Below are 57671 nucleotides of genomic sequence, written 5' to 3' on the forward strand. Positions count from 1 at the left end.
ATATCTGACAACAAATGTAGACAGCGACCTGTTACACGAGGATCTGTCACTTCTGAAAAATAATTAGAGGTATTCATTTTGCAATGATAAACTTTTTAGAGGAATTTTGGTGCGGTCGCCCTGTATCCCCCGTCCAGCCCCCCACCAGTTGAAATGGCACGAATCGGAAATGGGCGTTGTCTTCCACTATGACCTCCATGTCTTTGACGGCATCAAATATGGCCAGGGCAACAACCGCGTCCAACCGATAGAAGATTACAATATCTTCAACCCTACCCAACTAAATACGGACCAGTGGGTACAGGCGGCAAAAGCAGCCGGGGCCAAGTTTGCCGTCCTGACGGCCACCCATGAGACGGGCTTTGCCATTTACCAGAGCGATATCAATCCCTATTGCCTGAAAGCCGTGAAATGGCGCGACGGGAAAGGGGACATCATCCGCGACTTTGTCAATTCATGTAGAAAATACGATATAATGCCGGGGATCTATGTCGGTATCCGGTGGAACTCACTTTTTGGCGTTCATAATTTCAAGGTACAGGGAGAAGGAGAGTTTGCCGCTAACCGTCAACAATGGTATAAGCATTTCTGCGAACGCATGGTTGAAGAACTTTGCAGCCGCTACGGTGATTTGTTTATGATCTGGTTTGACGGTGGCGCAGACGATCCGAAAGGCGACGGGCCAGACGTATTACCCATCGTCAGCAAGTATCAGCCGGAATGCCTTTTCTATCATAACGTAGACCGGGCGGATTTCCGCTGGGGCGGTTCCGAGACAGGTACGGTCGGTTATCCCTGCTGGTCTTCTTTCCCCTACCCTTACTCACACAGCAATAATACGGAAGGGAGCCGAAACCATAACGACCTGTTGAAACAGGGCGACAAGGATGGAAAATACTGGGTTCCGGCTATGGCAGATACTCCCTTGCGGGGTATGAACGGACGGCATGAATGGTTCTGGGAGCCGGATGACGAAAATACGGTTTACCCGGTTGAATCTTTAATGAATATGTATTATAAATCGGTCGGCAGGAATGCAACACTGATTGTCGGTCTGACACCCGATACAACAGGCCTGATTCCATCCGGCGACGTACAACGACTGAAAGAATGGGGCGACGAGATAAACCGCCGCTTCTCTTCCCCGCTTGCCTCTACCTCCGGACAAAAGAAAAGCCTGATACTAAAACTGGATAAGGCGCAACCGGTCAATCATTGCATTATCCAGGAGAACATCCGGAACGGTGAGCGTATCCGTCAATATAAAATAGAAGCCAAAGTAAACGGCAAATGGCAAACCGTTTGCGAAGGCGAATCAGTAGGGCACAAGCGTATCGAGCAATTCCCGACGGTAGAGGCTTCGGCTTTGCGCCTGACAATCTCTCAATCGGTAGCACAACCGGATATACGTAACTTCAGTGTTTTCAACGTCCAATAAATAAACAAATGAACTAAAATGATACGAGTATGAACAAGAGACTATTTCTATCACTGGCAACACTTCCGTTATTGGGAACAGCCGGGCAAGCTGAAGCGGCCAAACCGCAAGACCGGCCGAATATTATTCTCTTCTTGGTAGATGATATGGGCTGGCAAGATACTTCCCTCCCTTTCTGGAAGGAAAAGACACATTATAATGAAGTATACGAAACGCCTAACATGGAACGCCTCGCCCGCCAGGGTATGATGTTTACCCAGGCTTATGCTTCCAGTATCAGCTCGCCGAGTCGTTGCAGCCTCTATACCGGCATGAATGCAGGCCGTCACCGGGTAACGAACTGGACATACCCCAAAAACAAATCGACAGACCGGCAAAGCGATGTGCTGGAATTGCCGGACTGGAATGTAAACGGTATCTGTGAGGTCGCAGGCATCGAACATACTTACCAGGTTACCTCTATGGCTCAAATACTGAAAGATAACGGTTATCATACCATCCATTGCGGAAAAGCCCATTGGGGAGCGGTAGATACACCGGGAGAGAACCCGTATCATTTCGGATTCGAAGTAAACATTGCCGGACATGCCGGCGGTGGCCTTGCCAGTTATTTGGGAGAAGCCAATTTCGGTAACCGGACAGACGGCAAGCCGAGTCCCTGGTTCGCCGTTCCGGGCCTGGATAAATACTGGGGAAAGGATATCTTTATCTCCGAAGCCCTGACACGGGAAGCTACCAAAGCACTGGATAAAGCGCAACAATACGACCAGCCGTTCTTCCTTTACATGTCGCATTATGCCATTCATGTCCCGATAGACAAGGATATGCGTTTCTATCAGAAATATATCGACAAAGGGCTGGGAGAGAAAGAAGCCGCTTATGCCGCTTTGATAGAGGGAATGGACAAAAGTCTGGGCGATATCATGGATTATCTGGAGAAGAACAAGCTGGCGGATAACACGATCATCATCTTCATGTCCGACAACGGCGGTCTGGCTGCCGAACCGGAATGGCGCGACGGCAAACCTCATACCCAGAACTCCCCGCTAAACAGCGGTAAAGGCTCCGCTTACGAAGGCGGCGTTCGTGAACCGATGATCGTCAGTTGGCCGGGCAAGGTACAACCACAGACTAAATGCGACAAATACCTGATCATCGAAGACTTCTTCCCGACCATCCTTGAAATGGCCGAAATAAAGAAATACGAGACTATCCAGCCGATAGACGGCGTCAGCTTCATGCCGCTGCTAACCAATACCGGCGATCCCTCCAAAGGACGCAGCCTATACTGGAACTTCCCGAACCTTTGGGGCAACACAGGGCCGGGTATCGGAGCCACCTGCACAATCCGCCAGGGTGACTGGAAACTAATCTATTATTATGAGATAGGAAAGAAAGAGTTATTCAATATACCCGACGATATAGGCGAAAAGAATGACTTGTCCGCTTCCCGTCCCGACTTAATAAAAAAACTATCCAAAGACCTGGGCAAACAGTTACGAAAGATGGAGGCACAGCGCCCATCGTTTAAGGCAACCGGCAAACCTTGCCCCTGGCCGGATGAGATATAATTTTTAGCAGTTATTCCTGCACTCTTTCAATATTATATCCTATCTTTGCCTGTAACAAAATTATTTAACTATGAAGAACAGGCGTAAAACAAAAAGAATGTCCATACCTCTACAGGTACAACAGCTACAGAAAGAGGAAGCGAACATTCTCAAAGAGTTTGGAAAATATCTATTGGATATATCGAAACTAGTAATCGGAGGTGCTGTAATTACTACCGTTTTACAACTCAATACCGATAAGATTTTGGTGATAACAATAGCTGTTAGTATAGCAATTCTTTTATGTATTGCAGGGTTTTTAGTATTAACCTATAAAAAGAAATAAATATGGAACCTGCTATATTTTTATATCTCCTTTTAGGTGCGATTGCCATAGGAATTATTATTTTTGTTAAAACTCCAGCAGGCAAACGTTGGCTAGACAAATATAGTTAACTGGCAAATAAGATTCCAGGCACGGATCACACGATCTATTATCGCATGTGATCCGTGCCTGATTATTTATATAAACCTCTCCCTCTTCTGCAAATTCAGCAACCCGATCATCATCCACACAATGCCACCTATCAAAAGGAAAATACGGTTCTTTACGATCAACCCTTCCCAGATTACCGGCAGGAAGTTATCAGGTACTTTAAAAGGATTCAGGAGAATATTCCAAAATGAACGTTCTATTATTTCCATCTCACTCGTTATCAGAAGGAGAATAGCCAGAATAATCGTAAACACAGCCGTACCGTTACCGCTACGGGTGATGGTGGAGAGCATAAAGGCCAGATTCCCGAAAAAGACAAGGGGGAACATCAACTGGACAGACATCTCGAACGGATTGACCGGATACAACAATAATGTAGCCAGATAAGAAAAAGCCACCAGGATAAAAAATATAGCGACATAAATCATCAACAGGCGCACTCCCCAGACCTTATATTTGTAGTCAGGGATACCGAAAAGGATTTCCAGTATCCGGTTATCCTCATCATTCTGGATGCCGAATACGGCAGGATAGAATACCAGCAGGACACAAGGGAACATCAAAAGGTTATAGATCAGTCCTTCATTGATCTCTGCCCTATTCCAGGCTGCCTGGAACATGAAATAGGCAAAGAATGCGAATGCCGCCAGCAAGAACCAGATGAACTTGCCGGCGAAGATGATCTTCAGGTTATATTTTACCACCTTGGGTAATAAAGGTATCAATTGCTTTATCGTCATAACTATCTTTTTACAACATTAATCTACCACTTGAGTCTCATACCGCCTGACACTAGCATGAGGCTCATTGTCCGCTCTTCCCTTCCATATTTTTCAGCAAGCAGAGATAAGCATCTTCCAGGTTCGGCTCTACCTCTACGGCTCCCTCATAAGGCGAGCCGACAGACAAGTAACGCACCTGTATCGTATCTCCATCCTGTATATGATGAATCACCATCGTTTTATCCAGCACCTGTTCGAACGACTCACGGTCGATATGGAACTGCCAGACCTTACCGGTAGCCATGTCTACCATATCGGTCGGATCGCCGAAGTATTTCAGCTCGCCTTTGTTGATAACCACCACCTGGCTGCATGAACTGGAAATATCTTCGATAATATGCGTGGAGAAGATCACGATACGATCTTTACTCAACTCTACCAGCAGGTTACGGAAACGGATACGTTCACGCGGGTCGAGACCGGCTGTTGGCTCATCCACCACCAGAATACGGGGAAGATGAAGCAGGATGAGGGCTATACCGATACGCTGTTTCATACCGCCGGAGAAAGAACCGATCTTGTCGTCTTTCCGTTCATACATATGAACTGCTTTCAATACATATTCCAGACGTTCTTCCCTCAACCTATTATCGGTAAGCCCTTTCAGGATCGCCTGATAATCGAGAAACTCCCAGGAAGACATATTCTCGTAAGTTCCGAACTCTTGCGGAAGGAAACCGATCAGGCTCTGCAATTCCTCCCGGTAAATGCGGGTATCCAGTCCATTGATCCAGATGCTGCCGTAACTCTGTTCCAGGATACCGCAGATAATACGCATCAGAGTTGATTTGCCGGCGCCATTAGGTCCCAGCAGACCGAACATTCCCGTACGGATCTCAAAAGATACGCCTCGCAAGGCTTTGAAAGGCCTGCGCTGTTTCCCGATCAACGGAATCCCTTTGACCATACGGAACCAGGAACGGCGAAGTCCGGCCAGCCGTCCTTTGATACGTTCTATATTGACATTCTTTTCATACAAGTATTGCGAAGAAACATATACGGCAATACAGAAGGCCCACAGAAGGCCCACAACGGAAATCAGTCCGGTATTATCCATCTTCCGGAACAGAACAAACAGAATGATCGGAGGAATACTCCAGAATATCAAACGGTTTATATATTTCACCCGCTTATTTTCCCCGAAACGGTAGAACAGGTATTGACGAACCTTCCGCCACAGATAAAGGATCGTGGCATAGATGGCAAACGACAACAGGAATATCCACAGCCTGTTATTGATGAAGAACCAGGTGAAATACATACCGAAAAGCAACATACCGAACTGCCACAGAACGTTGACAAAGTCTCTCAGCGAACGATATTCATTGCTCAATCCCAGATGCCGGCGGATATTCAGGCCGCTATTCCACTGACGGCTGATACGTCCCGGCCAGTCGTATATCTTCACCAGATTGCGGACAGAGATATGTATATCTTCCCCGGGATCGATTACTTTCGAACGGGCACGCCTCAAACTGGTCTGAGCAAAATAAGTCACTCCCGGAATACCGAAAACCAGAAGAACCATGTAAACAGACTGCCACAGCATCCCGTCGGCATACAACCAGATACCAACAACACCCAACAGGAACAGTATCAGATGGAACACCCATATTTTAGGAGACAGGCCCCGATACCACTGCAAGGTATTCTCCAATCCCATACAAACAGTCGGTATCAGGATCAGCGTCAGCAACGCAGAGAATGTCAGCCCGCCGATCACCGTAATGGCAAACGGTGCACCGATAGCACCTGCATATTCCGAATCGCCCATCGCCAACGGGAACATGGCGACAATTGTCGTTATCGACGTAATCAAGATCGGGCGGATACGTGACAAGCCAGCCGTCATCAATGCCCTGTTACGCCTGTAACCTCGTTTGCGGAGGATATTGGAATAGTCTATCAGGATGATACCGTTATTCACGACCACGCCCAACAGGATCAGGAAACCGGTCAGCGTATTCGCATTCAGCAGGCTATTGCTTGTCAGCAACAACGCCAGCAAAGAACCGATAGCAGCCAGCGGAATCGAGAAAAGCAGGACAAAAGGCGTCACCAGCGATTCAAAGACAGAGGCCAGTATCATAAAGATAAGGATGAAAGCTGCCAGTATCAGGAACTTAAAGTCTGCAAACTCATCTTCTTCATGGAACACCTCCACGGCAACCCCCGACGGCAGATTATAATTGGCAACCAACTGGTCGATATCCGAGCGATACCCCTCGAGCAGGTCTTTCGACGATTGTACGTCTTTGGAGAAATTATAGAACACCTCTATCTGTTTATCCTGGTTGACCCGCATGATACGGGTACGTCCACGGCCATAATTGACAGAAGCCAAGTCCTGCAAATCATGCAGTCCTCCGTTAGCATTCTGTATCTGTACGCGGCGCAGGTCATCGACGGTTTTGTCTTTCTTTTCCGTCTCCGCCTCTTCTTCCTCAGTCTCTTCGTCGCCGGGGATATCGTTACGGATGATGATATCGTAGGTATCCTCTCCGATCTTGAAAGAGGTACCCGAAGAATACTCCGGATTAAGCGCCGCCAGCCCGGAGGAAATATTGGCACGGGTAATCTCGTATGAAGTCAGCAGGATCGGATCGAAATCGAGATGTATTTCAGGCTGCCGGCGGTTATAGGAGACGCGCGAACCACGGATAAACTCCTGTTCATCGAGGTAATAGCGGAAATCTTCGGCTACCAGTTGCATCACATCGAAATCGGAACCTTTTATCACGATCCGTTCACGGTTCTCGCCGATACCCAGCAGACGCATGAAATTACCCAGGCCGGCCATGGCCCCTCCTCCTGCGCCACCACCTCCGCCGCCACCCGACATCGATTCCTCCACAGAGATTTCCGCTCCCTGAATATTGGATACGGTGGCCTGCACCGTGGCTTTATATTCAGCCATTTTACTTCCCGCCTTCTTCACAAAGTCATCGGTGAAGTTAAGCGTGAGGACGGCATTCTTTTCATTTATACGACTGATCAAGTCTTTCCTGCCGGGAAAACTGTCCAGGCGCGCTTCGATCACCTTCACCAGTTTATCCGCATTATCGAGCGTACTGCCCGTCGGCATCGTCACATAGATATTAATACGGTCGGTATTCACATCTTTCATCTGCTGCACATTCATGTAGATGGAAAGGATCAGGGTGACGAACAGGACGATGATCGCCCCAAAGATCGTTACCCCCGGATTCCGCATACATGTTTTCAGCAAAACCAGGTAAACCTGTACAGGACGCTGTACAATCGAGACCTTTTCATAAAAGACGCTCTGCCCATTTTTCTTCCTCAGCAGCAGGTAAGTTGCCATCGGGATGAACAGCAGGGCGACAAATAGCGAGATAGTCAGGGTAGAGATAATCGAAACACCGATATGATGACCGATCAGCTTGATCATAAAGTTGTCGGAGAAGACAAAAGGAAGGAAGACTGTCACCGTCGTCAGCGTAGCCGCCACGATAGAACGCCATACCTCCTTTGTACCCTGTGTAACGGAACGTTCGGGCGTACAACCGGAAGCTGAGAGGCGGTAGATATTTTCAAGCACCACCACACTATTGTCGAGCAGCATCCCGATTGCCAGTGCCATCCCCACCAGCGTCAGGCTGTTGATCGTTATCCCAAAGGCATAGAAGAAATTAAATGCCGTATAAACGGATATAGGGATTGAAAGGGCAATAAAAAATACCAGCCGCAGGTTCTTCAGGAACAGCCAGAGAATCAGTATGGCCAGCAGACCGCCCACTAAGGCGAGATTGATGATCTGGTCGATATTATTCTCCATCGTCTCTGCCGTATTCTCCTGCACCACCACTTCCACATCGAGATAAGCCAGCTTCTCGTTCAGCCGGTCGATTGCCTCGACGGCCCGGTGCGACAAGTCGATCAGGTTCGCCTGCGAATCGCTCATCAAGGCGACCGATACCGCATCTTTTCCGTTCACACGGCTATAGGAAGTCTCTTCCTTCAGGTCGAAAAAGACGGTGGCTACATCTTTCAGCAGTACAGGACCGGGGGCGACCACGATATTCTCCAGGTCGGACACCTTCGAATAAAGAGCATTGACATGGATAAAGTATTTGCTGTCCGGTTCATTGGCAAAGCCGACAAAGGCCTTATCCTGCGTGTTCTGTGTCAGCAGGCCGCTGATGGAAGACGGTGTCAGGTTCAACGCCTTGCAAGCCTCAGGGTTGAGGCGTATCTCGATCGCTTTCTCCCGGCCGCCGTAGATATTGACGGAAGCGACCCCGTCCACATTCTCCAAGTCGGAACGGATCTCCTTATCCACAATATTACGTACCCTGTCGACACCGCCCGAACCGCGCACCTGCAAAACCATAAAGTTATTGGCCATCTGGCCGACATCGACCTTCTGCAACTGCACATTGAAGCCGTCGGGGAAAGTGGCTGCCAGCTCGTTCACCTTCTCCTGTAGTTTCAGGGAGGTGATCTTGAAGTTCACCGTGTTTTTGAAATCTATCTGTATGGTAGACTGGCGGCTGTCGACGGTGGATTGTATCTTATCCACCCCTCCGATCGAACTGATCGCTCCTTCAAGCGGAATAACGATTTCCGATTCCACGTACGAAGGGTCCATATCCTGCTGGGACGAAACCTGTACGAACAGCATCGGCAGTTCGGCATTGGGCAATAACTCCACCGGCAACTGCTTATACGACACGTAACCAAGCATGGTCAGTGCGATAAACAGCATACAGATCGTTATTCTTCTATGTAGTAGAAAGTTCATGCTTTTCTGTTATTTACGCCTATTTTTACCTTTTCCAATATATAATAGACACATGGTATCACCATCAAACTCATTAAAGTAGATGTCACCAACCCTCCGATCACGGCAATAGCCATCGGCGAACGCAACGAAGCGCCTTCGCCAAAGCTGAACGTCATCGGAAGCAGGGCAAGTATCGTAGTGAGCGTTGTCATGATGATCGGACGGATACGTTGTTGTCCGGCCTGTACGATGGCATCTGTCAAGCCGGTTCCGTCTGCTTTCAACTGGTTGATACGGTCTACGAGGATGATCGAGTTGTTCACCGCGATACCTACCAGCATCACGATACCGATCACTCCCATCATATTGATCGTCGTGCCGGTCAGGAAGAACAACAGGATAGCACCTACCACCGCCAGTGGAATTGTCAGCAGGATCGTGAAAGGATGCAGCAGCGATTCGAACTGCGAAGCCAGCACCATATACACCAGGATGACCGACAGGGCAAGGGCAAACAGCAGGCTGTTCATCGACTCCTGACGCTTCTCCTCTTCTCCGGTTACCGTAACCGAATAGTTGACCGGCAGTTCGATGCCTTTCACCGCCTGACGGATTTCTTCCGCCACCTTGTCCAGCGACTTACCGGCATCCATATTGGCCATTACCTTGCTGATGCGGTTCTGATTACGGCGGTATATTTCTTTCGGGGCCTGCGATTCGCCAAAGGTGGCTATCTCACGCAGGCGAAACTCCTGTTCGCCATTCTTGATCACCAGGTCGCCCAGGGCACGCAGCGGAATATCAGGAACCTTAATGACAATATCGCGCATCTCTCCGCGATATTCCATCTTTCCGGCTTCTTTCCCGCTGAGTTGTTGTTTCAATTGTTCGATGACAGTCGATACACTCAGGTTGTTGATACCCGCGATCGTCCGGTTGATGGAAATCGTTATCTCCGGAGCACCGTCTTCAATGGAAGATACAATATTATAGAGGCCCGATACCTCCTGCATCCGGCTTTTCACTTCTTCCGTAATATCGGCTATTTCATCCAGCTCTTCCCCTTTCACCTCAACGACGATAGGGGCACCTTCGCTACCCAGCAACGAGCTGAGAGAATTTTCCTCCTGTTTGATGGTCAGTTCCAGTCCGTCAGGATTCTCCGCCGTATGAACAAACTGTTCGATAACAGCCTCGGGAGCTACCCGGCACTCGGAGGAAAGGACTACTTTCATCATTGCCGTGTTCTCTCCTTCGAAGATGGCATTCTCCGAACCGCTACCCTCGCCGATATGGCTGTAAACGGTCAGCAGGCTATCGCCCGTAATGGTATAAAGCAATTCTTCCAGGTTCGCCACCGCCGAAGAAGTACGTTCCAGTTTTGTCCCTTCCGGCATCTTCACCACAACAGTAAAAGCTTTACTTTCCATGCGCGGCATAAACTCCGTCCCAATGAAAGGAAGCAGAAAAACCGTCAGCACCATCAACCCGACTGCCGCCGAAATGACAATCCAGCGATGCCCGATCAGGCTACGTAACAAATTGCTGTACCCTAACAACTGAATACCTCTTCCCGTCTCATTACCAGCTTCTTTTTTAGCATCCGATGGTATCCGGTTCCCCTCTCGAGAGGGGGCAGGGGGTGTGTTCATCAACCTGTCATACAACATCGGTATCACCAAAATAGCCACAAACAACGACGACACCAGCGAGAACGTCACGGTCCAGGCCTGGTCCTTAAACAATTCCCCCGACGCCCCATGCAGGTAAACGATCGGCAGGAAAACCACAATAGTCGTCAGTGTCGAGGCAATAACAGCCCCCGCCACCTCCGACGTTCCCGTAATAGCCGCTTCACGTATGGACAACCCTTTCTCCTGGTTCCGGAAGATGCTTTCGATAACGACAATAGCATTATCCACCAACATACCGGCTCCCAGAGCCAAACCTCCGAGCGTCATAATATTCAGTGTAAGCCCGTTAAAGAACATCAGGTTGAAAGTAGCGACAATCGAAATAGGAATCGCCATACTGACAATCAGCGTCGTCCCGAACCGGCGAAGGAAAACGAACAGCACGACAACCGCCAGGACGATACCCAGCACGGCACTGTCTTTCACCTCCCCGATCGCATTCTTGATAAACGTACCCTGGTTGGTTATCACTTTAAACTGATAACCGGGCAACGCCTGTTCGATAACACCCAGCTGACGGGATACACCGTCCACCACCTTCACGGTGTTATAACGCATTTCTTTATAGATCGAAAGTCCTATGCTACGTTTGCCGTTGATACGAACAATATTGTCGGGGCGGGCATTTTCAAAAGTTACGGTAGCGACTTCCCGCAGGAAAAGCGGAGCCTTGTTGCCCGAAGCCGTTGCCGCACCGGCGGAAGCATTCGTGCCTGTTTCCTGTTTAGCCACCTGTTTATAACCGACTATCAGGTTCTCGAAATCTTCTTCCGAACCGAACAGACTGGAACTTTTCACCAGATACTGCAAGCCCAGTTCACTGACACGGCCTCCCGATATGCTCTGATTGTTTGCTTCAATACGGGAAGCAATATCTTCTATCTTCAGACCGAAAGCATCGAGTTTATAAGGATCGGTGCGGATTGTCAGGGTACTCTCCTCCTGTCCCGACAACGTTACCTCGGCAACGCCTTCCAACCGGATCAGTTCGTTGCGAATATAGCTTTCCGCCACTTTCCGGAGCTCCGCCATATCGGTTATATTCTGATGGGACATTCCGATCAGGATAACCGGTGACTGGTTCGGATCATGTTGTGTGATCTTCAACTCGGTGATATCTTTATTCTGGGCAAACGGATTCATCGCTTTCTGCAAGTCGAGGAAAGCCTCATCCATGTCTTTTGTCCAGGTATATTCCACTGTGATACGGGCCGAACCGGCTTTAACAACCGACGAAACCTGCGTGACATCGCTCTGACGGATAGCCATCGACTCCATGTTCTTCACAAACTGCTTCTCGATCTCTTCCGGCGGACGCTCGCCGGCCTTCAACTCGATAAACAGCCGGGGATTATTCAGGTCGGGCAGCAGGTCAACACTCAGCTGGTCGTAGGAAATCTTTCCCAACAGCAGGATGGCCAGCACGACCATACAAATAGTGACCGGATTGCTTACCGCAAATTTGACAATGTTCTTCATAATAATCGGTTCACATTTTTCTATTTCTGTACTTTCACCTTACTGTTCTCCTTCATTGTTTCAAAGCCTTTGGTGACAAGGTTGTCGTTTTCGCGAAGGCCTTCCAGTACCTCGATATTGTTCTCGTCTTCCATTCCGGTCTTGATATTCCGCAGGATAGCCGTATTCTTATCCACTATAAACACAAATTTACGGCGACGGTTGGATTGTACCACGTCTTTCGGAATAATGATAGCGCTGTCGGCCCTGTCAACGACGATATCCGCCTTGACGAACATTCCCGGACGCAGTTTCAGGTCATTGTTCTGTATCAGCACTTTTCCCTTGAATGTGCGTGTTTCCGTACTGATAGCCGGCGAAAGTTCACTGATCACTCCCTTCAATGTATCTTCCGGCAATGTATAATGCGTAATAAATACAGGCTGATCCGATTTAACATAACTGATGGCACTTTCCGGCAGGTTGACATCCATGTACATCCGGGCATAATCCATAATACCCACCATCGGTTTTCCCTGTTCTACCCGCACATCAGTCGTGTAATGAGGCAGATCGACAATAACACCGTCGAAAGGAGCCTTTATATTCATCTTCTCCAGATTGATCCGGGCATTCTCGAGGTCATAACGGGCATTCGTCACTTTCACTTCGGTATTACGCATTTCACTCAGGGTCACACCGCCTTTTTCATAAAGGGCTTTCTGTTTCGACTGTTCCTGTTCCGCTATTTCCAGACTCAATTCCTTGGCATCTATGGCAATACCGTTCTCATATTCCTTATCTTCCAGATGGATAATCAGCTGTCCTTTAGAGACCAGGTCGCCCAGTTTGAAAGGTCTTCCTGTCTTCGGGTTGATCTGGAGTTTGTACAAACCGCTCATTTCCGAGTTAAGATCGACACCATACGTAGGTTGTGCCGTCCCGGTCGTGTTAATCAGTTTACTGATAGAACCTTTTTTCAGTTCTGTTACCGAAACCGGTGTGGCTATATCGCTGGGAGGATTCTGCGGCTGGTTGTTACAACCGGTTGTTACTATGGCTAGTAATACAAGAGATACAAAGGTATGACTATACTGTTTCATGGCTAATTATTTTTCTGATATAAAGTCTTTCATCGGAACGATCGGAGCATTCAGCTCGAAGTCGTACAAGGAAAGTATTTTAAGATTCAACAATTCGATCTTGTAATTGATCAGGGCTTGTGTATAAGAGATCTTCTTATTCGACAACTGTGTCTGAAACTGACTCATTTCCATTCCGGTCAAATCACCTTCACGATAACGGGTCAGGTTCAGATCGTATGTACGCTGTGCATTCAGCACGTTCTGTTCGGCAATCTCTATCTGTGTCCGTAAGTTTTCCAGGCTACGCCATACTTGGCGGATATTCAATTCGATATCGACTTTATCTTCATGGAAATCAAGTTTGTTGATATTCTGAGCCACTTTCTGCGCACGGACACGGGCCTTCTTTTCTCCCCAGTCGAAGATGGGCACCGTAAAACTGATTGCCACCCGCGGGTTCTGTGTCGGGTTTTCATAGATATTCTGGAAACGTTTGTTGTCACCTATCAAACCAAAAGAGAGTGAGATATCTCCCTTAAATTCATTCAGTGCCTTCGTCTTGATCATATCGAAACCAAGTTCATCACTTTCAATTTCCCGCTGGCGAAGCTCCAGGCGCGATTGCAGACCGTGATCTATCGCTTGCCGGAGGTTAACATCGATCGGTTTGATATCTATCTCGGCAAAAACCATCAAGTCGTCATCCAGGTTCATACCCAACGCCTGTTTTAATTTATCCTTTGCATTCTCCAGGGAGACTTGCTGTTCTTCTACCGAAGAGCGGGCGGTTGCCAGGTTCAGTTCCGCCTGAAACAGTTCGTCTTTGGCTGACAAGTCAGCTTCTACCTTATTCTTTATAATATCGTAGCTTTGCTGGGCATTCACCAATTCTTCGCGGGTAATAGCCAACTGACTTTGCGCCATATAAACACTATAGAATTGGTTGGTGATGTCTTTTTCGGTATTCAAGCGTTGGAGAGCATAGCTGATATGGGCATTCTCGTAATCATACTCGATCTGTTTCAACTCCATCTTCCGCTTATTGTAAGTAAAAATTGGTTGCGAGAGTTGCAGATAGAGGTTGTTGTTAAACGCCTTATTACTATTCTTGTCGCCGTCGATATTCGAATTATTATCCTGCCAGCCGAACGTATTTATCAACGAAATCTCACCATCCGTCCACAAGATAGGCTGGTCCACCCGGAAAGTTCCGCTGGTACTGAGTTTTTCGTTTGTATACCATTGCGACAAACGATTGTCGAAACTCCTGTTCTTACTATAATCCAGGGGATTCAGGTTCAGTGAGAATTTGGATTTAAGGGAAGCCCGCTGGGCTATCAGCGTTTCCTGATACCGGTCCAGGTTCATGTGCGAACGGCGCAGGGTCGGACTGTTCTCTTCTGCTATATCCAATGCCTTCTCGATGGTCAGCGACAGTTGTCCGTGGGAAAACAGAGGGATTCCCGACAGGAGAACAACCACAAGGATCATCTTTTTCATCCATACTAACTCTCTTTGCATATAAGTAGACTGTTTTAATGATTATCGTTTTACCAGTTTGACGGCATCGGCCGTTACACTTCTTAATTTACATTCATTCGTCAAGGTAATGTAAGCCGTATCGGCCACAAAATAATAGACGCCCAGCTGTTCCCATCCTTCATTCGCTTTCCGGAGGTCGATATACGCTTCTTCGCTTTCTTCCCCCTGCCTGATCCTGAAACGATATTCCCCCTGGGCCCGGTCATTATACCGGAGTTCGTTATCCTTACTCACATAATAATAGGCATCATAGGTACCTTCCGACGGGACAGGAATCTTCCACATCGCCGTCTGGCTACCATTGCCACTCTTTACCACATACGCCGAACGGATATATTTACCGTAATAATTTGCATTGGTGGTTGCCGTCCACTCCAACGGAGGCCGCCAACTCGAGACACCCGCATACTTGAACGAAGTATCCTCAACCTTATCCAGCCATTTGGGTAACAACCCCACTACATCCGGCGCAGAGAGGATAAACAATGTACTGTCCTCATTATCCACAATAATTTCTCCCTCCGTCCCGAAAGAAGAAGCGGAAATTATAAAATCGCCTTCTGCATCTATATTCTGCCTTCTCTCCTGTCTGATATTTCCGACAGGCTGATTGATCACACTCGGCAAATTACCGGATATCAAGGTATTGACGGTTACATCACGGGGAGCATCCTCCCAAACGGATACCAGTTCCTTTGTCTGATGAGCTTCCAACGGAATCTTCCGGCTGGTACGCGGATCGATATCATTCTGGTTGCTTCTTCCGACTCCCTGAATATCGATATGTATAATTCCATCATAATCCGAATTATTGCTGACCTGCATTTTCAGGACAAAAGATTCCTGCCCCCGGTTAGTGATTTTTGTCACTTCCGGTCGTCCCAGACTATAAATAGGCAGAGGCGTAGGATGCGACCATTCCTCCAATCCCGACCGGATATCCGACCGGCTGACCATTCCTAATGTATCCAGCAGGCTTTCAAACTGGATGTTCCGGAAAGTATTCCGTTCGAGTAATGTATAAAGCGAATCCCTGAATGCATTCACCCCGATATTGATCTCAGGAATAGCAAACAACCGATAAGTCTTTAAACTGATAATATTCTCCAGTAAATCACGGTATTCCACATTACCCAGCAACTCCTTAAAGGTTTGCTTTTCCATCAGAAGGCTGGCTTTTTCATTGTTACTGATGCCATTGATCTCACGCTCCCAGCCATAGTTATCCGATTTCTTTTGTAGATACAACTCAATCGCAGTATTAGCGACCGGCCATTCGGGGGAAAAGATATTGTAACGGTAATTATACAGTTGCGGGAACAGGAAATAAGGGTTTGCCTGCGAACTGATATTATAATTACCACGGCCGCTGGAAGAGAAATTATAGTTTCCTTCCGGCCGCTGGAATATCCAGAAAAAGTTGTTCAGCGTGCGTATCTTTGCCTCTTCTTCCGTTATCTCACGTCCTCCCCGCTTCGACCATTTCACCTGGTTGCGCCACATCTTGTCCACGTCCAGCTGGCCGAACATACATCCTTTTTCCGGGAACAGGACCATCTCGGGCTGTACAGCTTCCTGAGCCTGCGACCAGGCACGGGTATAGGTGGAGAACTGAACAGGCACTTCCACGATCGAGAAGCGGCTGAACGGATAACTCAGTTTATAGTTACGTTCCAGATTATCTCTCATATTACGGATAAAGCTGGGAATGGTATCGAGTATGGAATCGAAAGTAGCCGTATAATAATCGTTTCCCTCAATGTGCCAGATACTATATAATGTACTGTCCGATTCCAGACTTTGCTGTTTGTACTTACCCACAATCACGGAAATTGCCTGTGCCGGATATTCGGAGACAAACGAATAAACGCCGTCCTCTCCTTTCACTCCCTCCCCTTGCGAAAGCGGAGTGAGACCCGGAAGCGTTTTCACCCGCAAACCGAATTTGCTGAAATAAGTCTGCTGCCAGTCTGGACTCACATTGCTGTAGGAGGTTCCGGGACGCGGATACCAGTATGTTTCAGGAGTGAACAACAGATAATCCGGTGTCTGAAATGCATATTGCTTATCTATATTAAACAGGAAATCCCTGCGCTCTTTCTGCAAAATCTCTGCCGGAATATCCAGGTAACAGAACTTGCTGTCGATCTTCCCGCTATACCTGATAGAGAAAGATACCGTATCGCCAGGTAAAACCTCCTCACCGAAATCGACCAGCAATATCTGATTATCCCTCTTGAAATCAAGAGGCTTCCCTCCTCTTTTTATTTCCTCCACCTGCAAACCGGGATTCAGGCAAAAAGTGAAAACAGTCGCCGGCTGCAAAGCCATCCCTTTCATTTCCACCTCCGAAACCACCCGTTCCGGTTGCTGTTCGAGTGATATATCGTATTGATTGATTATCATCTTGGGAGTATTCACATACTTATTATTGATCTCGGTGTAAAGGATACGCACCTCCCCTTCTCCCAGGATGGAATGAACATGTTTATATCCGGCCGCCCCACTTATCAGCAGCATACAGAACGAAAGGAACAGCCACGGATAATTACTGCGTGACGAATTGGGCAACCGCCTGAACAGAAAGATCGTAAAAAAGATAAAAGCCAGTCCGGCAAAGAAATAGATCGCCCGGTGATTCAATACAACTTCCAGATTGGTAAAGCCCACGATAGTCGATTTAACCAGCGGCAAACTATAAGCCATATAATCGAACAGGTAATAAAACTTATCGCAGATATAAAACAATGTCAACCCGATATATCCCAATAAGATAATAAAGGTCAGCGCCTGATTTTTCAGTACCAGCATCAGGAAGATGGACAATCCGATGATAAAGATCAGTGTCGGAATACTTATCAGCAGGAAATAAACCGGATACGACAGCCAGTCTACCGACATGCCCGATCCTATAAAATTAAATATCAGAGCCATTCCCATGACGATCAGGTTCAGTATCAGGAAAACCCGCAGGTTTCCCCATATCTTTCCGATCACATATTCCGCATTGCTCAACGGACGGACATAAAAGACTTCCGAAGTATCCAGCTTCTTATCCCTTTTCAAAAACTCCGAAGCAAGGAATATCGATATGACTGCCTGCCCGGTATTCAGTAAAAGCAGGTTCAGGTAAGGGAGATTGGAAGGGAGCGCTTTCAACATCCACATGCCTCCGCCATTGTCGGCAACCAACATACCAAAGTCAAAGAATCCGAGTATCAGAAGAGCCAGCACGGTAAACACCTTAAAGAACCAGCTTCGGATCAATATCTTGCTTTCGTATTTTGCTACCGATTGTATATTGTTGACAAACGACATAGGGGGTAAAGTAAAAGGTTACTAATCATTGGTCCAAAGGTTCAATTTATTTTCCATATAATATACATAAGCATGTTCCAGATTGGGAGGATACGATTCAGCCTCATACCCTTCGATCTCGTCGGCCACCACCTGCACTTCCCAACCGGAACCGGAAGGAATCGTAGAGATAACAGGATATTTCTTATCCACCTCGTGCAGTTCATCACTTGTCACTTTAATGCGCCATACTTTCCCTTCCGCCTGTTTCAGCATATCCTGCGGAGAACCGTAAAAGGAAACCTGTCCCTTATTCATCAACGCCATGCAGTTGCAGGTACTGGATATATCTCCCACAATATGGGTGGAAAGAATAATCGTCACATCATTCTCACTGACTTCCGACAGCAGATTACGGAAACGGATACGTTCTTCCGGGTCCAACCCAGTCGTCGGTTCGTCCACAATTATCACCTTCGGATGGTGGATCAATGCCTGGGCAATACCCAGACGGCGTTTCATACCGCCCGACAGTTTATTCGCATACCGTTCGCGCACATCAAAGAGACCGACATTTTCCAGCATGGCATCCACAGCCTGCTTGCGTTGCTTGCCATTTGTCATGCCTGATAAACGGGCCGCATAATCCAGAAATTCATGTGTCTTATATTTGGCGAAGAAACGGAAATCCTGCGGGAGATAACCTAATATTCCCCTGATCTCCTTCCGCTGTTTGAACAGATCGTATCCGCAAATATTCACCTGTCCTGACGATGGTTCCATTAATGCAACCAGGATACGCATCAATGTAGATTTACCGGCACCATTGGGCCCGAGCAGTCCAAACATGCCCGTAGGTATCTCCAGATTAATGTCTTTCAAGGCGTGGTTTCCGTTCGGATACACCTTATTTAGGTCTTTTATCGATATGCTCATTCTGCCAACTATTCAGAAGAAATTAGAATTAAGTATTAATGGCTGGTAAAGATATATTTTATTCGCATGAATACAAATAAAAAACGCCCTTATCCCAAATATATTGGATAAGGACGCTTAATTTTTTTAATTAAAATCAGATTTTAATAGTTCTGCTTCATCGGTTCGAAATATGCCTGCGGATGTTCGCATGCCGGACATTTCATCGGCGCTTTCTTGCCTTCGATCACGAAACCGCAGTTACGGCACTGCCAGAAGATAGCTTCGTCTTTTTCAAATACTTTGCCTTCTGTCAAGTTAGCCAGCAGTTTACGATAACGTCTTTCGTGTTCAGCTTCTACTTTAGCAATCATTCTGAAAGCAACAGCAATGTTTTTGAAACCTTCTTCTTCTGCGATGTCAGCAAATGCAGGGTATAAGTCAGCCCATTCTTCATTTTCGCCGTCAGCAGCAGCAGCCAGATTTTCCATTGTTGTGCCGATCACACCGGCCGGATAACAAGCAGTAATTTCCACCATACCACCTTCCAGGAATTTGAAGAAACGTTTAGCGTGTTCTTTTTCCTGTTCAGCTGTTTCCATAAATACACCGGCTATTTGTTCGTAACCTTCTTTTTTAGCTACGCTTGCAAAAAATGTGTAACGACTTCTTGCCTGAGATTCTCCGGCAAATGATTTAAGCAAATTCTGTTCGGTACGTGTACCTTTAATACTTTTTTCCATAATGCTAATTATATATGTAGTATAAAATGAGTTTGTAAAATCGCCTTATTTAAATAACTCTCAAAAGTAGGAAAATGTTTAAGACTTTAATTCATTCTTTTACTTAAAATATATCTATCCACAGATAAATAACATCTATTACTTTTCTCCCGAAAGACAAGTAATCAGAAGTTCAGGACAGATACAGATACAATTTTTACCACATTTGCAATGTCGACATTACAATATATCCTATATTTTATGCTTTACGCTAAATATTATTGTATCTTTGCATCAAAATTTAACATACTAGGCAGAAAGATGGAACGTAAATTTGATTTTCAGCCCAAGTTGATCTCGGCGCTGAAAAACTATTCCAAGGAAAAATTCATGGCAGACCTTATGGCGGGGATCATTGTGGGCATTGTGGCCCTTCCGCTTGCCATCGCATTCGGTATTGCTTCGGGAGTTAGTCCGGAAAAAGGATTGATCACCGCTATTATCGGTGGGTTCATTGTCTCTTTTCTGGGAGGCAGCAATGTGCAGATCGGGGGACCGACGGGAGCATTTATCGTCATCGTATACGGTATCATACAGAATTTTGGTATCGAAGGACTTGCCATTGCAACCGTTATCGCCGGTATCATACTGGTAATTATGGGAGCATTAAAACTCGGCACAGTCATTAAATTCATCCCCTACCCGATCGTTGTCGGCTTTACCAGCGGTATCGCACTGACCATTTTTACCACACAGATGAAAGACCTGTTCGGACTGACGATGGAAAAAGTACCGGCCGATTTTATCTCCAAATGGATTGCTTACTTCGAACATTTCCATACGGTCAATCCATGGTCGTTCGTAATAGGGATTGTCAGTATACTTATTATTGCCGTCTCTCCCCGATTTTCCAAAAAAATACCGGGATCGTTGATTGCTATTATCGTCATGACAGTCATCGTATATATTATGCGCAATCATCTGGGTATCACTGGTATTGAAACCATTGGCGACCGTTTCACTATCAATGCTTCCCTCCCGCAACCGGAAGCTATTTCTTTCAATATGGAAACAATCAATCTCCTGCTTCCTGCGGCTTTTACCATCGCCATGCTGGGGGCTATCGAATCACTTCTTTCGGCAACTGTAGCCGATGGTGTAACGGGAGATAAGCATAATTCGAACACGGAACTGATCGCCCAGGGAGCCGCCAATATCATTGTTCCCATTTTCGGAGGTATTCCCGTTACCGGAGCAATTGCCCGTACAATGACCAATATCAACAACGGAGGCCGTACACCTGTTGCCGGTATTATCCATGCAGTCGTACTGATGCTGATCCTGTTATTTCTCGGACCGCTTACCAAGCATATTCCGATGGCTTGCCTGGCAGGGGTGTTGATTATTGTATCTTATAATATGAGCGAATGGCGTACCTTCCGTTCGTTGATGAAGAATCCGAAAAGCGATGTTTCTGTTTTGCTGGTCACATTCTTCCTGACCGTTATTTTCGACCTGACCATCGCCATTGAGATCGGTTTATTAATTGCCATGTTCCTGTTTATGAAACGGGTAGCGGAAACGACGCATGTGTCTGTTTCCAAAGACGAGATCGACCTGTCCGATGAAGGAGAAATCCATCATGATGAAGAAGTGCTGACTTTACCGAAAGGCGTAGAAGTGTACGAAATCGACGGCCCGTTCTTCTTCGGTATAGCTAATAAGTTCGACGATGTGATGAAGATCATAGGTGACAAACCTAAAGTACGTATCATCCGCATGCGCAAAGTCCCGTTTATGGATTCGACCGGCCTGCATAACCTGGAAAGCCTGTTCCGTCTGTCGAAAGCAGAAAATATCCATATGATCTTATCCGGAGTAAACGAAGATGTACGCCGGGTATTGACCAAATCCGGATTCGACAAGAAGATCGGACCAGACAATATCTGTTCCAACATCAACGAAGCTGTCAGGAAAGCGGAAGAAGCTGTAAAATAAATTCTAAAACTGAATGCCTATGGAAAGGAAGAACGAATGCGTCATCTTCTTTTTCCATAGCATATCGTTCAACGGCTTTCGTTCAATCACGAGGTTACGGCGACCGCCATACACATCATAGTTAGAAATGGTATATCCAGCTGAAAATACCCAGCTTTCTACCTCGATCTGCATAAAACTCCTTACATTCCAATACAACCAATCCCCATTCAGGTTAGTCATATCTTCCGTATACAGAGCCGAAGTGGGTTGTTTTTCATTTTCATAACCCACCCGAAGCGTTTCGTTGGCAGGAACAACCATATATGCGCCAGGTTCCATATTGAACGTCACCTTCAGGTCACGATCTCCCCACCTGTTTATATTGGGTGTACGCAACCGGAGAGCCGGACGGAAAAGTATCCGTTTTACATTCGATTCATCCGAACCGATATACCATCTCATGTTTCCCGGAGCAGATCCGGAATAATATTCGTCGTAAAACTGTCCCGTAAAATTAACACCTCCTGTTATACCGACATACCGGCAAACAAAAAAAGTAAACGCCGGCTCCACCTCCCAGGAGTAGTTATTATTCAACCCTCCTGAAAGAGCAAATTCCCATCTCCTGAATGCCTCTTCCTCTTTTGCCCCGGCAACAACAGGGAGCAACAACACCATCCATAACAACAATCGTTTCATATCTTTTCCGTTTTCACTATTGTGAAGACATGAAAAACAAGAAATACCCCTATCAATAGGATAGAGATATTTTACTTAATCCACCTTCAATATATTAATTCTTATTCCGTTTTATTCTCTATATAATCCTGTTCTTTTTAATTACATTTGCGTCTCATAACCGAATAATCTAAAATTATGGCACAATCAGGAAGACTGCTCTCACTGGACGTAATGAGAGGTATTACAATTGCAGGGATGATCATGGTGAACAATCCGGGAAGCTGGGGGTATGTATATGCTCCGCTACGGCATGCATCATGGAACGGCCTCACTCCTACCGACCTGGTATTCCCGTTCTTTATGTTTATTATGGGAGTTTCCATGTTCTTTTCATTGCGAAAATACGACTTCAAATTATCCGGAGAAAGCGTTACGAAAGTACTGAAACGGACCGTGCTGATCTTCTTGGTCGGATTTGCCTTGAATTTATTCGGACATCTCTGCTACAACGGATTTTCCAATTTTGAAAACCTACGTATCCTGGGAGTTATGCAACGGCTAGCACTGGCTTACGGGATCGGCTCACTGATCGGATTATCCGTTAAGCATAAATATATTTTACAGACAGCAGCCGGAATACTGCTGTTTTACTGGATACTTTTAGCCGCTACCGGCAGCCAGACGTTGTCGGAAGATAATATAATTGCAATAGTCGACCGTGCACTGTTCGGAAATACGCATATGTACCATGATTATCTGGCAGACGGAACCCGCATCGCCTTTGATCCGGAAGGGTTGTTGAGTTGCTTGGGAAGTATCGGGCATGTATTGCTCGGTTTCTATGTGGGCAAAATGATTCTCGACTGTAAAAAGAACAATGAATTAATTATCAGGAATTTGTTTATCTTTGGAACAATTATTCTGTTCCTGGGATTCCTGCTAAGTTACGGCTGCCCGATCAATAAAAAACTATGGAGCAGTACATTTGTATTGACCACTTGCGGATTCGGCTCGCTGTTTCTGGCGTTTCTGATCTGGATCATCGACATAAACGGCAAAAAGAAATGGTCGCTGTTTTTCGAATCTTTCGGGATTAATCCGTTATATCTCTATGTACAGGGAGATGTATTTGCAGTGGTACTCGATAAATGCGGAGTGACACCGTATGTATATGCAGATGTCCTGGTCCCGCTCTTCGGAAACTTCGGAGGTTCGTTGGCATGGGCTATTTTGTTTGTCGTATTGAACTGGATACCGGGATATTGGTTATATAAGAAACGTATCTACATCAAATTATAATGAATCGTTACAGACTGTTTTATCACTGCATTTATATAAGTATCATCTGTTTATTCCTGTTTTGCCCCGGCAAAGCAAAATCGCAGATAAGCGAAGGAGGAAAACCGGTTAGTTTCAACTATCAAAACCCGTTGAAAAGCTGGCAACCGGCTGTTCAGATACCGGTAAATTTCAGTGTGGAAGACAGGATAGCAGTCGATGAATGGCGGGTAAGCCAGGGAGCACCTCTGGCTGTTTCTGCATTGATAGATACGGATTTGAATATGGAGAATGCCGGAGAATGGCGGGTATTGCCCAGTGGAGAAAGAATCTGGCAGCTTCGCCTTCAGGCAAAAGGGGCGATTGCCTTAATGTTATATTATGAAACATTTTACCTGCCGGAAGGCGGAAAACTATTCATATACAATGCAGAAAAGACTCATTTACTGGGAGCCTATACTTCGCAAACCAATCCGGACGGAAAATCATTTGCTACGGAATTTGTGGCCGGCGATGATATCATTCTCGAATACGAACCGCCTGTTTCGGACGAAAAAGCCCGTATAGCCATTAATCAGGTAGGATACGGATACAATCATCTGTATGTGACTACTGATTTACGGAGTACCGGCCCGGAAACTTCCGGTTCCTGCATGGTCAATATCAACTGCGAAGAAGGAGAGGAGTGGCAAAACGAAAAGAACGGCGTTTGTATGATGGTTGAGAAAATAGGGAAGGCCGGATACCTCTGTTCCGGTTCACTGGTGAACAACACGGCTAAAGACATGAAACCTTATATATTGTCGGCTTTCCATTGTACACAAGATTACGATAACGGAACGACTGCTTCGGAAACAGATCTAAACCAATGGGTATTTTATTTCCATTTTGAACATACCGGATGCGAAAACGCTTCGCCGATAGCCGGACATAAAACAATGACCGGCTGCCGGCGGATTGTAAGTATTCCGATAGAGGACGGTTCCGACGGACTGTTATTGTTACTGAACGACAAGATCCCGGCAGAATATAATGTCTATTTCAACGGTTGGGACAGAAGTGAAACAGCTGCCTCATCCGGAGTGAATATTCATCATCCTTCCGGCGATTATATGAAAATATCGACCTTCGGTGATCACCCGGTAAAGACAACGACCTGGATAGATAATACATTCACTGCCGGAGCTCCCGATGCCCATTGGAATGTCATTTTCGACAAAACGACCAACGGACACAGTATCACGGAAGGCGGTTCCTCCGGTTCGCCGCTTTTCAATGAAAATAAGCAGATAGTTGGTACATTGACCGGCGGCAATTCTACTTGCCGCCTGACAAACGGGAATAACTTATACGGCAAATTTTCTTTCCATTGGGATAAATATAGCCGGGCTGATACCGGGCGCATGGATATCTGGCTCGATCCGTTGAACACCGGTGCTACAACAATTCCCGGTTTGTCGCAAACCGGAGAGGAGGGGAGCCTGTTCAATTACAAGTCACCGACAAGTGTTACTGCCCAATCCATTTCTTCCAATAATGTTCTTATTCAATGGAATGCACCTGTATATACACAGTTGATCGGCTGGGGTACACAAAATTCGGCCGCACAAATCGGATACCATGGCACTCCTTTCTATTTCGGTCAAAGATGGGAGTCTAAAGAATTGATAAACATACATAAAAAGAAATTGGTAAACGTAAAATTCATTCCTGTCTACAGTGTGAATTATGCCATCTTTATCAAACAAGGAGAACGGACCTATCAACAGGAAATAACCAATCTGACGGCCAACCGGTCCAACACAATAGAGTTGAAAACACCTTATACGATTGATGCCAACCAGGATCTGATCATTTCCATCTATGCCAGAAAATACGGACGCTCGGTTTATCCTGCTTTCGTAGATAACGGTCCGGCCGTTAACGGAAAAGGAAATCTAGTATCTTTTGACGGAAACGAATGGGAATATTTGCTGGATGAAGAATTCAATATTAATTTTATCCTGTCTGCTACCGTCACTTCCGAAGAAGGTGAGCTGACACTTCCCCTTCCCACAACAAACAGTGATATACAGATTCCGGCTTTCCCAGCTATTACCGGATATAACATATACAAAGACCAGATGTTATTAGCTTCTGTCGCCGCTTCCACATTACAATATACAGATAAAAATGTCACCGGAGGCAAGCATGACTACAGTGTTTCTGCTCTATACGATTCAAAAGAAAGCAGAGCAGCCACAGCTACAGCAGAAACAAATGTAAATACGGAGAGTATACAGGAAACAACCGATTTCCATATCACCCCTGCAATATTCAAAGACCGGATACAGATAAATAATTACCAGCAAGTCAAAAACATTGAAATTTATTCATCCGACGGAAAACTTATCCGGAAATTAACCGATCCGGCAGAATGGATAGAGACAGGTAATCTCCCGCAAGGTGTTTATTTCTTCAAACTAAGCAATGATAAGACTTTCAAAACCGTTCGCGGCATCAAACAATAATGAACTAATTTACTAATTGGCCAATGAATAGAGCAATTAGTTCTATTATTATCAAAATTGAATGTAGCGTCGTTGGTAGGGGCGGTTCGCGAACCGCTCTTACGGTGTCAATGTAAGCCTGTAAGGCTTTAACAAACCAGCCCAGGGTTCTAACCCTGGGTTTATGAAAATTCGCTCCTGCCTTTCCGCCCTGTAAGGGCGGGACAAGCTAAATATCAACCCTTTTCGTCTTGTCGCACCCCTACAGGGTACCTCAGAAAGAGAAGGATTCAAGGGAACCCAGGGTTAGAACCCTGGGCTAGTTTGTTACAGGCCTACAGCCTGAAGTCACCGTCACTAATTGGTTCATCCTATAATTAGCAGATAGTTCAATTATTTCTATATTGGAGTTTCCTAATAATGTTTCATCAAATGCACTGTCATACTATCATATTTTATATAATATACAAATAATCAATATGTTACTCCATGATAGTTACCATTTTCAACTATCATAATACTGTCATAAAACCATCATTTGGACTATATTTTAACTAAGCAACATTGTTTAGGACCTAAAAAAGGCTTTGCAAATAGGATATAATTGCACTTATATATCGCTTTCCCTTCTATATGTTTTGCGAAAATATATAGACTAATCTCACAGGAATACATACTTTTTGTTCTCAAGATGCCCTTTTCAGCCTGTTTTACACCCGGATGTAGACTGTGCCCAGACCCGGGTCTCAACATTGTCGACACCCGGGTCTCGAACAACATAAGTAACTACTTCTCTGAAAATAAGTCATATACTTCAGTAAAATAAGAAGCATATATTGGGTTTCAGGACAAGACTATGATAGTTGCATGATAGGTAAATGATAGTTGAAAACAGGAACTATCATAGGATAACATATTGATTATATGTATATTATATAAAAATATGATAGTATGATAGTTCTTTTATCCCTGTGATAGTTTTGAGAAACGCCTTTCATCTCTTTAATAGGAAACCGTCACGTCAAACCCTTCTTTCCGTGCCCGGTCGGCTATTGCGTCCAATGCTTCTTTGGAAACTTTTTTAAGTCCTTTCAATGGAGTTTCACGGTCGATGGTATAGATCATTACCTGTTTCGGTTTGATTTGCTTCAAGGCTTCAAGCCAGCCGGTTATTTCTACTTCGGTTGTATTATCCACTGATTCACCGTTCACTTCGCCTTTCAGGAACATAGTCTGGATAATCAGATTTCCTTCGAAACGGCATAACTGTCCGAGCAATTTATCGAATGTAAAAGCAGGAGAATTGGGAACATTCAACTGTTGTATCCGGCTGTCGAGCACAGAATCGAGTTTCAGTATATTATCTTCAATTTTATTCAATGCCCGGAATACTCCTTCCTTATGCAACATGGTTGAATTGGATAAGACAGCAATTTTGGCATTCGGAAAGAAACGGTCGCGGGTGGCAATCGTATCTTCTATAACACCTTCAAACTCCGGATGCATGGTTGGTTCTCCGTTACCGGCAAAAGTAATTACATCGGGAGCAATTCCTTCGGCCTGCATAGCCGATAACTTTTCCGTCAATGCTTCCTTCACTTCTGCACGGGTCGGCAATTTGGTACGTGTACGCCGTTCCCCATTCAGTCCGCATTCGCAATAAATGCAATCGAAAGAACAAAGTTTGCCGTCCACAGGAAGCAGGTTCATACCCAGAGAAACACCCAATCGCCGGCTATGTACCGGGCCGAACACTATTTTATCAAAAAGAATCGTTGACATATCTAATACGTTTTTATCTATCGAGTTCTCTATATAACAAAGAACAGGACAATATTTCCTGAATTACGGATACAAAGCTACAAAAGACCTTATAATTACCAAGGATGAAAAGCTAAAAAGAGGATCGTCACCCTTGCTTTATTAAAACATAATTTATTATTAATTAAATAGGCAATAAGCTATGTTTCACTACTTTTGCGACTAGAGGCTGTGTCAAAATTTTGTTTTGTCATGGCGGACTTGATCCGCCATCTTATCCTAAACATTGATTATCTGTGTAGGATGCGATCCCGGATCAAGTCCGGGATGACAGAATAGTGAATTTTGACACACTCTCATTTATCATAGAAAGCGTCCGGCTTTATCCTTTTCAGTTTATATTTCATAGTTTATAGAATTTCGACACACTAGTATTTCACATTACCTGTTATGGGTAAGTAGTGATATACCAGGGTGCCTTATTGTGTGCTGTAAACTGTGATGACTGACTGCTGATACGATAAAAGCCGGTAAATTCCTGCGTTTTCTTTTATAACAATTGTCACTTCAGGGAATCAGTGACGCAATATTTTATATTGTGCTGTTTAATTCCATAGAATTCATTTGCTTCCTGCCGATCGTTTTCATTGTATATTGGTTAGCAGACAAGCATTTGAAATGGCAGAACTTCCTTGTCGTAACAGCAAGCTATATCTTTTATGGCTGGTGGGATATACGTTTTCTTTCTCTGATCATACTGACCAGTTCCTTTTGTTTTGTCAGCGGACTTCTCATCGAACGGGCCGAAGACAACCGGAAGAAACAGAAGATAATCAACACGATCAATATTTTACTCAATATAGGTATCCTGGGAACGTTCAAATATTTTGATTTCTTCAGTACTAATATTGAAGCTGCATTACATTCATTAGGGTTTGAACCGGATTGGATAACACTGGATATACTTCTTCCCGTAGGTATTAGTTTTTATACTTTACAGGCTTTAAGCTATAGTATCGACGTATATCAGAAGAAAATATCCGCCTGTCATGATCCGATTGCATTCTTCGCTTTTGTCAGTTTCTTTCCGCAGCTGGTGGCAGGTCCCATAGAAAGGGCCACCAATCTGTTACCCAAATTTTATAAACGACGTACATTCGACTACAGTAAGGCAATAGACGGCTGCCGACAGATGTTATGGGGATTTTTTAAGAAGATGATCATTGCCGATAATTGTGCGATGGCAGTCAATGAAATATGGGGCAGTTATCAGTATCAGAGTGGTTTTACTCTTTTACTCGGCGGTCTTTTATTCACTTTTCAGATATACGGAGATTTTTCCGGTTATTCGGATATTGCTATCGGATGTGCCCGGTTATTCGGAATAGATTTAATGAAAAACTTCAATTATCCCTATTTTTCAAGAGACATCTCCGAATTTTGGAGACGCTGGCACATTTCATTAAGCACCTGGTTCCGCGATTATATCTATATCCCGTTGGGAGGAAGCCGTTGCAAGAAAGCAAAAGTAATCAGAAATACTTTCATCATATTCATTATCAGCGGACTCTGGCATGGGGCAAACTGGACGTTCATTCTATGGGGTATTTACCATGCCTTACTGTTTATGCCTCTCTTGCTGCTCAATAAAAACAGGAGATATACGAAAAATGTAATCGCCGAAGGTAAACTTTTACCCTCTTTCAAAGAAGCTGTACAGATGTTTTCCACCTTTTTCCTTGTCCTTATCGGATGGATTATTTTCCGGTCCAACGACATCGGCGAAGCATCCGACTATTTAGCACGTCTTTTTTCCCCGTCTTTATTCGAGGTGTCCTTTCCGCACGGCAAAAGAGCATTGATATATTGCTTAGTGCTACTCATTATTGAATGGATGCAACGGGACAAAGAACATGCATTACAGATAAACAAAGAGATAAAATCACCTGTGATCCGTTGGGGAATCTATTATATCCTGATTTTTATAATCGTCTTTCTGCAAGGTACACCGGCCGATTTCATTTATTTTCAATTCTAAACGATATGAAGAAATTTATAAAACGATTGATTATCTTTCTGATACCTATCCTGATACTGTTCATCCTGTTGGAATATGCTATCCGGCAAATACCGAACACTTACAAATATAAAAACGAGTGGATGTCACAGCATGCAGATAGCCTGAATACACTCATATTGGGTAATTCACATTGTATGTCGGGAGTCAATCCTTTATTCCTGACCAACAGCGCTTTCAATTTCGCAAATTCTTCACAGGATTTGGAACGTGACTATTTTGTATTAACCAAATATGAGAATATGTACAATAATTTAAAATGCGTTATCCTTTCTTTTTCATATTGTACACTTCAGGACAAAATGGATTATACGGATAAATCCCGGTTAAAATATTATGGTATTTATATGGGATATGAGAAATATAAATACAGTGTGGAAATAACGAGCAGCATTACTTATGAGAAAATAAAAGACTATCTGAAAGAGGGTACTTCACAATATTCTCCTTTAGGATTCAGAGTAAACAAATCTTCAAAAGATAATTTGGAAGTAAGTGGCATAAAAGCAGCCAAACGACATACATTAAATAATCGGAAAGATTTGGATGATAATCTGAAATATCTTCACAAAATCATTCAGTTCTGTGAAGATAAACAGATTCAATTAATTCTTGTCACTACACCAACCTGGCATAGTTATTATGAGCATCTGGATAAGCATCAACTCGACCAATTATTATCCACCGCAAAAGAACTGGATAATAATCACGAAAATGTATTTTATTTCAACTTTCTAAAAGATGACCAATTCAATGATAACGATTTCAAAGACGGCGATCATTTATCAGAAGACGGTGCAGAAAAATTCACTAAAATACTAAAGGATTCCATCAAACATAAATTAGATATTGAATTGTAAATATATCTTCTAAAACTTATACCGTAAAAGCATATACATATCCGTTTTATTATGTCCTTTTATCTCTTCCTGATCCGTACCGATTAAGTCGCGGTCTGCATAATAACTATGTCCCAGTTTAGCAGAAAGAGAAAGTTTCTTTATTATATCCCATCGGAAAGAAAATGACAACCTGATTCCTTTCCCATAAAACGAAGGCATACTGAAAGCATACAATATATTTTTCTCATACGAATTGATACGGCTGTAATAATCGTCCGTATGAAAATAAGCCAGGTAAATATCTGATTGGAATGGGAGAGAAGACGGCTTCCAGCCTGCACCTTGCGAGATCATCCATCCGAGACTCCGTTTTCCTTTTCCTTCATCATAATAAACACCGTCGGCCGATGTTTTCAACACCCATGTCGATTGCAATCCGTAAAGCAATTGCAGTCTGATACGTTGCTGGGAATAAGGCAGAATACTCAATGCCGATTCATTTTCCAACGTCCGGTTCTTTTCTTTCTTTCTGTATTTATAACGTAAATAGGTCGTAAAGTTCTTTCCCGAATTATAATCCAGCTGAACCATATACTCCTGTCCCGAAGAAGGAGCATCCACACCATATTTCAACCAGGGGAAACGGAACAAATCCGCATACGCCGACAATTTGAAACGGGCAAACGGCGTCCACTGCATTCCGGTATAGAAACCCTGTTCATTCTGTACGGATGAATGTTGTCCGAAAGCATTCCCGAAAAAAGCCTGATACTTTTTGTCATAATAACGATGAAGCAACAATAAAGAAAAATAGGAGACAGGCGTTAACCGGATGGCATTCAATGTGGCAACTGCCTTGTTTGAGGACATGGCTGTTTCTCCGTAAAACTTTATTTTCTTTGTTTTAAACATGTAATCAACACTTATGTCGATATTATCGTTTCCACGGAAATAGAAAAGATTATAAGGTTTCGGGTCCGGTTGTACCTGATATTTTCCGAAAGAGTAGGAGAGAGCTGTAAACCCGACGGAAAGATTCGAAGTCGTATAGTGTACATTTCCACCGTATGTCTGCATAGGAACCGTATGTTTCTTTTCCCAATCCCGCTCCAGCCGGTGCAAACCATCTGTTTTAAATGTACTGACTTCATAGTTATCAACACCGGCATCTAACTTTCTATACGAATATAACAAACTGATATATACCTGTTTTAATACTAAAGTAGAAGCTACTCCGCGAAAGTAATCATTTTCATTTGTTGAAAAGTGACGACGGAAACCATTGCTGCGTCTTTCCGCCTGTGCCACTATCGAACTGCGGCCGGGAGTAAAATCATTACTGATAACCAGACCTTGCCCGAAAGAAACCTTATAGTCACCGATAGCCAAAGTTTTCAACCATTTATTCATATCTTTAAAAAACAGGTGTACCGAATAAAAATCATAGCCTTTATGATGGTTATTCCAAAACGGTTCACCGGCATCCTTTTCAGCTACCATTCCCCATTGAAGCCTGTCATCAAAAGTATACGAATAACGCAGGGAATGATAGAAAGGTTCCCCCAGATATTTCCGGTTCGGATATTGCTGCAAGATACTATCCGGATATGAACAATATCCCTTTTTCTGTTGAAAACACTTATCATATCTGATTTGCAATTCATTAGAACCATACTTCAACATGTTCTTAACAGAAAATGGCCGCTTATTAACCGATATGTCTCCGATATAAACAAACGGAAGCAATAAAGAAATCGTTGAAAAATCCATTCCTTCCACATTCTTCAGTTCATAAAGAGTGACCAGCTTTCCATATTTCACACGATAAGCCAACAGGCTGTTTATTTGTTGGTCAGACAGGAAAGGCAGACGTTTCAGTTCAGTTTCGGTCACACTGTTCAGTTCAAAAGGGTGTTCCGACAGATAGGAAAGGTCCGAATACAGGTTTTCAATCTGTGCTTCATCTTCCGTTTCAGAAGCCATTTCTTCTATATATTCCATCCACTTATCAACAGAATATATAGTCTGACTATTAAGGTTATAACTGTTTATAAACAGGTATACTAACAGGGTTGTCAACAATCTTTTCATAGTGATCATTCCGTTAAAAACAATACTTCAAACCAATACCGGTACTTATTCCCAACACCGGGTGATAAAGAGCGGCCACATCTACAATAAAACCCGATAACCGGTATCCTATTCCCAAGGTAGGCAGGAGAGGGGTTGTCTTAATACCGGTGCGTACATAAAAATGAGTAAGCAACTGATATTCCATGCCGATGCAACCTGTTAATACGGTCTGTTTATTCGTCTCCGCATTTCCGGCTATCAACAGGTTGTTAATTACTTCCCATTGAAAACCTATTTGCAATGAATAAGATATAAAATACTCTATATCAATCTCTTTTTTCTGAATACTGACGGATGGAAAATCCTGTATCAACACACCAATCAACAACTTTTCAACGGGAATAAACAAGATACCGACATCGGCGGACAAGTATTGCGGCTTCTCTTCAACCAGCTCGGTCTGAAGAAATGTATATTGAATACTAATACCGACCGTCCATTTTTCAGTAAGTGATTTTCCCAGGAAAACACGGAACATACTTTCCCGGTATCGGTCATAACCGAAAGAAGAGATATTAACACCCGCAGAAAGTAAGTTGTTCGGATAACTGAACGACAAACCCACCGTCCCCAGTTCTTTTAGTTCGTAATAATTAAAGTAATTGATATCAAAAGACTTATAACTGTCCAAAGCAACTACCGCAGGATTAAAAAGTGCAGATTGCACAACACCACACTCGCCCATTCCCATACAACGGACACCGGGCAAACGAAGGTTATTAACAGCATACAAACAGGGAGAAATCCCCAACAGGAGGCATAAAAACAATTGTTTCATAGATAAGATATTTTTGGTTGTTAATAAATAAACGCTCTTTTAATGCAAAATACTATTCAATATTCATAGTCATACCGTTTTGTCATTATCAGAATCGGAGCAAATATAATGATTCTTATTGACTTGACAACTTATTAACAACTAAATTATCATTTCCATATAATTAGTCAAATTCTGTAAAACCGGTACAGGCTATTGGTAAATCACCTACTTTTGTAAACGATGATAAAGAAGAGATGGTATAAAATCCTGATTTTATTTCTATTCTGTGCAGTTGGAAGCCAGGCGCAGAAACTGAAAATAAATACACTTCCCGAAGGTGTACAAAGAGCGTATGTCGACGGGAAAGATACCATTGCCGTTGTTAACTTGCAGGAAGTCTTTGTCTTTCCGCAAGTTCGTTTTAAAAACAAACGGGAAGAACAAAAGTATAACAAACTGGTCCGCGACGTCAAACGTACGTTACCTTATGCCAAGATGGTCTACGAAACATTAATAGAAACGTATGAATACATGGAAACCCTTCCCGATGACAAAGCCCGCCAAGCTCATCTGAAGCGGATGGAAAAAGACTTGTTCAAAGAATATAAACCGGAGTTGAAAAAACTGACTTTCTCGCAAGGCAAACTACTTATCAAACTGATAGACAGGGAATGTAACCAATCCAGTTATAACCTGTTGAAAGCTTATCTGGGTAGTTTCAGAGCCGGCTTCTGGAACCTGTTTGCCGGTATGTTCGGAGCCAGCCTGAAATCCGAATACGACCCGAAAGGAAAAGATGCCATGACGGAACGGGTCGTTATCCTGGTGGAAAGAGGATTACTCTGACAACTGTTTAAAGAAATCCCAGATAACAATCCCGGTCGTTACCGACACATTCAATGAATGTTTTGTCCCGTATTGGGGTATTTCAATACACATATCACAGTTATCAACAACGGATTGTTGAACACCTTTTACTTCGTTTCCCATGATAACAGCGTATTTTTTATTCCTGTCTAACAACAACTTATCTAACATCACGCTTCCTTCTGCCTGTTCAATGGCACATACGATATACCCTTGTTGTTTCAGGTTATCAACAGCCTCGTGTGTATCTTTAAAATATTTCCAGTCGACCGTTTCTTCCGCCCCTAAAGCCGTCTTGTGAATCTCTGCATGAGGAGGACAGGCTGTAATGCCACATAAATAAATAGCCTCTACCCGGAACGCATCGGAAGTACGAAAAACGGAACCGACATTGTTCAGGCTCCTAATATGGTCAAGTACAACAATTAAAGGCATCTTTTTACTTTCCTTGAAAGCCTCCGGCGTGAGGCGGTTCATTTCTGTTGTCTTTAGTTTACGCATAGCTATTTTCTTTGGTTGCAAAAGTAGCGAATTAATGTGGATATGCCGTTGAAAAGGTATTGATAAGTAGTGAACACAAAATGAAAAAAAGTTCTTGCATTATTCAGAATCTCCGTTATACACCCCCTTGTTTTAATTATGCAACAATTATAACCCATTATTTATTACAAGCTATTAACAAGGGTTATACACGTTTCAACAACCATCCGGAGATATAAACTTTTACACACAACCAGTTATCAACATAAAACTAATAAAGTACATAATATAAAGATATACAGTAATTAAAATATCATTATTCATGTTAGTATCCTCTTGATAACCGGTTCATATACTTTAATAACTCTCCAAACAAATATTGTAACATAAATGTATTAACTGTTTCAACAGGATATTATATTCATCATATTTAAATTTAAAATTAAAGATTAATAAGAATATAATATATGATTGTGGATAACTAATGATTGATGAAACCTCATGTCATTAACTCATATCATCGGATTAAGAATAGTGACAGCGAATGTCCCGAAGGGACTAACTGTGAATATACCCCGGATCCGGTCAATAACATAGAATTAAAACCTTCGTATTATTATCCGGATAGCTATGACTAAGGTCAAAGGTAATAGACTTTAAGCGTAAAAGCAATAGGCTTTAATGATAAAAGCTATTAGTTTTGAATATTCTCGTCCCGGTGAGGCGGCATCAACACCGGGATGGCATTTCAATGTCATCGGGATGATAATAAGCTACTTTTATTGAATGTATTCAAATGTTAACGGTGACAAACTCAAGGGCAAAAGTAGTATGTTTTTACCCCTGGTTGTAACTGTTTTTAAGGATAACTGTTTGATAATGAGGTGTGACAAACTCTCTGCTCGCCCCTATAGAATAAGGTAAATAATTTATACCTTTTTTTGTCATTGGATAGCTAAGTTTAGCTTTTGTTTTTCGGTTGGAATGAATAAAGTTTTTACCTTTGCAGATTATCAACAAGAAGTTAATAACTATACTAATAGTAAGAATATCAATAATAAAGACTGGTGATAATCTTGTTGATAGGCTATTGAAATCAGGAATAATATAATAGATATACTATGTTGACGAATCAATCAATCGGATATATGGACGCACCGGTTCCTAAAGATATAAATCTGAAGGAGACCATTGATAAGTTGCGTAAAGAGAAAAATGCAGTTATCCTTGCTCATTATTATCAGACAGGTGATATACAGGATATAGCGGATTATGTAGGGGATAGCCTGGCACTGGCTCAGTGGGCGGCTAAAACAACGGCGGATATCATTGTTCTTTGTGGTGTTCATTTCATGGGTGAAACGGCAAAGATTCTTTGTCCGGATAAGAAGGTATTGGTTCCCGACCTGAATGCAGGTTGTTCGCTGGCAGACAGTTGTCCGGCTCCGGAGTTTGCTGAATTTGTAAAACAGCATCCGGATCATGTGGTTATTTCTTATGTGAATACAACTGCTGCTGTGAAAGCGGTGACAGATGTGGTGGTAACTTCCACGAATGCCCGTCAGATTGTTGAAAGTTTCCCGGAAGGAACGAAGATGATTTTCGGTCCGGATCGTAACCTGGGTAATTATATCAACAGTATTACCGGACGTAATATGTTGCTGTGGGATGGTGCCTGCCATGTGCATGAACAATTTTCACTGGAAAAGATACTGGAATTGAAGAAACAGTATCCGGATGCGGAAGTAATCACCCACCCGGAATGCAAACAGCCCGTTATACAGGTTTCTGACTTCGTAGGTTCGACTGCGGCACTTTTGAAGCACACTATCAAGTCGGATAAGAAACAGTTCATTGTAGCGACGGAAAGCGGTGTAATTCACGAAATGCGGAAAAAGAGTCCGGAAAAGGAGTTTATCCCGGCTCCGCCAAACGATAGTACCTGTGCTTGTAACGAATGTAATTTCATGCGTTTGAATACGATGGAGAAGCTCTATAACTGCCTGAAGTATGAGATGCCGGAAATATTTGTAGACGAAGAGGTGCAGAAAAAAGCTATTAAACCGATTCGGAAGATGTTGGAGATATCTGAGAAGTTAGGTTTATAATAAAAAAATCAGCCCTGTTATTCATCATGATAACAGGGCTGATTTTTTATTTTACTACCATTATTTTAGTAACGACACTTTCTTTAGCTTCCGGTGTTGCTGATAATACCAGGTAAATTCCGGTAGCAACACGGCCACCACCTTTTCTTCTGCAATCCCATGTAAATGTTCCACCGGCCGATTTACCCTGATAAATGATATTGCCTTTCAGGTCGGTTATTTTTACATTTGAATCATTCATCAATCCGACGATGGTTACACGGTCATTCTGTTCCGGCCGAACGGGATTCGGATAAGCATATATATCCGAATAATCTTCACTGCCTTCCGTTGCATCTCCCATATAAGATACCAGTCCTTTTTCGGTACCGATGAAGACTTCTCCGGTCTGCTGGTTGATAGCTAGAGTATTGACCTGGTTGGATGGGAGTGGAGAATTGGCTGTTGTAAAGTTGGAGATGGTTTCCATCCCGTCTTCACTGACTAAAAATACACCGGAACTTTGTGTTCCTATCCATTTACGATTACCTCCGTCGACGGCGATGGCATTGATTTGTTCGCCATCCAGAAATGCATAGCCTTCTCCATTTCCGTCTTCTAACGGACGAATGACACGGGAGAATTGTAGTTTACTTATTTCAGCTTTGGAATTAAGACAATAGACAGGACCTCTGTTTGTCCCAATCCAGATTTGTCCGTTCTTATCTTCTGTAACACAATAGAAACCGGTAGCTTCTATACTTTCGTTATTATTCTTGAATATTGTAAATGAATCGAACTCATCATCGCTGACGTCATCTATCGTTCCTTTATCATCTAAAACGAAAATACCAATTGGAGATGGAGAGTTAATCCATTTTCGATTATTTGAAGCAATTAATATTTTATCTGCCTGATAAGCATGATTCAATTTGTCATGAATCAGAGAAATCCAAGTACCATCTGCTTTTAATACTTTGATGCTTCCATCGTCTATCTCACAGTTGGTCATCCATAGATTACCTTCTTTATCGAAGGTTAAACTTCCTATTCGGTTGTAAGTGAATTGTTGTTCAGTTGTTTTATTTAATGCGGGAGATATAGTACTATTGGTATGATTGTATAGTTTTACGAATTTATTTTCTCTAAACTCTAATACACCTTCTCCATAAGCGGAAACAAAATAATGGGTAGGATCTTTGGGGTCGACTGCTATCCCTGTGTAATCTTTTGTTGTAAATATGAAGTTATTCTCTGGAAATTGTTTGTTGATTTCTTTATTAACTTCGTTTTCGTCGAGATTAAACCATTCGTTTCCATTGTAAATCATTAATGTTCCGGGAATATTTAATCGATCGGAATTACGGCCTCCTCCCACAATATATAATTGATTGTTTTCTATGGTCATAAAATAATTATAATTCCGTTTGGGAGAATATAATTCATTATTTGTATTTTCCAGAATAGTAGTATATTGTTCGTTGCTCTTTTTAATTCCTTTTATACCATTTATTCCGGTAGCTATCCAAAATGTATTAGCATCTTTACCGGATGTAACATCGTTGATATTTTCTACATTAATAGCATCTTTAGTCGTAAAATTTGAATAGATATAAAGAGTGGAACCGGTATAGGTAATTAGCTTTTCATTCCGGACAAGTAAATTTTTTAATTGATTGTTTTGAGAGATTATGTTTATCTGTCCGTTAGATTGGTAATAAACTCCACTATTCTGAACAAAGAAACATAGATTATTTTGGAATAAAACTATTTTTCTGATGTTATTACTATTAAATATAGAAGTATTGAGAGAATAAGCAGACCAGTTATTATGATCTAATAAATTACTATCTAATTTAGCTCTGATTACTCCGCTCTCTGTAGCAGCATAGATATACTCATCTTTAATACAGACAGAATATACTTTTTTATTCAGCTTATAGGTATCTGTAATGTCTCTTTTATCTATATTGATTAGCATAATTCCAAAATTGGTGGATAAATAAGCGTATTCATTATATATGAATATACTGTTAATCGTCTTATCCTGAATATTGGAATTATTCATTAAATAAGGTAGGTTGTAGATACCTTTATCACTCAACAGGTCAATATTTCCACTGATGCTATATGTAATTAGCAGTGTATTTGTAGTCGGGTTGAATGCTACATTATTTATATCATTGTCACTTAACCCTGTTTGTTTTGAGTAATAGGATATACTGTTATCTTCTTTATTATAACTGTATAGTGAACCGTTGGCTACACCGAATACATGATTATTACCTTCAGCAACCAAATTTGTTGAATAATAAGATAAGTAAGTATTCCATTGGCCTATTGCCTTTTGAGCTACTGCATTAGTAACGAGCAAGCAGAAGAATATAAGCGTGTATATTATCTTCTTCATAATTTATTCTGATAATGTAGATAAAAAAGCACTTAATTTTTTTACAGCTTCAGCCCGGTGGCTGATTGTATTCTTTATATCATTACCCATTTCGGCAAATGTCTCCGTATGATTGTCCGGCATAAAGATAGGGTCGTATCCAAATCCGCTTGTTCCGCGTTTATCCTTTGTTATCTGACCGTTTACTATGCCTTCGAACAGATATTCCTTTCCATCCAGAATAAGTGCTATAACGGTACGGAAACGGGCTTTACGGTTTTCCATTCCTTCCATTTCCCGGAGAAGTTTTTTCATATTGGCTTCCGAATCATGTCCGGGACCGGCATAGCGGGCAGAATATACACCGGGAGCATTATTCAGCGCTTCTACTTCGAGGCCGGTATCGTCGGCAAAGCAGTCGTAACCGAATTTATCTTTAACGTAACGGGCTTTCTGGAACGCATTACCTTCCAGGGTATCGGCTGTTTCCGGTATGTCATCAAGACAATCGATGGCAGCCAGGCTTACTATTTCTGTATGACCGGCTGTTATTTTTTGTACTTCATCCAACTTATGTTGGTTGTTTGTTGCGAATACAAGTTTCATATCTGTAAATATCTAAATAAAAAAGCACTTCTGTACGATATATAACGTATGGAAGTGCTTTTAATTGTTTGAATGAATCTTTTATGTTTTTATCTGGTCAAATCCTTCTCCGTAAACTCCCCGGACAATACTTTGCGAGATGAATGCCTGGTGGTCTATCTGTTTTACCAGACGGAAGATGGATACTGATTCTGATTTTTTAGCTAATAATACGACAACTTTGACTGGTTTGCGGGAATAACCTCCGACACCGTCCAGGATGGTACATCCACGGTCCAGGTCGTGAATGATCCGTTCGGCTATTTCATCATATTTCTGTGAGAAGATGAGGAATTGTACCGATTGACGGTTACCATTCAATACCATGTCGAGGACATAGTTGCTGATTATCATTTCTACGAAACCAAACACGATCTTATCCACATTATGGAAGAGGAAGAAAGAAGAACTGATAATAAAGAAATCGCAGAATAACAAGGCACGTCCGATGGATATGTTCTTGTATTTATTCACGATAGCTCCGATAATATCGGTACCTCCCGTACTTCCGTTTGCAGAAAAGACCAGTCCGAGTCCGGCTCCGCAAAGGAGGGCACCAATCATGATAGCCATAAACGGCTGGTCGTGCAGAATCGGGTTTCCTTTCAGCAGCCATTCAAAAAATGAAAGAGAAGCGGAAAGGGAGAATACTCCGAATATGGTTTTTATCAGGAACTTAAAACCTAATATTTTAAGTGCGGCCAGTAGTAAGACTACGTTGATAACAAAGTATGAAACCGATACCGGTATGGCGCCGCCTGTGGCGAAGAATATCAGCGCACAGATACCACTAACGCCACCGGTAACAATTTCATTCGACAGGATAAATGCATTGAATCCGAAACCATATAATAAGGTTCCGAACAGAATCATCAGATAATCCTGTATTGAAAAATAAATTTTATAAAACTGAGCAGCTTTCATCAGATAACGATATTAACAATCTTACCCGGAACGACGATAACCTTTTTAGGTGTTTTGCCTTCCGTCCACTTAGCGGAACTTTCGTGGCTGAGAGCTGCCTTTTCAACCTCTTCACGGGGCATGTCAGCCGGAAGTTCCATACTGAAACGGGCTTTTCCGTTGAATGAGATAGCGTAGGTAACTGACTTTTCTTTCAGATACTCTTCGTTGTGCTGGGGCCATTGAGCATCGCAAACCGTAGTCGTATGACCGCATTCATGCCATAACTCTTCTGCCGTATGAGGTGCAAACGGGGCAAGCAGGATAACCAGTTGCTCCAGGATAGCACGCTTGTTACATTTCAGGCTGCTTAATTCATTGACACAGATCATGAAAGCACTGATAGAGGTATTATAAGAGAAATGCTCGATATCGAATGTTACTTTCTTAATCAGTTTATGTAATGATTTTAATTCTTCTGCTGTCGGTTCGGCATCGGTTATCTGAAGGCTGTCGGTATTTCCGTAGAATAAAGCCCAAAGCTTTTTTAGGAAACGGTGAACGCCGTCGATACCGTTTGTATCCCATGGTTTGGATTGTTCCAACGGACCTAAGAACATTTCATACAGGCGTAATGTATCTGCACCGTATTTTTCAACAATCATATCCGGGTTTACTACGTTGAACATAGATTTTGACATCTTTTCAACAGCCCATCCGCAGATATATTTGCCGTCTTCCAGGATAAATTCTGCATTCTTATATTCCGGACGCCAGTTTTTAAACGCTTCGACATCCAGGATATCGTTGTATACAATGTTTACATCTACGTGGATAGGAGTAACTTCGTACTGGTCTTTCAGGTTCAGAGAGACAAATGTATTGGTATCTTTGATACGGTATACGAAGTTTGAACGTCCCTGAATCATACCCTGGTTAATCAACTTTTGGAACGGTTCGTTCTCGCAGATAACTTCCATATCATACAGGAACTTGTTCCAGAAACGACTATAAATCAGGTGACCGGTAGCATGTTCCGTACCACCGATATACAGGTCTACGTTTTTCCAGTAATCATTTACCTGTTTATCTACCAAGCCTTTGTCGTTATGAGGGTCCATATAACGCAGGTAATAAGCGGAAGAACCGGCAAAACCAGGCATTGTACAAAGTTCCAGCGGGAAGATTGTTTTATTATCTATCTTAGAAGTTTCAACTACTTCTTTATTAACCGAATCCCAGGCCCATTTGGTTGCATGTCCCAATGGAGGTTCTCCTGTGGCAGTCGGCAGGAATTTGTCTACTTCCGGTAATTGTAATGGCAGTGCTTCAAACGGTAACATCTGAGGCATTCCGTCCGCATCATAATATACGGGGAACGGTTCGCCCCAATAACGCTGACGGCTGAAGATAGCATCACGCAGACGGTAATTTACTTTTACACGTCCTAACTTCTGTTCCGCTACAAATTTCTTGGTGGCGGCAATAGCTTCTTTAACGGTTAATCCGTTCAGTGACAATTCGCAATAAGGAGTAACGTCCGGTCTCGGTGAGTTGCAGACGATACCTTCCTTGGCATCGAAACTTTCTTCGCTAACGTCGCAACCTTCAATCAACGGAATGATAGGCAAGTTGAAATGTTTTGCGAAAGCATAGTCACGGCTATCGTGAGCCGGAACAGCCATGATGGCTCCTGTACCGTAACCGGCCAGCACATAATCGCTAATCCATACAGGCACAGCATCTCCGGTAAACGGATTGATTGCGTATGAACCGCTGAAGACACCTGTTACCTGGCGGTCGGCAATACGTTCACGTTCTGTACGTTTTTTGGTACGGTCCAGATAAGCGTCTACTTCTTGTCTCTGTTCCGGAGTAGTTAATTTCTCAACCAGTTCGCTTTCGGGAGCCAGTACCATGAAAGTAACACCGAACATCGTATCGGCACGGGTAGTGAAGATAGTAAATTCCAGGTCGCTGTCTTTTACCTTGAAATTGACTTCGGCACCTTCGCTTCGGCCTATCCAGTTGCGTTGTGTTTCTTTCAGTGAATCTGTCCAATCGATTGTATCCAGCCCGTCCAGTAAACGTTGGGCGTAAGCCGATACACGCAGACACCACTGACGCATCATTTTTTGTTCTACTGGGAAGCCTCCACGTTCGGAAACGCCGTTTACAACTTCATCATTTGCCAGTACAGTTCCCAGTTCGGAACACCAGTTAACCATTGTATCACCCAGATAAGCGATACGGTAGTTCAGTAATATTTCTTGTTTTTCTTTGTCACTTTTAGCTTTCCATTCAGCGGCGGTGAAACTTAATTCTTCGCCACAGGCAACGTTCAGACCTTCAGTACCTACGGTTTCGAAGGCTTCAATCAGACTTTCGATAGGAAGTGCTTTCTTTTCATCGTTGCAATAGTAGCTGTTGAACATTTTGATGAATGCCCATTGTGTCCAGTGATAATATTCCGGGTCGCAGGTACGGATTTCACGACTCCAGTCGTAGCTGAAACCTATTTTATCCATCTGCTCACGATAACGGGCGATATTTTGTTTGGTAGTTACTTCGGGATGCTGTCCGGTCTGGATGGCATATTGTTCTGCCGGCAAACCGTAAGCATCGTATCCCATCGGGTGTAATACGTTGAAACCCTGTAACCGTTTGAAACGGGAATAAATGTCAGAAGCGATGTAACCGAGCGGATGACCTACATGTAGTCCTGCACCGGATGGGTAAGGGAACATATCCAACACGTAGTATTTGGGTTTATCCTTATTTTCTTTCACTTTATAAACCCCGTTGGCAATCCAATATTCTTGCCATTTTTTCTCGATTTCTCTGAAATTGTACTCCATAATATCTAATCGTTTTTTATCGTTTTCAGTTTAAAGCCACAAAGTTAGTTATTTTATTTAGTTTTACTTCACATAAAGAATCTTCGGTCTGGGTTTATTGTTCTTTTTGAACGAAGACTCGTACAAAATGAGCCTGCTTCGGCGGATACTTATTTGCTTCATTTTACCCCGTCACAATATCCTTAGCAGGAAACTCTGGTTTCTTCCATAGGAAACACGTGTTTTCTGCCTGGGAAATTATAGTTCCTTGCGGAGGAAAGTGAACCTTCTTTCCATCCTCTTTGTTATTGAATGACAATAAATTTGAAACGCCATTAATGCCTTTAACCCGACCTCTGACAAGCAAGCTAAATTTAAACTATAAAAATTACAAGTAATGAGAAGATGTACTCTTATTTTCCTGGTTGCCTTGTTGACAATGTCGATAAGCGCCACCCCTGTCGATGTGGAACAGGCCCGGAGCGTTGCGCTCAGTTTTCTGAAAAGCAATTGTCCGCAGACCAAGTCCTCGCTTACGAAACTGACGTTAGTCTGGTCGGATGGCGGAGTCGCTACCAAATCGGATGCCGGTTCGCAGGATGCTACTTTTTATGTGTTTAATCAGGGCAATGATAACGGTTTTGTGGTCGTTGCCGGTGATGACGTTGTTTATCCTATTCTGGGATATGGTATGCAGGAACCGTTCCGGAAAGATTCCATGCCGGTTAACCTGCGTTCATGGTTTGACAGTTATCAGCGTCAGATTAACTGGATGCGCGGAAATAAAACGGTAGCCGGTAAAGAGATAACTGCCGCTTGGAATCAGTTGCGGCAGGGCACTATGCAACTGAGTTCGGATGGTGTACTACTGACGACTGTGTTGTGGGACCAGATGACGCCTTATAATAATCTTTGCCCGGTGGTAAACAGCCAGCGTACTCCGACCGGTTGTGTGGCGACTTCTACTGCTATTGCTATGCAATACCATAAATGGCCGGATGTAGGGCAGGGCAGTTATTCCTATACTTCACAGACGTATGGCTTATCTCTTTCCGCCACTTTCAATACGCCTTACCAATGGGATAATATGCCTTCTACTTATACTGCCGGGCAGTACACTACCCAGCAGGCGCAGAATGTAGCCACTCTGATGTATGATGTCGGTGTTATGTCGGAAATGAATTACGCGCCCGGAAACAGTGGTGCGCTGACAATTACAGCAGCCCAAGGCCTTGTCAATTATATGAAATACGATAAGTCTCTTCATGTATTGCAACGTGAAAACTATCAGACGGCTGAGTGGGAGTCTATCATCAAAGGTGAATTGGATGATAATCGTCCTGTCATCTATGGTGGTGAAAATGATCAGAACGAAGGTCATCAGTTTATTATCGACGGATACAATACATCCGATTATTATCATGTGAACTGGGGTTGGAGCGGACTGGCAAACGGTTATTACCTGCTATCGGTTCTCGAACCCGAAGAACAGGGAACAGGTGGCAATAGCGGTGGTGGTTTCTCCCTTGACCAGGATGCCATCATCAGCATGATGAAGCCGGTGGAAGGTTCGACCTATCAGGACGTACTGGTGTTTTTCTATGGTGAAAATGAGGGTACTGTATTCAATGGTCTGTCTGCTACGACTGACGATTTCGAACAGAACCAGCTTTTCGGTCTTCAATACGGTTATGTAGGAAATATGAGTATCCGTGATTTCACCGGTAATCTTGTTGCAGCCCTTGTGGATAAGGATGGAAATACAAAAGAATTTATTTCCAGCGAAGAACCTGTCACTATCGAGATAGAACGCGGAGTGGGGCAGGAGATACCTTGTACGATTACCAAAGCAATTGCTCCGGGTGACCGTATCCGTTTGCTTTATAAGAGCAGTGACGGCAGCGAATGGAAATGGGTAAGAGGCGGTGGTGATACGACCGGCGAGATTGTGGTGGCTGCCGACCCGACTTCGACGGAAGAAATCTCTTCGGATATGAATGTCTCTGTCTCCTACGTGGATGGTACAGCTTATGTAACTTCTCCTGTAGCTATTCTGGAAGTTGCTTTGTATGATATGAACGGCCGTCTGTTAAAAAAGCAACCGGGAAGCAATAATTCAACCGTTACGCTTTCTTATAGCGGATATCCGGCAGGTATTTATGTGATGGAAATACAGACTGCGGAAGGAAGAAGCAGTCATAAGTTGGTAAAAAAGTAAATATAACAGAAGTAAAAGGGATGTCCAAGAGTCGGATATCCCTTTTACTTCAATGCTTTGACCATTTCGTTGACGTTGACGAAATGGTCTTACTTCTTCAGCAATGGCCAGTTCGGGTCTTCGATGTGTTCACGAACCATGATTTCTTTCAGTTCGGCTACTTTTTCAGGATATTTGTCCAGGATGTTATGTCTTTCCGAAGGATCGGCTGCTAAGTTATAAAGCTCATAATAAGGCTTATCGCCACGGATATTCATGTGAACCAGTTTCCACGGACCTTGACGGACAGCCTGACGACCGTTCATTTCCTGAAATTCGAAATACAGGAATTCATGTTCTTTCTGACCTTTGCGGTTTTGAAGCAATGGCAACATGCTTACGCCATCCATCTCTTTCTGTTTAGCTTTCGGGCTGATGATTTCTTCGAATGTAGGCAATACATCCCAGAAAGAACACATAAAGTTTGTTTCTGTTCCCGGTTGGATATGTCCCGGCCATGAGATAATCATCGGTACGCGGATACCGCCTTCATATAAGTCACGTTTGTAGCCACGGTACATACCGTTGCTGTTGAAGAAATCAGGATCGGCGCCACCTTCCATGTGCGGACCGTTGTCGCTGGCGAAAATAATGATTGTATTATCGTATAAACCTTTATCTTTCAGCTTCTGAACAATCTGTCCCACATATACGTCCAGACGATATATCATAGCAGCAAATGTAGCGTGCGGATGAAGCTGTGTGCAATAACCGCCTTTGCGGAAAGCCGGACTGCCCGGTTCTGTTCCTTTGTAAGCCTTTTCGGGATACATGCCACGGAATTTCTTAATGATACTGTCTTCCGGTACGATCAGTTCGGCATGCGGCAGGATAGTCGGATACCACATAAAGAAAGGTTCGTCTTCCTTGAGGTTATCCAGATAATCGAGTGCTTTTGAATGGATAAGATCCTGCGAATAAGTACCTTTTCCGTATTGAACTTCCAATACATTATCTTTTAGTTCCACCCGCTGGTCGTTATCCCACAGATGGTCGGGATAGTAACTGTGTGCCAGCAACTGACAATTATATCCGTAGAATGTTTCACAACCCTGGTTTTTAGGATCGCCCGAAGTACCGATATAACCTAATCCCCATTTACCGAAGGCAGAAGTCTTATATCCTGCATCCTGCATCACATGGAAGATGGTGCGGGTACCTTCCGGCAACGGGAATTGTCCTTCCGGATCGAGTTCTTTGTTTCCCCGAACAGGAGTATGTCCGCTGTGTGTACCGGTCAACAGGCAGGAGCGGGAAGGGGCACTGACAGTCGTTCCCGAATAGCACTGGGTGAAACGCATACCGTTTTGCGCCAGTTGGTCGATGTTCGGAGTTTCAAACTTTTCCTGTCCGTAGCAGCTCAGGTCACCGTATCCCAGGTCATCTGCTAAAATAAATACGATGTTCGGTTTTTTGTCTTTGTTCTTTTGTGCTTGTACAAAAGGAACAGCCAGCATAAAGCCGGAAGCGAGTAATAAAGTTTTTTTCATGATTCTAAGATGTTTCTTGTCAGACATGCTGGCAAAGTTATATTTTTTATTTAAAAAGTGTAGGAAAGTTTTCTAATTAATAAAGAAGCTGATACAAGAAGAGGTTATTTTCTCTCACAAAAAATTGTACCTTTGTGCGGTTGTAAATAAAATGATAAAAGATATATCCCGTGGCAAAGATCGTTGAAACCCCATTGATGAAACAGTATTTCGATATTAAGGCGAAACATCCGGATGCTGTACTTCTGTTCCGTGTAGGAGACTTTTACGAAATGTATGGCGAAGACGCCGTGATTGGTGCCGAGATACTGGGAATCGTACAAACTAAAAAAGCCAACGGACCGGGTCAATTTATTGAAATGGCCGGATTTCCGCATCATGCCCTCGATACTTATCTTCCCAAGCTGGTCCGTGCCGGTAAACGTGTTGCCATCTGCGACCAGCTGGAAGACCCGAAGATGACTAAGAAGCTGGTGAAACGCGGAGTGACGGAATTGGTTACGCCGGGTGTCTCTATCAACGACAATATCCTGAATCATAAAGAAAATAATTTCCTTGCCGCCATTCATTTCGGTAAGGATGTTTGTGGAATTTCCTTGCTGGATATTTCCACCGGTGAATTTCTGACTGCTGAGGGAACAATCGACTATATCGACAAACTGCTCAATAACTTCTCTCCGAAGGAAGTATTGATCGAGCGTAATAATAAGAAACGTTTCGAAGAAGCCTTCGGTCCCCGTTTCTTTACCTTTGAAATGGAAGACTGGGTATTCTCGGCTGATGCCGCCAACGACCGTCTGTTGAAACATTTCGAAACAAAGAATCTCAAAGGTTTCGGAGTAGAACATCTGAAACTGGGCGTCGTCGCATCGGGAGCAATCCTTTATTATCTGGATCAGACACAACATACACATATTTCGCATATTACAGCATTGTCACGTATTGAAGAAGACCGTTATGTGCGCCTGGATAAGTTCACTGTGCGCAGTCTGGAACTGGTCGGTACAATGAATGACGAAGGAACCAGCTTGCTGGACGTAATCGATAAGACGGTTTCTCCGATGGGTTCACGTATGTTGCGGCGTTGGGTACTCTTCCCGTTGAAAGACGTCAAACCTATTCAGGAACGGCAGAATGTAGTGGATTATTTCTTCCGTCATCCGGAGGTGAAGGAGATACTGGATGAACAAATCGAACAGATCGGCGACCTGGAACGTATTATTTCAAAAGTAGCGGTAGGCCGTGTCTCTCCCCGTGAAGTGGTGCAGCTGAAAGTTGCTCTCCGGGCAATCGAACCTATAAAGGAAGCCTGTATGGCCAGCGACGAACCGAGCCTTTCCCGTGTCGGTGAGCAGTTGAATGCCTGTACCGAAATACGTGACCGTATCGAGAAGGAAATCAATAACGACCCGCCCGCTTTGCTGAATAAAGGAGGTGTGATAGCCACAGGTATCAATGCGGAACTGGATGAATTGCGTGCCATTGCCTATTCCGGTAAGGATTATTTGTTGAAGGTGCAGCAGCGGGAAAGTGAGAAAACGGGTATTCCGAGTTTGAAGATTGCTTTCAATAACGTATTCGGTTATTATATCGAAGTGCGTAATGCGCATAAAGACAAAGTTCCCGCCGAATGGATACGCAAACAGACGTTGGTAAATGCCGAGCGTTATATCACGGAAGAACTGAAAGAATACGAAGAAAAGATATTAGGAGCGGAAGAAAAGATTCTCGCCCTCGAAAACCGCCTGTTTACCGAATTGGTTACCTGTTTAGCTGAATTTATACCACCTATTCAGGTGAATGCCAATTTGATAGGTCGTTTGGATTGTCTGTTGTCGTTTGCTAAAGTAGCGGAAAGTAACCGGTATATCCGTCCGAATGTGGATGATTCGGATGTAATCGACATCAAGTCAGGCCGTCATCCGGTAATCGAAAAACAGTTGCCGTTGGGGGAGGCTTATATTGCCAATGACGTGTATCTGGATAGTGAGAAGCAGCAGATTATTATTATTACCGGTCCGAACATGGCGGGTAAATCAGCGTTATTGCGTCAGACGGCATTAATTACCCTGATGGCGCAGATTGGTTGTTTTGTGCCGGCTGAGTCTGCCCGTATCGGTATGGTAGACAAGATATTTACCCGTGTAGGGGCTTCCGATAATATCTCTGTCGGTGAGTCTACTTTTATGGTAGAGATGAACGAAGCATCGAATATCCTGAACAACATGTCTTCGCGCAGCCTGGTTCTTTTCGATGAGTTGGGCCGCGGAACAAGTACTTACGATGGCATCTCGATTGCCTGGGCGATCGTTGAATATATCCATGAGCATCCGAATGCCCGTGCAAAGACGCTTTTTGCTACTCATTATCATGAATTGAATGAGATGGAACGTTCTTTCAAACGCATCAAAAACTACAATGTTTCGGTGAAAGAGGTTTCAAATAAGGTAATATTCCTGCGTAAACTGGTTCCCGGAGGTAGCGAACATAGTTTCGGTATCCATGTAGCCAAGATGGCCGGTATGCCGAAAAGTATCGTGAAACGTTCCAACGAAATCCTGAAACAACTGGAAACGGAAAACCGCCAGGAAGGAATTGATTGCAAGGAAAAAGGTAAAGGAAAGGTAAAAGCGAAACCAGTCAAGGAGATTGCCGCTGCTGCCGAAGGCTATCAGCTTAGTTTCTTCCAGCTCGACGACCCTGTATTAAGCCAGGTTCGCGACGAGATCAAGAATCTCGATGTAAACAATCTTACTCCGATCGAGGCACTGAACAAACTGAGCGAGATACGTAAGATCATTTCAGGGAAATAGAAATGATGAGCTAATATGTAGGTTCATTATTTGTCAGATATGAGTGTTTGTTTATAGCAACTGGTTGTACCTGGCTCCCCTCTTGAGAGGGGGAAGGGGGTGTGTCATATCCCCGCCATACAACCACCATAATCAGAGTCACTTGACTATTACAGGTTCATTTGCCGTTTGCTTCAGCTGACGGTTTACAAGTTGTTTCTCTCTTTTGGCTTCAGCCACATTTCTCCTAGATAGAAAACTGTAAGAAATGGGACTAAAGTCCAATGAAATAGCCCCTTTACTAATCCGTCAGCTGAAGCAAACGGCAAATGAACCTGTAACAAAGCCTGTTTTATAGACTGGCTTTAACACACCCCCTACCCCCTCTCAAGAGGGGAGACAGTTACAACCAGTCACTAAACAGATAGCTCAATTTTTTTCTAATTTTGTGACTCATATCTTTCTAAAACAACATCATTTAATTCCGCCAGTGAGTAAGTAAGTTTCCTTTTCTTCTTTATTAGATATTTGTATCCTTCTTTCTAAAGAAAAGCCAAAGTAAGAATACAGTAACAACCACATCTATTAAATTCCAAATCTCACGTCCGAACGGTATTTTCAGAATAGGTTGAAACAGTAACGCTAACGCAAGGCATATGACATACAATCTTTTTTGTTTATTTTGAAAATAATCATAAGTCATTACGCCAAACAGAATAGTAGCGGCATATCTTATCAGCATGTAATAGCCGTAAGGCATAGGAGCTAAACATATCAGCAAAGCTATTGCCGATATCAATAAGGTTATCTTATTCTTTTCTACCATTCTTTCAGTCTTATGTAAGGAGCTATCTCAGGTTATAACCATAGATGGCTAATATGAAGCTTAATATAGTTAAGCTCCAAATATAAAAAGCCCAAGGTCTATTTTCTAAAATAAAAAGCATGTGAAATTCTGTATTCCTATCCATTATCATGTCACTCATCAAAGCTATAGCAAACAAGCCAACTAAATATATTGGGATGTTCCAATACCATGTAAGTCCTGTCAAACCACATGTTGCTATTATACCAATAACTAAAGATAGGATTAAAAAGAACCTTAAAGATGAATTGCTTCTCATATATGATGGTTGGTCGTAAGTAAGTACCCATCTTTTTACATTACTATGTAATTTTAGAGTTATGAAATTACATAATAGAGCTATTAAGCAGATTAATATTTTCATTTGTGTTATTCATTTATTGAGTTTGTAATATCACGTATATCTCTCATTATAAAATTCCAATGCTTATAAACTTTTCCAATCCATTCAGCCATTGCATCATCGAAAGAAATGTCATCGTCATCAACTTCTATTGTTGGGTTTGGTTTGAGGGGATTTATTTCTAATGCGCAATAGAGATGAAAAGGTATGTATTGTTTTGTGCGCGGGTAGTCGGATTGAAGCAAAGATTCAATTTCACCTTTATAAAGCCTCAATCGCACATTAATTAGAACATCAAAATAAGACCGTTCCATATCAACGCAAGCACCAACAAGGAAATATAAAGATTCGATAAATTCATTCGGATCGTTATCTTGTATTTTATTTTCATTATGGCAATAAAAATAGGCAGCCCATGAATTGAACATGAGTATTTCCGCATAGTATGATTTGAAATTTGAAACCTTGGGATTTTGTTTCAAATAAATATCCGTCCATTTTTTTGAGATGTTGAAAAGATCAGAAAGTTTGATCTTTTCTCTTTTAGTAAAGAAATTGAATAAATCCATAATAGATTAATTTGATGTAGTTTCTTCGTTCCTGAAAAACTAGTTTATAAAACACGAAGCGTGGAACTGCAATGCCACGTCTTTGAATGAAGGTCCTAGGAAAACCTTTGCGAACAGATGTAGTAATAGCAGCCCACGCTATAGCGTGAGAACCACTATGCTATTCTTGTTCGCTTTGAAAATTTCCTAGGTTTTCATTCGCAAGAAATAAGCATAACGCTTCTTTAATTTCTTAATATGTCTGGACAAGTCGCCTTGATCCGGTCGTAAAAATACAGAAAAAGACGGAATATCAACCTATTCCGTCTTATTTTTATAGTCTGAGAGCAAAATGGCACTTTCTCTTGCCAGGAGTTTCATTATTGAATACATCCTTGGCTCTTTTCTATGGTGTGCTGAATTAGTTCGACTTGGCGTTGAAGGAATCCTCTGGCATACCTTCTTCAATGCCAAGAAAGGCAGTGAGAAGTCAAAAGCCAAAGATCCTGTTCAAATTTTAAATATTGAGCTTAAAAAATATTTCTTATTATTACAACAATATCTACCAGTATTAATATAATTAACTATTTATCAGTTGATTAATGTATGGTTGTAGATGGAAAAATATCTACAATAATAAAGTTATATCTACCACTATTTACTGCTTTTATGTACTAAATACAACCGTCTTGCATTTGTTCGGTTGGCTCTCTTCTCTATGCCCATCACCCGTTATCCGAGATGATTCATTCGTTTTTTTGATGTCTAAACTTTTGTTTCTACAGGACAAAACAGAAGTTTCTACCGCATAAAACTTTTGTTTTCTAAGCAGGAAACTTTAGTTTCATCTTATAGAAACTATTTATCCCTATCCATTTCTCCATTGGATAGTAAAGATGATACATTAAGTGGTAGATAATGAATGATTATTGTAGATATTATATCATCTGCAATCATGCATAAGATGTTTATTTATAAGGTGTTTATGATGTAGTTGTGGATGTTGTAGATAATAGGAGTTTATTTTCTATCTGTGGAATGTCGGATATTTATTATGGAACCGATATCCGATACCCAGCATTAAGTAATTGGGAGTATGGAAATTTTGCAGGTTATATCCTACGTGGATAAATGAACTGCGGGTAACTTCTACTTTGAGGGCCAGTACCTGGTATAAACCTTTCAGGTCACCGCCGCGGTGTATGACATTTCCTCCCAATCCTATTCCGACCGTGAAATAAGGCATGACATATTCTGCCCGGGCAGAAAGTCCCAACGCCATTTGGTAGCTGAGAGGAGGCCTGTAGAAGCGGTCGGACGAAGAATATTCGTCGGCATAAATATTGGCGCTCTCATCATAAACGCCATCCAATGATACCCCGGCGCGGAAGTTATATCCGAAGTTGTACATCGGGTTTATATTGAATCCCGCTACTGCAAAAGCACCCGGGGCAGCAATTTGTCCTTCTCCTACATAAACACCTTTCCGCCGCCAGGAACCGAATAAGACCACATCATAACTGATATGACGGGGAAAGCGGGGGACAGGAGGCTGGAATAAAGGACGGGAAAGACATTCATCCTTCCTGTTGAAGTTATATACTAATCCGATTTTTAATCCGATCGTGTTCAGTCCGGCATTCGGGAACCTTGTGTTACCGTTCGAGAAATGTGTCAAATCGACTCCGGCCGTCAGGTCTATTTCTTTTGAAAGGATATAGTCCAGATAGAAATTCGCATTGATATAAGCATTGATTTTCGAACCGATCACTTTATTGTACCGGTTTTCAACTTCATCGAAAGGTTTCCAGCCGAAAGATGCGCCGAAGTTCCATTCATAATTGAGTGACAAACGTGGATTGAATCGTTTGATGCGGGCTCCCTGGAAAACGTAGACAGCTATCGGATTTCCCAGTTCTTCCTTATTCTGGAACGAGTATCCCGATAATCCGATACCTTGGTAGGAACCTCTGTAAATCCGGTCTGTATAACTGTTCGGATAGTATTGGAACGAGTATTTTAAATGTGCGGAGACAGACCGCCGGATGGGTTCCATTTCCGTATTCTCTCCTTTCAGGAAAGAATTGGTAGGGAAAATATAAGTCGGCCGCACGTCGAAACCTAACCGATGGATTAAACGACGTGAATAGGATACGGAATCCGTCATATCCCCCGATGCGTTTTTATGTGCTCCTTCATCAGCTAATGTAATGACGGATGAAAAACACATTGCAATCAGGATAATCAGTACATTCAACCTCTCTGTTCCACTTTTCATACGTTACTCTGCTCGTTTGTTATTTGATAGATAATCAAGGTAAATCCCTAATATTCCGCAAATATAACATTTTAGAGCATTTACTATGGTCTATAATCGCTTCATTTTTACTTTTCTACGATAAAGTTGTAAATACCCGAGCCTGTTTCCACCTTAATCCGCCCGTTTACAGGGGAGCTGAACTTCATTCCTTTTATTTCTTGTAACGGTATTCCGCTTTCCGATATTTGTCCGAGAGCATTGGCCGGCAGGTAAATCGAGGCACTGCTGTTTGCCGGTATTTCTACCCGGAGACTGAATGTTTTCTTATCGTTTTTCCAGGACGAATGAATCAGGCCATAAGGAGATTCGTAAGAGGTATCCGCATCCCGGATATCACCTGCCGGCTCCGGTTTGATGACGATATTCTTAAAGGCGATAGATCCTTTTTCCTGGCGTATGCCTCCCAGTCCGCTAAAAAGCCATTCCATCAGATGTCCCAGCATACAGTGATTGTTGGAGACAAAGCCGTAAGCCTGCCACGATTCTGTCAGGGAGGTCGCTCCGTGTGCCAGTTGCCAGCCGTAACCGGGGACATCATATTTGCAGTTCATATCGTAGATTACATCGGATGCGTTATTTTCTTCCAGTGCACGGAGCACATAGCGGTAACCGACATCACCGGCTGTCAGGGCATTATTGCGGTTACGGATATCGGCAATCAGGTTGTTGAATACCTGTTCTTTGTTGTCGGGTTCGACTAAGCCGGTATATAAGGCGATGGCATTAGCTGCCTGGCTATCGCGGTCGTATTTGCGGGTAGATTTGTTCCAGAATGTAGTGTTGAATGCTTCTTTGATTCGGGAAGCCTGCTCTGCGTATTTGTCGGCATCGGCGGACTTATTCAGCAAAGATGCGATTTGCTGCATGATAACCGTATTGTAATAGAATATGGCTGTTGCGGTTACTCCGTTGCTGGTTAACTGGGATTCACCGGGGTGGTTCGGGCCGATATCGTACCAGTCGCCCAGACCATAGGAGATGATATAATTATCGGATTTCGACAGCAAGTAATCCAGGTAACGTTGCATGTCGGGATAATTCTTTTCGATAAGCTGTTTGTCCCCGTACCACTGATAAACGTACCAGGGAGAAATGATAAAGGCGCTGCCCCATTCGGGGGTATCTTTGAAACCTCCTTCAAACTCAACCAGTTCGGGGGCGGTAGTGGCTATCTGTCCGTTTTCGGCTTGTGTCGAACGCATATCGTTCATTACTTTTTCGTAAAAGCGAGCCATATTATACCTGTATTGGATGGAGTATTGCATCAGATGTGCAACTTCCAGCCAACCCAGTTTCTCCCGGTGAGGGCAGTCGGTCAGTACACTTGCCATATTGCTGCGGACAGACCAGTCGATCAGGTTATATATCTTATTGAACATTTCGTTGGAGCAACTGAATTTACCGGCTTCATCCGCAGAGTTGCATGTATGGAGTCCGGTGATGTCGATGATTTCAGGCAGTCCTTCGGGATTCGGTTGTCCGCTCGGGACGGCACCTTCCACCTGTACATACCGGAAACCGTAATAGGTAAACTGGGGTTGCCATGATTCTGTCGGATTACTACCTTTAGGGATATAAGTAAAATAGAACGGTGCTCCCGATGCGCTTTGATTGATGCTGTTGTCCGGATTTAATAACTCTGCCGGATACAGTTTGACCGGATGCTGGTCGGTTGCCCGCACCTTTAGTTGGAGGATACCGGAAAAGTTCTGTCCGAGGTCGTATACCCAGTCTCCTTTTTCTGTTTGAAGGAGACGGACTGTCGGGATTCGGTCGCGTACTTTTAACGGAGGAATGCGTTGGGAGATTAATGCAGTTTTCCAGTTTGAATTGATAGCCTTATTCCAGTCGGTATCATTGAAGCCGGGCTGTTTCCAGCCTTCCTGTTCTTTGCTGGCATCGTATTCTTCTCCTCCGTAAATGCTACTGAAGGTAATGGGGCTTTCCGTTACTTTCCAGTCGGTGTCGGAGACGATATGCTGTGTACTGCCGTCAATATATTCCAATTGTATCTTCATGATGAGTTTAGGAGCGCCGTAAGAGGTCAGTATCTTGTAATAACGCTCTCTCGGAATATTGAAAAAGCCGTTTCCCAACATGACTCCGACGGCATTATTACCCTGTTGTAAATGTCCGGTAATATCAAAAGATACATAAAGAGCACATTTGTCGTATTTGGTCCATCCCGGATCAAGGAAATTGTCTCCTACTTTAGTACCGTTCAGGAACATGTCGAAATGACCGAGCCCGGAAACATAGGCTATGGCACGTTTAAGCTGTTTGTTGACAGCAAACTCTTTTCTGAATTGCGGCAGGCGGTATGTCCCCGTTTTCTTATCTCCAATGGCATTTTCTACCAGCGGAGCATGGATACCTGTCGTAATAATCTCATCTTTCCTGTCTTCTTCTAAAGCGATCCATTTAGCGTTGCTCCAGTCCTTTTCCGAAAGCAGGCCGATATTGAACTGATTGGCAGGGCTCCAGGGAGAAGCATTCCCTTGTTTATCCCATATCCTGACTTTCCAGAAATAAGTTTGCCCGGCTTCCAACCCCTTCCCGTTAAAAGGGACCAGGATGGAAGCCGGACTGTTTACCTTCCGGCTATTCCAGATAGTGCCGTTTTCATTGTCGAGTGCTTCGGGGGTGTCGGCAACCAGTATTTGCCAGGCTGCCTGTTCAAAGTTTCTTTCTTCTGCATTGATCTGCCAGCTGAAGCGGGGCCGGAGTTTTTCTATTCCCAGAGGATTCGTTTCCTGTTCGCATTTCAGGTTGTAAACCGAAAAAGAACCTTTGGCAAACATAGCCAATGAGAATAGTGAAAGCAGTATGGAGATATGGAAAGATCTTCTATTTTTCATTTTGTACAGAATTAAAGTGTAATAGCTGTACAAAGATGCTTATTTATAAGTAAAATAAGGTATTAAAAATGATTTTATGACTTAGTAAAATGACATCTTCCACTTGTTACTTATTCATTTCTTTTGTGATCTCCTGGATGTCCTGGAGGGTGAAGTTACCCAATAACTGGATTACGTTGAAGCTATTGTCCGTATCGGCCAGCATGATCATTTCGCTTATCAGGTCTCCTTTCTGTTTGACATAGAAGGTGGCGCGTGTCTTG

The 57671-nt window shown here is 43.2% G+C and carries 36 protein-coding genes (1 of these 36 running past the window's edge); 13 read left to right on the plus strand and 23 right to left on the minus strand.

Features of this window, described 5'->3' with window-relative positions; translation table 11 throughout:
- Positions 1-109: 109 nt before the first annotated feature.
- The 3 genes from NBH15_RS02060 (at position 110) to NBH15_RS02070 (ending at position 3334) form a co-directional block, all read left to right on the plus strand.
- The gene (locus tag NBH15_RS02060) at positions 110-1438 is read left to right on the plus strand and encodes an alpha-L-fucosidase (RefSeq protein WP_350472257.1); all 1329 of its coding nucleotides are present in this window, start codon (positions 110-112) and stop codon (positions 1436-1438) included.
- 29 nt (positions 1439-1467) lie between these two features.
- Positions 1468-3009, plus strand: coding sequence for a sulfatase (locus tag NBH15_RS02065; RefSeq protein ID WP_250821879.1), 1542 nt, complete (start codon positions 1468-1470; stop codon positions 3007-3009).
- 70 nt (positions 3010-3079) lie between these two features.
- On the plus strand, positions 3080-3334 hold the full coding sequence (locus NBH15_RS02070; protein ID WP_128133381.1) for a DUF6722 family protein: 255 nt from the start codon (positions 3080-3082) through the stop codon (positions 3332-3334).
- A 176-nt stretch (positions 3335-3510) separates the two neighbouring features.
- On the opposite strand, the gene NBH15_RS02075 is transcribed toward NBH15_RS02070, so the two are convergent.
- The 8 genes from NBH15_RS02075 to rbr all read right to left on the minus strand — a co-directional run bounded on the left by NBH15_RS02075 (position 3511) and on the right by rbr (position 19747).
- Positions 3511-4224 (minus strand): hypothetical protein, encoded by a 714-nt coding sequence (locus NBH15_RS02075; protein WP_009860435.1) that lies wholly within the window; start codon positions 4222-4224, stop codon positions 3511-3513.
- 64 nt (positions 4225-4288) lie between these two features.
- Positions 4289-9031, minus strand: a complete 4743-nt coding sequence (locus NBH15_RS02080; RefSeq protein ID WP_250821880.1) for an efflux RND transporter permease subunit — start codon at positions 9029-9031, stop codon at positions 4289-4291.
- Positions 9028-12186: an efflux RND transporter permease subunit gene (locus tag NBH15_RS02085; RefSeq protein ID WP_128133382.1), complete on the minus strand. Its 3159-nt coding sequence runs from the start codon at positions 12184-12186 to the stop codon at positions 9028-9030. The genes NBH15_RS02080 and NBH15_RS02085 overlap by 4 nt, the downstream gene beginning before the upstream one ends.
- 20 nt (positions 12187-12206) lie before the next feature.
- The gene (locus tag NBH15_RS02090; RefSeq protein ID WP_250821881.1) at positions 12207-13268 is read right to left on the minus strand and encodes an efflux RND transporter periplasmic adaptor subunit; all 1062 of its coding nucleotides are present in this window, start codon (positions 13266-13268) and stop codon (positions 12207-12209) included.
- A 6-nt stretch (positions 13269-13274) separates the two neighbouring features.
- Positions 13275-14771 carry a TolC family protein gene (locus NBH15_RS02095; RefSeq protein WP_009860439.1) on the minus strand — a complete coding sequence of 499 codons (1497 nt, stop codon included), beginning with the start codon at positions 14769-14771 and terminating at the stop codon, positions 13275-13277.
- Between the two features lie 21 nt (positions 14772-14792).
- Positions 14793-18110 (minus strand): golvesin C-terminal-like domain-containing protein, encoded by a 3318-nt coding sequence (locus NBH15_RS02100; protein WP_250821882.1) that lies wholly within the window; start codon positions 18108-18110, stop codon positions 14793-14795.
- Positions 18111-18131: 21 nt separating this feature from the next.
- A complete protein-coding gene (locus NBH15_RS02105) occupies positions 18132-19025 on the minus strand; it encodes an ABC transporter ATP-binding protein (protein ID WP_044215046.1) in 894 nt (297 codons plus the stop codon).
- Positions 19026-19168: 143 nt separating this feature from the next.
- Positions 19169-19747: a rubrerythrin gene (gene rbr, locus NBH15_RS02110; protein ID WP_128133385.1), complete on the minus strand. Its 579-nt coding sequence runs from the start codon at positions 19745-19747 to the stop codon at positions 19169-19171.
- A gap of 300 nt (positions 19748-20047) precedes the next feature.
- On the opposite strand from rbr, the gene NBH15_RS02115 reads away from it, so the two are divergent.
- Entirely contained in the window at positions 20048-21724 is a 1677-nt protein-coding gene (locus NBH15_RS02115) for a SulP family inorganic anion transporter (RefSeq protein ID WP_250821883.1), read from the plus strand.
- A 3-nt stretch (positions 21725-21727) separates the two neighbouring features.
- Here NBH15_RS02115 and NBH15_RS02120 read toward each other — a convergent pair whose 3' ends face one another.
- Positions 21728-22405 carry a hypothetical protein gene (locus NBH15_RS02120; protein WP_250821884.1) on the minus strand — a complete coding sequence of 226 codons (678 nt, stop codon included), beginning with the start codon at positions 22403-22405 and terminating at the stop codon, positions 21728-21730.
- A gap of 177 nt (positions 22406-22582) precedes the next feature.
- Between NBH15_RS02120 and NBH15_RS02125 the strand changes: the two genes are divergently transcribed.
- Positions 22583-23686 (plus strand): acyltransferase family protein, encoded by a 1104-nt coding sequence (locus tag NBH15_RS02125; RefSeq protein WP_250821885.1) that lies wholly within the window; start codon positions 22583-22585, stop codon positions 23684-23686.
- Entirely contained in the window at positions 23686-26175 is a 2490-nt protein-coding gene (locus tag NBH15_RS02130; RefSeq protein ID WP_250821886.1) for a T9SS type A sorting domain-containing protein, read from the plus strand. The genes NBH15_RS02125 and NBH15_RS02130 overlap by 1 nt, the downstream gene beginning before the upstream one ends.
- Positions 26176-27156: 981 nt before the next feature.
- Here the strand turns inward: NBH15_RS02130 and NBH15_RS02135 are convergent.
- Positions 27157-27936: a radical SAM protein gene (locus NBH15_RS02135; RefSeq protein WP_250821887.1), complete on the minus strand. Its 780-nt coding sequence runs from the start codon at positions 27934-27936 to the stop codon at positions 27157-27159.
- A gap of 577 nt (positions 27937-28513) precedes the next feature.
- Between NBH15_RS02135 and NBH15_RS02140 the strand changes: the two genes are divergently transcribed.
- Together NBH15_RS02140 and NBH15_RS02145 are read left to right on the plus strand one after the other, a co-directional pair.
- Positions 28514-29953 (plus strand): MBOAT family O-acyltransferase, encoded by a 1440-nt coding sequence (locus NBH15_RS02140; protein ID WP_250821888.1) that lies wholly within the window; start codon positions 28514-28516, stop codon positions 29951-29953.
- A gap of 5 nt (positions 29954-29958) precedes the next feature.
- The gene (locus tag NBH15_RS02145; protein WP_250821889.1) at positions 29959-30852 is read left to right on the plus strand and encodes a DUF1574 family protein; all 894 of its coding nucleotides are present in this window, start codon (positions 29959-29961) and stop codon (positions 30850-30852) included.
- 9 nt (positions 30853-30861) lie between these two features.
- Here the strand turns inward: NBH15_RS02145 and NBH15_RS02150 are convergent, their stop codons facing one another.
- Positions 30862-32925 (minus strand): helix-hairpin-helix domain-containing protein, encoded by a 2064-nt coding sequence (locus NBH15_RS02150; RefSeq protein WP_350472258.1) that lies wholly within the window; start codon positions 32923-32925, stop codon positions 30862-30864.
- Positions 32926-32938: 13 nt separating this feature from the next.
- Positions 32939-33745 (minus strand): hypothetical protein, encoded by an 807-nt coding sequence (locus tag NBH15_RS02155; protein WP_250821891.1) that lies wholly within the window; start codon positions 33743-33745, stop codon positions 32939-32941.
- A 222-nt stretch (positions 33746-33967) separates the two neighbouring features.
- On the opposite strand from NBH15_RS02155, the gene NBH15_RS02160 reads away from it, so the two are divergent.
- The gene (locus tag NBH15_RS02160) at positions 33968-34573 is read left to right on the plus strand and encodes a DUF4294 domain-containing protein (RefSeq protein ID WP_048314139.1); all 606 of its coding nucleotides are present in this window, start codon (positions 33968-33970) and stop codon (positions 34571-34573) included.
- Here the strand turns inward: NBH15_RS02160 and NBH15_RS02165 are convergent.
- Positions 34565-35095 (minus strand): RNA methyltransferase, encoded by a 531-nt coding sequence (locus tag NBH15_RS02165; RefSeq protein WP_250821892.1) that lies wholly within the window; start codon positions 35093-35095, stop codon positions 34565-34567. The genes NBH15_RS02160 and NBH15_RS02165 overlap by 9 nt on opposite strands.
- 1100 nt (positions 35096-36195) lie before the next feature.
- On the opposite strand from NBH15_RS02165, the gene nadA reads away from it, so the two are divergent.
- Positions 36196-37182, plus strand: coding sequence for a quinolinate synthase NadA (gene nadA / locus NBH15_RS02170; protein WP_250821893.1), 987 nt, complete (start codon positions 36196-36198; stop codon positions 37180-37182).
- Between the two features lie 46 nt (positions 37183-37228).
- On the opposite strand, the gene porZ is transcribed toward nadA, so the two are convergent.
- From porZ to leuS, 4 genes are all read right to left on the minus strand, one after another.
- A complete protein-coding gene (porZ, locus tag NBH15_RS02175; RefSeq protein WP_250821894.1) occupies positions 37229-39571 on the minus strand; it encodes a type IX secretion system anionic LPS delivery protein PorZ in 2343 nt (780 codons plus the stop codon).
- Between the two features lie 3 nt (positions 39572-39574).
- Complete coding sequence (locus NBH15_RS02180; protein ID WP_250821895.1) at positions 39575-40156, minus strand: non-canonical purine NTP diphosphatase; 582 nt, start codon at positions 40154-40156, stop codon at positions 39575-39577.
- A gap of 81 nt (positions 40157-40237) precedes the next feature.
- Positions 40238-41119 carry a YitT family protein gene (locus tag NBH15_RS02185; RefSeq protein WP_009860457.1) on the minus strand — a complete coding sequence of 294 codons (882 nt, stop codon included), beginning with the start codon at positions 41117-41119 and terminating at the stop codon, positions 40238-40240.
- The gene (gene leuS / locus NBH15_RS02190; RefSeq protein ID WP_128134912.1) at positions 41119-43956 is read right to left on the minus strand and encodes a leucine--tRNA ligase; all 2838 of its coding nucleotides are present in this window, start codon (positions 43954-43956) and stop codon (positions 41119-41121) included. Before leuS ends, NBH15_RS02185 begins: the two co-directional genes overlap by 1 nt.
- 376 nt (positions 43957-44332) lie before the next feature.
- Here leuS and NBH15_RS02195 point away from each other — a divergent pair, with 376 nt between their 5' ends.
- A complete protein-coding gene (locus tag NBH15_RS02195) occupies positions 44333-46153 on the plus strand; it encodes a C10 family peptidase (protein WP_128134913.1) in 1821 nt (606 codons plus the stop codon).
- Positions 46154-46242: 89 nt separating this feature from the next.
- Here NBH15_RS02195 and NBH15_RS02200 read toward each other — a convergent pair whose 3' ends face one another.
- Entirely contained in the window at positions 46243-47649 is a 1407-nt protein-coding gene (locus tag NBH15_RS02200) for an arylsulfatase (protein ID WP_449590794.1), read from the minus strand.
- 230 nt (positions 47650-47879) lie between these two features.
- Here NBH15_RS02200 and mutS point away from each other — a divergent pair, with 230 nt between their 5' ends.
- Complete coding sequence (gene mutS / locus NBH15_RS02205; RefSeq protein WP_222622071.1) at positions 47880-50495, plus strand: DNA mismatch repair protein MutS; 2616 nt, start codon at positions 47880-47882, stop codon at positions 50493-50495.
- 499 nt (positions 50496-50994) lie between these two features.
- Here the strand turns inward: mutS and NBH15_RS02210 are convergent, their stop codons facing one another.
- Entirely contained in the window at positions 50995-51300 is a 306-nt protein-coding gene (locus NBH15_RS02210) for a DUF6804 family protein (RefSeq protein WP_250821896.1), read from the minus strand.
- A gap of 408 nt (positions 51301-51708) precedes the next feature.
- Positions 51709-52251 carry a hypothetical protein gene (locus tag NBH15_RS02215; protein ID WP_250821897.1) on the minus strand — a complete coding sequence of 181 codons (543 nt, stop codon included), beginning with the start codon at positions 52249-52251 and terminating at the stop codon, positions 51709-51711.
- Between the two features lie 331 nt (positions 52252-52582).
- On the opposite strand from NBH15_RS02215, the gene NBH15_RS02220 reads away from it, so the two are divergent.
- On the plus strand, positions 52583-52810 hold the full coding sequence (locus tag NBH15_RS02220) for a hypothetical protein (RefSeq protein WP_250821898.1): 228 nt from the start codon (positions 52583-52585) through the stop codon (positions 52808-52810).
- 447 nt (positions 52811-53257) lie between these two features.
- Here the strand turns inward: NBH15_RS02220 and NBH15_RS02225 are convergent, their stop codons facing one another.
- The 3 genes from NBH15_RS02225 to NBH15_RS02235 all read right to left on the minus strand — a co-directional run.
- On the minus strand, positions 53258-54508 hold the full coding sequence (locus NBH15_RS02225) for an acyloxyacyl hydrolase (RefSeq protein ID WP_250821899.1): 1251 nt from the start codon (positions 54506-54508) through the stop codon (positions 53258-53260).
- Between the two features lie 107 nt (positions 54509-54615).
- Entirely contained in the window at positions 54616-57408 is a 2793-nt protein-coding gene (locus NBH15_RS02230; RefSeq protein WP_250821900.1) for an alpha-L-rhamnosidase, read from the minus strand.
- Between the two features lie 106 nt (positions 57409-57514).
- Positions 57515-57671, minus strand: the 3' end of a protein-coding gene (locus NBH15_RS02235) for a DUF4252 domain-containing protein (protein WP_250821901.1). Its footprint extends 305 nt past the window's final position; only the last 157 of its 462 coding nucleotides appear in the window; its start codon lies beyond the right edge, outside the window; it ends in the stop codon at positions 57515-57517.

The sequence above is a fragment of the Parabacteroides caeci genome (assembly GCF_023656795.1).
In the GTDB taxonomy this organism is placed as follows: Bacteria; Bacteroidota; Bacteroidia; order Bacteroidales; family Tannerellaceae; genus Parabacteroides; species Parabacteroides segnis.

Bases quoted from the DNA above. Each gene is read 5' to 3' on its own strand.
- NBH15_RS02065 (WP_250821879.1), top strand. From the start codon at position 1,468: ATGAACAAGAGACTATTTCTATCACTGGCAACACTTCCGTTATTGGGA.
- NBH15_RS02070 (WP_128133381.1), top strand. From the start codon at position 3,080: ATGAAGAACAGGCGTAAAACAAAAAGAATGTCCATACCTCTACAGGTA.
- NBH15_RS02075 (WP_009860435.1), bottom strand. From the start codon at position 4,224: ATGACGATAAAGCAATTGATACCTTTATTACCCAAGGTGGTAAAATAT.
- NBH15_RS02080 (WP_250821880.1), bottom strand. From the start codon at position 9,031: ATGAACTTTCTACTACATAGAAGAATAACGATCTGTATGCTGTTTATC.
- NBH15_RS02085 (WP_128133382.1), bottom strand. From the start codon at position 12,186: ATGAAGAACATTGTCAAATTTGCGGTAAGCAATCCGGTCACTATTTGT.
- NBH15_RS02090 (WP_250821881.1), bottom strand. From the start codon at position 13,268: ATGAAACAGTATAGTCATACCTTTGTATCTCTTGTATTACTAGCCATA.
- NBH15_RS02095 (WP_009860439.1), bottom strand. From the start codon at position 14,771: ATGCAAAGAGAGTTAGTATGGATGAAAAAGATGATCCTTGTGGTTGTT.
- NBH15_RS02100 (WP_250821882.1), bottom strand. From the start codon at position 18,110: ATGTCGTTTGTCAACAATATACAATCGGTAGCAAAATACGAAAGCAAG.
- NBH15_RS02105 (WP_044215046.1), bottom strand. From the start codon at position 19,025: ATGAGCATATCGATAAAAGACCTAAATAAGGTGTATCCGAACGGAAAC.
- rbr (WP_128133385.1), bottom strand. From the start codon at position 19,747: ATGGAAAAAAGTATTAAAGGTACACGTACCGAACAGAATTTGCTTAAA.
- NBH15_RS02115 (WP_250821883.1), top strand. From the start codon at position 20,048: ATGGAACGTAAATTTGATTTTCAGCCCAAGTTGATCTCGGCGCTGAAA.
- NBH15_RS02120 (WP_250821884.1), bottom strand. From the start codon at position 22,405: ATGAAACGATTGTTGTTATGGATGGTGTTGTTGCTCCCTGTTGTTGCC.
- NBH15_RS02125 (WP_250821885.1), top strand. From the start codon at position 22,583: ATGGCACAATCAGGAAGACTGCTCTCACTGGACGTAATGAGAGGTATT.
- NBH15_RS02130 (WP_250821886.1), top strand. From the start codon at position 23,686: ATGAATCGTTACAGACTGTTTTATCACTGCATTTATATAAGTATCATC.
- NBH15_RS02135 (WP_250821887.1), bottom strand. From the start codon at position 27,936: ATGTCAACGATTCTTTTTGATAAAATAGTGTTCGGCCCGGTACATAGC.
- NBH15_RS02145 (WP_250821889.1), top strand. From the start codon at position 29,959: ATGAAGAAATTTATAAAACGATTGATTATCTTTCTGATACCTATCCTG.
- NBH15_RS02150 (WP_350472258.1), bottom strand. From the start codon at position 32,925: ATGAAAAGATTGTTGACAACCCTGTTAGTATACCTGTTTATAAACAGT.
- NBH15_RS02155 (WP_250821891.1), bottom strand. From the start codon at position 33,745: ATGAAACAATTGTTTTTATGCCTCCTGTTGGGGATTTCTCCCTGTTTG.
- NBH15_RS02160 (WP_048314139.1), top strand. From the start codon at position 33,968: ATGATAAAGAAGAGATGGTATAAAATCCTGATTTTATTTCTATTCTGT.
- NBH15_RS02165 (WP_250821892.1), bottom strand. From the start codon at position 35,095: ATGCGTAAACTAAAGACAACAGAAATGAACCGCCTCACGCCGGAGGCT.
- nadA (WP_250821893.1), top strand. From the start codon at position 36,196: ATGTTGACGAATCAATCAATCGGATATATGGACGCACCGGTTCCTAAA.
- porZ (WP_250821894.1), bottom strand. From the start codon at position 39,571: ATGAAGAAGATAATATACACGCTTATATTCTTCTGCTTGCTCGTTACT.
- NBH15_RS02180 (WP_250821895.1), bottom strand. From the start codon at position 40,156: ATGAAACTTGTATTCGCAACAAACAACCAACATAAGTTGGATGAAGTA.
- NBH15_RS02185 (WP_009860457.1), bottom strand. From the start codon at position 41,119: ATGAAAGCTGCTCAGTTTTATAAAATTTATTTTTCAATACAGGATTAT.
- leuS (WP_128134912.1), bottom strand. From the start codon at position 43,956: ATGGAGTACAATTTCAGAGAAATCGAGAAAAAATGGCAAGAATATTGG.
- NBH15_RS02195 (WP_128134913.1), top strand. From the start codon at position 44,333: ATGAGAAGATGTACTCTTATTTTCCTGGTTGCCTTGTTGACAATGTCG.
- NBH15_RS02200 (WP_449590794.1), bottom strand. From the start codon at position 47,649: ATGCTGGCTGTTCCTTTTGTACAAGCACAAAAGAACAAAGACAAAAAA.
- mutS (WP_222622071.1), top strand. From the start codon at position 47,880: ATGAAACAGTATTTCGATATTAAGGCGAAACATCCGGATGCTGTACTT.
- NBH15_RS02210 (WP_250821896.1), bottom strand. From the start codon at position 51,300: ATGGTAGAAAAGAATAAGATAACCTTATTGATATCGGCAATAGCTTTG.
- NBH15_RS02215 (WP_250821897.1), bottom strand. From the start codon at position 52,251: ATGGATTTATTCAATTTCTTTACTAAAAGAGAAAAGATCAAACTTTCT.
- NBH15_RS02220 (WP_250821898.1), top strand. From the start codon at position 52,583: ATGGCACTTTCTCTTGCCAGGAGTTTCATTATTGAATACATCCTTGGC.
- NBH15_RS02225 (WP_250821899.1), bottom strand. From the start codon at position 54,508: ATGAAAAGTGGAACAGAGAGGTTGAATGTACTGATTATCCTGATTGCA.
- NBH15_RS02230 (WP_250821900.1), bottom strand. From the start codon at position 57,408: ATGAAAAATAGAAGATCTTTCCATATCTCCATACTGCTTTCACTATTC.